This is a genomic window from Flaviflexus massiliensis (assembly GCF_001375495.1).
GTDB classification, from domain to species: Bacteria; Actinomycetota; Actinomycetes; order Actinomycetales; family Actinomycetaceae; genus Flaviflexus; species Flaviflexus massiliensis.
Map to the genome: position 1 here is coordinate 1038090 of NZ_LN831058.1, position 57244 is coordinate 1095333.

The window sequence follows — 57244 nt, forward strand, 5'->3', positions numbered from 1 at the left end:
ACGATGACGATGAGGGCGATGATGATGGCGATTGAACCAAACGAGGTGGCATCAACGGACAGCTCAATGTTGAATCGTGACAGTTGCTCGATGAGCCACAGGCCGATCCTGTCGAGGACTCCCATCCCACCCTGGGAGTAGCGATCGTTCGACAGCTCCTTGATTGCCCACTCGCGTGCCTCATCCCCATCGGGGTGAAGGAACTGGGCGGCGAGGATGGTCCACACGGTCGAGAAGCTTCCTGGTTGGTTACGAGTTACGTACCTGGTGGTGGAAGTTCTCCCTCTCCATTCGCAAATTCACGTAAATGACGTTCGAAACCGCCTGAGCAAACGCGATGAGGACGGAGGAGATGAGGGTGGAGGTCACCGAATAGGTGATGTCGGCGAGCGGAGTTGCTGTGAAGATGGCGTTGATGAGAGAAGCAACGATCGTCAGCACGATCGAGAGTACGAACATGAAGATGAACGTGACGACGAAGGTGACGAAGATCGTGCCGGCGCGACCCTTTGTTAGCTGGAAGGAGCGGAGGACGGCGTCGATGGGGCCGCGTTGCTCTGCAACGAGAGCGGGCACTACACAGCAGACCCGGATGGCAAGGTAGATGCCGCCGAAGAAGAGTGCGAGGAAGACGAAGAACATGACGGTGTCACCCAGGGGGCTGAGGATCGGGAACAGAGCGAACCCGAAGAACGCCATGACCGCGATGAAGCAGACCGTGTAGAGGAAGTAGGCAACGGCAAGCCTGCCCGAGTCACCAATGGACATGCTGAGCGCGCGCCCGATCGAGATTTTCCGGCCATAGACCGCGCTCATCGCACCGTTGACCGCGGTTGTGTAGATCATGAGGCTGGCAATGAAGGACAGGAGGGAAACGACGAGAATGGAGACGATGAAGGATGTGGGGATGGTGCCGTAGTCAGTCTCGAGCGGGTTGAAGTAGACCAGGAAATTGTCGGTATTGAATAGGATCAGGACCCCGGCTGATAGGAGCCCGACGACGAGGTAAACGATGATGGGCAGGACAACGAAGACAGCGGGGTTGAATCGGATGAGCCGAATCGCGGCATCGATCTGTTCCATGGGAGTGAGCGGATGCAGTGGGAAGGGGGAGCCGTTCGATCCCGTGTAGGGGCTACGCGGCTGCCCGTAATCACCGGAGGCCGTGCCGAACTGGCCGTAGCCGAAACTATTCTCGTTGCCTCCCCACTGAGAGTCGGACTCGTCTTGAAAGTAGCCGAATGTGCGACCCTGTTCCGGGGACTGGTCGAATGGATCGCTCTGTCTGCTCGACCCGTCATCAGCAGAACCGTCCCAGGCTGAACCGGTGTTGTTAAACAGCGGCTTCCAGGAGTCCTGATCTCCACTACGGTGATCTGAATCGTTCTGGTCATCGCTGGGCCGCCAGCGTTCGTTATCATTCGACATTTAATTGCTCCCACATTGTCGGACACTTCCATCACATCTTGGCACAGCTCACAGGTCGGTGGGCAGTGTGGCTCGCATCGGGAAGTAATACCCACAGCCATGAAAAGAAAGGGGGATTCAAAGCGGACAGAGACCGGGGTGGGCCGGCAATTTCCTTCCCGGAGAGCGCTGACCCGAAGGAGCCGAGTAAGCGAGGCTCCTCGGTCCGATGATCTCGTTCACTCCCACTTCCTTGATTCCGCCCTTGCTCTTGCCGAGAGGAGGTGATCGAAGCGAAAGTGGCTCGCGAGTGCACCGGGCATTTTGCTTCCATTCGTGGGAAACTAGGGGCATGAAGTCTCGCATTCTTGTTGTCGATGATGATCCGTCAATCTCGGAAATGGTCGCGATCCTGCTCGAGTCCGAAGGATACGACGTGACCGTCTGTGCTGACGGACTGTCGGTCCTGCCTCTCTACCGTGCAGAGCGACCCGACCTGGTGCTTCTCGACGTTATGCTCCCAGGAATGAACGGCGTTGAAGTCTGCAAGGTGCTGCGGGACGAAACCGATATTCCGATCATCATGATGAGTGCGCTGACCGACTCCGTTGATGTCATTGCCGGACTGGAAGCGGGTGCGGACGACTACGTGACGAAGCCGTTCGAGAACTCGGTTCTCATGGCCCGCATCAAGGCACGCCTGCGCCGCCAGGAACTCGAGCCCGAGATCTTGAAGGTCGCTGACCTCACGATCGATATCACGGGACACACGGTGATGCGCGGGAATGAAAACCTGTCGCTCACGCCCCTCGAATTTGATCTTCTTGTTGCGCTTGCTCGCAAGCCCCGCCAGGTTTTCTCCCGTGAAGAGCTCCTCGAACTCGTGTGGGGATACCGGCACAGTGCGGACACCCGTCTCGTTAACGTGCACGTGCAGAGACTCCGCGCGAAGGTCGAAAAAGACCAGGATAATCCCGAAGTTGTCGTGACCGTCCGCGGCGTGGGATACCGGGCGGGTGCGGCACAGGAGTGACCGCTCAACCGGATGAGGAGACGGCTGGCCGCTCGCGAGGAAGGCTGCTCGCCGCGAAGATCGGCGAGATCACACACTTCTTCCGGGAACGGCTCCAGGTCCGTGTCATCGCTATCCTTCTCACTATCGTAACCGTCTCGGTTGTTCTCACCTTCGGCGTTTCGCTGTGGCAGATCCGCAACCAGGTATACGACAACCGGGTTGACTCCATCGTTGAAGAGTTCGGTAACGATGCTCGCGCTGCGCAACGGAGCTTTGATGCGATCATCGGGTCCAACCCGGGTGAGGTCCAGCTAGAGGCCAACACGATTGTGAACGGCCTCTATGACCCCACATCCTCAATCACCGGGGTCATGCTCATGCGTTCGGACAACCAGGAGTCGAGCGGACTGCAGATACTCGAACCCGTCACCGGACCGGCCACGATCCGTGACCTCGTCACGGACGAATTGCGTGCACAAACTGCCCACTCGGAAGCACTCCACTGGCAGTCAGTTGAGATCCCGTCTTCGAATGGCGGCACGAATCCGGGCATCGTCGTCGGCGTTGCGATCACTATTCCCGGCACCGGTAATTACGAGCTCTATTCCGTGTTCTCGCTCGAATCGGAACAGCGTCTCCTGTCGCTGGTGACGACGGTGCAGATGGCGGCGGCGGCAATGCTCCTCGTCCTTCTCGTGCTCATGACCTTCGTTCTCGTCCGGATGGTTCTTGGACCGATCAAGGAAGCATCGCGCAATGCTCGCCGGATCGCCGATGGTGCCTTCGAGGTGCGGATGGATGTGCGTGGCGACGACGAGCTTGCTCAGCTCGCCAACTCCTTTAACCAGATGGCGTCCTCACTCGACGAGCAGTTCACGAGACTGCAGAAGCTCTCCAAGGTTCAGCAGGACTTTGTGTCCGCCGTTTCGCACGAGCTCCGCTCACCCGTGACAACGATCCGCATGGCAGGGCAGCTGATCTACGACAAGCGGGAAGAACTACCGAGCAGACTGCAGCGCTCCGCGGAGCTCATGCAGCGTCAGCTCGTCAACCTGGATGCGATGCTCGCGGACCTCCTGGAAATCTCCCGATTCGATGCTGGCGCGATGGCGTTGAATAACGAAAACGTTGACATGTCGGAGCTAGTCAATAACGTGATTGACATGACCGCGCCGCTGGCCATTGAGGACGGCGTGACCGTTCGTGCCTACGCATCGGGCGACACGTACGCCGATGTGGAGCATCGCCGTGTTGAACGCATTGTCCGCAACCTTCTCGTCAACGCTATCGAGCACGCCGAGGGTGGGAACGTGCGCCTCGACGTGGTTGGTAACGAGACGGCTGTTGCCGTCAGGGTTGTCGACAACGGTGTGGGTATGAGCCAGGATCAGGTCGACCACGTGTTTGACAGGTTCTGGCGTGCGGATGCGGCCCGCGTCCGCAAGGCCGGCGGAACCGGCCTTGGGCTCACGATTGCGCGTGAGGATGCGAACCTGCACGGCGGCGAAATCCGCGTGTGGGGAGTCATTGGGGAAGGCTCCAGCTTCATCCTCATCATGCCCAGGGAGCCCGGCAGCCCCTACGTGTCACCACTTGATGTTGAGGTAGATTTCTCTGCACTCGACTTTGAGGAGGAATCGTGAAAAAGATTGTCGCATTCGCTGGTGTCCTCTGCCTGCTTGCAGCATGCACCACCCTCCCAACGGAAGGTCCGGTCAACGCGACCAAGGCCCCGACCGATACGAGCAGAAACGTTGGTCTCCACGCGAACGGACCCAGCGAGGGCGCGTCCCCCGAAGAGATCGTCAACGGCTTCCTCACCGCCTCCGGTGCCGGCCCATCCAACGACTTTGCAGTCGCAAGACAGTTCCTCTCCGAAGAAGCATCAGCCTCCTGGCAGCCCCTCTCATCCGTCCGCATATATTCGGATTCACGGGTGCCGGTCACGACGAGAACCGATACGCAGGCGGTCAGGCTGTCACTCGGGAGTGAAGGCTCGCTCGATCAGGACGGAAAGTTCACGCCCTCGTCCCGCGACGCAGTCATCACGACCGAATTTTCCCTTGCCCGTAACTCGGAGGGTCAGTGGCGGATCATTGACCTCGAGAACGGCCTGCTTATTTCCGCGACCCTCTTCGACTCGCAGTACGCGAAGTCGGAACTGTACTTCCTGACCTTCGACTCGCGATATCTCGTGGCAGATATGCGCTGGTTCCCGCGTAACTCCTACGCCGTTCAGGCCATGAATCAGCTTTTCGCAGGCCCTTCACCGTGGCTCGCCAGTGCAGTGCACACAGCAATCCCGGCAAACACGACCGTCGGGTCTCGCAGCATCTCCATCGAAAACGGTCTTGCCACCGTCTCGGTCAGTGAAGAAGCGCTCTCGGTTGCCGGCTACCAGAGGGTGCTGTTCGAATCGCAGGTCGAAGAAACACTCACCCTGCTGTCCAACGTTCAAGACGTTGAACTGACCATCGATGGGGCACCCTGGCCAATATCGTCTGGGACCGGCCCATCGTCATATCCCTTCACCGACTCGAGGGTGCTCGTGATGGTCGGGGGACAGCCCTCCCTCTACCGCGACGGAACCTCGGTTGGCCTCAACATGAGTGCCGTGCCCGACAACCTGCATTCCCTCGCCATGGGCTACCTCGAAAACCCGACCATGGTCGGCATCTCCGGTAACTCCCTCGTCACCCTCCCGAACGACGGAACCGCACCACGCACGCTGCTGGAGGGGCCCGAACTCATCCCGCCGTCGGTCGACATTTACGACTGGGTATGGTCCGGCCAATCCAACGCTGCCGGGAAAATTACAGCCGTCACCCCGGCGGGGGAGAAGGTGGATATGCAGGTGCCGTGGCTGGGAGACTCGGTCGTGAAATCCATTCACGTATCCCGCGAAGGCGCTCGTGCCGTTATTGTTTCCCAGACTGAAACCACAACCCACGTCTCAGCCGTTGCGATCACGCGTGATTCCCAAGGAAACCCCATCTCCTTTGGTGAGCCCGTAGAGCTGGGAACGAGGATCGAGTCCGTCACCGACATTGCCTGGATCGACGAAACCTCCGTCGCAGTTCTGGGAACCCTGTCGGGAAGTAACAGTCCCGCAATTTACTCAGTGCCGATTGGCGGACCGATCCACACGATCACCGAAGCCAATGGTGCCACCTCGATCACGGCGGGTGACGGGGATGACTCCCTCATTGTCGCCACCGAGAACGGGCAGATCCTCGAACGCTCAGGCGGTGGCTGGAAGCTCCTCCTAACCGAAGGAAGCGATCCCGCGCTCGCGGGCTAACACCACCCGTCCTTTCCCGAAGAACTGGGAGCATCTCTCGTTTCAATGTCGATTCACGCCGGGCACATCGGAACGATCCTCGGTGGTATGAGTACCCATCCACAGACTGATTCTGGAGTGCTCAGAAGAAGCGTTCAATGAGGGCATGACATCAGCACCTCAACGCGGCAGTTCACCTTCCCGGAGTCTTTCCGAGCCCACTCGCCCCATTCTTGGAAAGCTGTCCGAGGTAGTGGAAACCTTTTTCCCCGCACAGTGCCCCGGGTGCGGCCAGTGGGATACTGCGGCATGCGATGCGTGCCTGGAGGCGATGGGGGAGCCGATGGAGGTCGCACACTTTCTGCCCCATCTCTCCCGCATCACACCCGATGGCGATGACATACCGCTCTTTCCCGTATGGGCACTGTCCTCGTACGAGGAAATGGGGGCCGTGATTCGCGCCTGGAAGGCCAGACCCAACAGTATGCTCGACAAGCTCGTGGGCGATAGGGTCGACCAGCTGGTACGAAAAGCCGCGGGTTCTTTTGGGGAGGCTCTCGATGACGCTACGACCATTCACGTTGTTCCCGCACCATCGAGGCCGGCGCGGTACCGCGCCGACACCTACGTGACCGGGACGATTGCTGATCGAGTGGCCGGAGCACTCGCAACGCGTAGCAGCGGACCGGATCTGGTGACCTCCATCGACCTCTTCGCCCCCAGGAAGGGACGCCAGCGAGGCAGGTCGCGCCGAGACCGTCACAAGCGGGCCCCGGTCCGGTTACGAGCGGACCTAGATGGCGGGCAAATTCTGCTCGTGGATGACGTGGCAACGACCGGAGCGACCCTCGACGACTGTTGGCAGGCCCTCCACCAGCGCAAACATTCGATCCTTGGAGCTCTCTGTATAGCTGCGGTTATTCCGCGGGGAACTGTGCCCTAAAGCCCACCGTGTGGAGTAAACGTAGAGTAAAATGTAGGGAACGATATCCACAAGGAGTCGTGAACTGAAGGAGGTGGTTGGTTCTGCTCGCCACTCCGGCGAGTTTGCCATTTCGACGGGCCCAAGCCCACACCCTTCTGATGAGGAGAAAATCGTGGAAATCATCGTACAAGGACGTAACGCCGAGATTTCGGACCGGTTTAGAGAGCACGTGGTTGACAAGCTCTCCAAGATTGAACAGTTCGCCCCCCGAGCCCAGCGCGTGGAAGTCGAAGTCACGCATGAAGCCCATCTGGCTCAGACCGACGTGACGGAGAAGATTGAAATAACGGTCATTGATAAGGGCCCCGTGATTCGTGCTGAAGCATCAGCATCAGACCGGGGTGCCGCACTTGATCTGGCCTCCACGAAACTAATTGAACGACTTCGTCGGGCACGCGACCGCAAGAAGACTCACCGCCGCAAGGACGGTAATGGCGAGCAGGTACCGACCGAATTGAATATTGATTTGAAAGAGCTGAATGCTCAGCCGGCCGAACCCGTCGAAGAACGTAAGGTTCCGAGCGAACCCGGTGTCGCGATCGAACAGCAACTGGGTGACTCCCCGGTCATTGTGCGCCAGAAACTTCACGAAGCTGAACCGATGAGCGTGGACCAGGCCCTGTACGAAATGGAGATGGTGGGGCACCCGTTCTACCTCTTTATCGATGATGAGACGAAGCAGCCCTGCGTCGTCTACCACCGCCACGGCTGGACCTATGGCGTCATTCGACTTGACACGAAGGTCGCCGACTAACTGCCGACTAAAGAACTAAAGAGAAGAGAGGACGAGCCTTTTGTAACTGAATGGCCGTCTTCATACGACAGGGAACCCGCGAGCATGCTCGCGGGTCCTCGTCTCTTAGCATGATTGGTTTCTCCGGCCGTGACCGATCGGTAAACTGGGAGAGTCTGTTTTCCTACGCTGTGAGGTATACGTGAGCGCACGTCCGTTGTCTGTTGCTGTTATTGGTGCCGGCCCGGCAGGTATTTATGCCGCCGATATCCTCGCCAAATCCGATATCGAGACATCGATCGACCTGTTTGAACGCTTACCCGCACCCTTCGGGCTCGTCCGGTACGGGGTTGCCCCCGACCATCCCCGCATCAAACAGATCATTGTTGCTCTCTACAAGATTTTGCAGCGCGGCGACATCCGCCTCATCGGCAACGTGATCGTGGGTGAGGACGTGACGATCGAGGACCTGCAGGATCACTACGACGCGATCATTATCGCGACCGGCTCGGATAAGGATTCTCCTATGGAGATCCCGGGAGTGGACCTGGAAGGGAGCTACGGGGCTGCCGATTTCGTGTCCTGGTACGACGGGCACCCCGACTACCCGAGGACGTGGCCGTTGGAGGCAAAAGAGATCGCGGTGATCGGTGTCGGCAACGTGGCCCTCGACGTGGCTCGCATGCTTGCCAAACACCCCGATGACCTCATGGTGACCGAGATACCCGAAAATGTTGAGAAGGGGCTGCGAGAGAACCCGGTGACCGACGTTCACGTGTTCGGACGCCGCGGCCCCGCCCAAGTGAAATTCACGCCTCTCGAACTGCGTGAACTGGGCAAGGTTCCCGACGTTGACGTCATCGTCTACGAAGAAGACTTCGATTTCGACGAGGGATCGCAGGAAGCAATCAGCTCCTCGAACCAGACGAAGCAGGTTGTTAACACCCTGACTGACTGGGTGATGAGGGACGAAGAATTCACGGCCTCACGCCGCATCCACATTCACATGATGCAGTCACCGGTTGAGATCCTCGGAACCGACAGGGTGGAAGGTATCCGGATGGAACGCACCGAGCTCGTCGGTGACGGATCCGTGCGTGGTACGGGGGAGCACATCGACTACCCCGTGCAGGCTGTCTACCGTGCAGTCGGCTACTTCTCGTCCCCCATCAAGGGACTGCCGTTTGACGATGTGCGTGGGATCATCCCCAACGAAGAAGGTAGGGTGCTTGCCCCGGGTGGCGACCACATCCCCGGGATCTACGCCACCGGCTGGGTCAAACGCGGCCCTGTTGGTCTTATTGGCTCCACGAAGTCTGATGCGAGGGAAACCATTGGGCACCTGGTGGAGGACGCGAAGGCGGGCAAGTTCAATCACGAACCCGTCCGTTCGGGTCACGATGCGATGACCAAGGTGCTCGACGAGCGCGGCATCAAATACACGACCTGGCAGGGCTGGGAGCTGCTTGAAGCCTTCGAACTTGCCCTCGGTGAGGATCAGGGCCGCGAACGTGTCAAGGTCGTGGAACGCGACACCATGGCTGCGATTTCTCGCGGTGAAGATCACGATGGAAAGCTGTACTGATGAGTGAAGCAGTGGTGGGTCACATGCACGGGGAATACAAGGAACCGGGGCACAAGCTCATTGTTGTTGACCTTGATATCGAGGACGGCGTGCTCGCACATGTCCAAATCGCCGGCGACTTCTTCCTCGAACCGGACGACGCGCTCCCTCGGATTACCGCCGCGATTGAGGGACTTCCCAAGGACACGGCAGCGGCCGACATTGCTGCCGCTGTCGAGAAGGTCCTAAAACCCACGGATGAACTGTTTGGGCTGAGCGTGCACGGGATTGCGACAGCGGTCCGCAGGGCGCTTGGCAAGTCGATTGACTGGGACGATCTTGAACTGGAGGTCCTTCACGGCCCCGTGGTTTCCCCGATGGTGAATGTTGCCATGGACGAGACGCTGATCGAGGACGTTGCGGCGGGACGCCGCAAGCCCTTCATGAGGATCTGGGAATGGGACTCTCCCTGCGTCGTCATCGGATCCTTCCAGTCAGTTTCCAACGAAATCGACTGGGATGGGATGAACCGGCACGGCATCACCCTGTGCCGCAGGGTCACGGGAGGGGGAGCGATGTTCATGGAGGCAGGTAACTGCATCACCTACTCTCTTGTCGTCCCCACCGCCCTCGTTGATGGAATGAGCTTCAAGGACTCCTATCCGTTCCTCGACGAGTGGGTCATGGAAGCCCTCGAAAAGGTGGGGGTGAAGGCCACCTACGTTCCGCTCAACGACATTACGTCCGAGCAGGGCAAGATCGGTGGGGCAGCCCAGAAACACTTCGCGAGCGGAGTCATGGTGCACCACGTGACGATGAGCTACGACATTGATGCCGAGAAGATGATGGAATGCCTCCGCATCGGCAAGGAAAAGATCCGCGATAAGGGGCTGCGTTCCGCAGTGAAGCGCGTGGACCCGATCAAGTCTCAAACCGGCATGGCACGCCAAGACATCATTGATGTCTTCCTCGACCACTTCGCGACCAAATACAAGGCCACGCCCGGCACGATCACCCAGGCCGACATCGACACCGCACTCGAGCGGTGCGAAACCAAGTTTGATACGGACGACTGGACATTCCGGCTCCCGTAGCCACTCGAAGAAAGGCAGAAGCATGAACCGTTCCACCCTCAATGGCGTTAAGACCGCGTTACTCCTGGGAGTGCTGTGGGCGGTGCTGCTTGGAATCGGTGGCGCTCTCGCGTACGCCACCGGCTCGTGGATGTACATCATCGTCTTCGGAGTCCTCGGTCTCGGATCGACCGCCTACTCGTATTGGAACTCGGGCAAGCTCGCCATCCGTTCCATGAATGCTCGAGAGGTGAGCGAAGCAGAATTCCCCTGGTATCACCAGACCGTGCGGGAATTGGCGCAGAAGGCGGGCAAACCCATGCCCCGCCTCTACATCTCACCCACCCCGTCGCCCAACGCTTTCGCAACCGGACGCAACCCCGAAAACGCGGCAGTGTGCGTGACCGAGGGGATCCTCGGGCTCCTGTCTGAGCGCGAACTGCGCGCAGTGCTGGGGCATGAGCTCATGCACGTGTACAACCGCGACATCCTCACGTCCTCCGTTGCAGCAGGCCTTGCTGGCATTGTCTCCTCCATCGCCCAGCTCTTCATGTGGATGGGGATGATGGGCGGAAATAGGAATAACAACAGCAATCCCATCGCCCTCATCGGGATGTTATTCATGGCGTTGCTCGCTCCCATCGCAGCCTCACTCATCCAGCTCGCCGTCTCCCGCACGCGAGAATACGATGCGGACCATGATGGTGCAGAGCTCACGGAAGACCCCCTGGGTCTTGCCTCGGCACTCAACAAGATCTCCGGTGGGACAGCACGTACACCACTGAAGGAAACCCCTGCCATGGACTCCGTCTCGCACATGATGATCGCCAATCCCTTCGCGGGCAAGGGAAGGGCACTCTTCTCCACACACCCGCCCATGGCGGACAGGATCAAGCGCCTGGAGGAGATGGCGGGCTACTAGGAGGTCCGAGCACCGGTTCCTGAACGCTTGCTCAGCGACGGAATTTCACGATAGACGCAGCTGTGGCCAGCCCCTCAGGGGGCTGGCCACAGTCATCGATTCAGGTGGCTCTGGCCGGCCTGCAACGGTATTTAACGGTAGTTCTGGAAGGAGAGGGCGAAGTCGAAGTCCGCTCCCTTGAGAAGAGCGATTGTTGCCTGCAAGTCATCGCGCGACTTCGAGCTGACACGCACCTCATCACCCTGGATCTGGGTCTTGACGGACTTCGGCCCCTCATCGCGAACAAGCTTGGTGATCTTCTTCGCGTTCTCCTGGGAGATACCTTCCTTGAGGGCTCCAGCAAGGCGGTATTCCTTACCGGACTGCTGGGGGACACCCTCGCCCACGTCGAGGACCTTGAGGGAGACTCCGCGGCGTACAAGCTTGGTTTGGAGGACGTCGTAGACGGCGAGGCAGCGCTCTTCCGAGTTCGCCTTCATGAGGATTGATTCGCCTTTGAGTTCGATCGATGCGTCAACTCCCTTGAAGTCATAACGCTGGTTGATCTCCTTCGCTGTCTGATTGACAGCGTTGTCCACCTCCTGCATGTCATACGTCGAAACAACGTCAAATGACGAGTCGGCCATGTTCTTCCTTTCGCTAGGCTGGCGCCCTAAATGAGAGGTCGCGCACTGGTACGCTTCCCAGTTTGACATGACCGGGATGAAACTTGGTAGTCTCCCTTATGCACCCTTCGGGTGTAAGGCGGATTGACCGAGCGGCCAATGGTATCTGACTGTAAATCAGACGCGAGAGCTACGGGGGTTCGAATCCCTCATCCGCCACCGTACGATTCGTCGTGCATGTGCGTGAGTATCCTCACCGCAACCGGGAGCAAACGGACTTGGTTCCAGCCCGGAAGCGCTGATAGGCTTATGCGCGCCGCCCCGATAGCTCAGACGGCAGAGCGTCTCCATGGTAAGGAGAAGGTCCAGGGTTCAATTCCCTGTCGGGGCTCCATTTTGCGGAGGGCTATCCGTAGGATGATGCGGCGGGGTAGCTCAGCTGGTCAGAGCGCACGACTCATAATCGTGAGGTCGCGGGTTCAAGCCCCGCCCCCGCTACAGGCAAAGTAGAGATCGCGGAACCGCCGTGTCTCGCAGAACGAAGTGAGGAAACCGTGGCATCAAAGTCTGCCGACGTTCGCCCCAAGATCACCCTCGCCTGCGAGGTGTGCAAGGAGCGCAACTACATCACGAAGAAGAACCGTCGTAACAACCCCGACCGTCTCGAGATGAAGAAGTACTGCGCTCGCTGCAATGCTTCGACCACGCACCGCGAAACCCGCTAAAGCGAATACATGTTTTCTGAAGGAGCCCGCCGCACAGGCGGGCTCCTTCGTTTTCAAACAGCACCTTGTTTCTCAACAGCGCCAGGGCGAGGCCGCTACGCTGACGTGGTGGAAGGTGACGCGGTGGAAGATATTGGAATGGTAAGGAGCGGTCATGCTGTCGGATAAGCAAAGTGAGCTCCTTGAAGGCTGGCTGCCCGGATACAAAATCGTTGAGGACCTGACTTGGGACATCGCCCAAACCACCGTCCACCGGGTTGAAGCCGGCGGAGAATACTTCACGGTCAAGGCGGGCACGAAGTACAACAATCACATCAGGCGGGAGATCGCCGCCCACGAAACGGTGCTGATCAACCCTACGCTTGCTCCTCGGGTCCCTCGCCTTATCGCGGAGGACCGTGACCACCGCATTCTTGTCACAACCCGGATCCCGGGCCAGCTCATCGATGATTCGGTGAAAGAGTCGGATCCTGACGTTCTCTTTCAAGCTGGCCAGTTCTTGAGGGCACTGCACGATACCGAGCACGGGACTGATGAGACGCTCAATCGGAACCTGGTGAATGCTGCACTCAAATGGCTCGATAAACCCCATGTGATCGAACCGGACAAGGCAGACCAGGCCCGTGAGCTCCTTCAGGCATATACGGAGGTATCCCCGGCAGTGGTTTCAAGCCACGGGGATTACAGCGGGCGGAACTGGCTGTGGACGGGGGATGGCCTGGCGGTTATTGACTTTGGCAGGTTCGGGCACAGGCCAGCGAGTCATGATTTCATTCGCATGTTCTTCCGCAGATGGCACGATCACCCGAAAGAGGCTGAACCGTTCTTTAGTGGCTACGGGCAGGAGCCCGCTGATGTGTACGGTCAAGACTGGTGGTACACGATCCTTCGCGAAGCGGTCGCGACAGCGTGCTGGGCCCGTGCGGTTGATGATCGTGAGTTCGAAGCGCTCGGACTACGTTTTATTGATATCGCGCTGAAGAAACTCGACTAGCTGAATAGTTCAGTTCGGCTCATCCACCGAAACTGCGCATGTGCGAAACTGCAAGTGGTAGCTCTGCTCGTCACTGCAAAGTACTAGCGAGCATCGCAGTATTCGAGGATGTCATCGATCGTTTCATCCACGGCTTCGGCGTCCAACGTATTGACAGCCCGGTATAGGTCTTGAGCAAGTTCAGATACTTTGTCATGCAGCTGGACCCAACCGCCGCCAAACAGCGTGGAGATTGCGAGAAGATCAGTGACATTGTCGCGGAAGTCCTCCTCGTTGCTCGGGTCATTAAACGATTCGTACCTCCCATCCATGTCGCGAGCTAAACCGCAGGCGTAGTCAATCTTGCCTTCGTACGAATAGTCCGCTGTATTGGTGCTGCGGCCAAGGAAGAACCCGATCGTTCCGCCAAGGGCCACGGCAAGGACAAGGATGATGGCGAGGATGCCGGGGTTCATTTGTTTCATTGGTTCTTTCCGGTTTCTTTAAATATGGTGCGGCAAAAATTGTTCCTGACCAGGAATTGATTGTTGCGACAGTGCAGTCTTCTCCAGGGTTGCTGATGTCCACCTTGGCAGAGTGGAGGAGCAGAATCGATAGATTCACGGCTCCTGCGCTGGGGATAAGGGCCCGCCTCCCGGCCTTCTAGCCTGGTTCACTGACGATTTCTGCCCCGACCTATCGCCGCCGCACTAGACTTGGGAGATGGATAGGAATCTCGACAGCGCTCACTCGGGGCGGCCGCGGAAGCTTGACAAGAAGAAGTACGAGAAGGAACTGCGCCGCCTCCAAGCCGAGCTCGTCGCCATGCAGCAGTGGGTGATCGAGACCGGTGAACGGGTCTGCATCATCTTTGAGGGTCGGGACGCGGCGGGGAAGGGTTCCGCCATCGCCCGCATCACCCAGTATCTCAATCCCCGTCACGCGAAGGTCGTTGCTCTACCTGCTCCGACGGAGCGGGAAAAGACCCAGTGGTACTTCCAGCGCTATACCGCCCACCTTCCCGCCGCGGGTGAGATCGTCATTTTCGACCGCTCCTGGTACAACCGGGCCGGAGTGGAACGGGTCATGGGCTTCTGCACGGTCGAGGAATATCACCGCTTCCTCCGGCAAGCACCTGACTTTGAAAGAATGCTCGTTGACGATGGTATTCGGCTCATCAAGTACTGGTTCTCTGTCTCTGCACAGGAGCAGGAGGAGCGCTTCCGGTCCAGGTCGAATGACCCGATGAGGCGATGGAAACTGTCTCCCATGGACGTGGAATCAATCTCCCGGTGGGACGACTACTCGCGCGCCAAGGATGCAATGTTTGCGGCGACGGACACCCCGTGGGCTAGGTGGCGCACAGTCGAGAGTGAAGACAAGAAACGCTCGCGCATCAACGTCATGAACGACATCCTCCACCAGATCCCCTGGCAGCGCATCGAGCCGGCTGAAGTCCAGATCCCACATCGCCCCGAAGCTACCGAAGACTCATCCCTCGACCGGCTAGATCGCAACAAGTACGAGTATGTGGAAGATGTTGCGGCCGCCCTCGAGAAGGACTGAGTGGGCTCAGGCAGGGATGAGATACGGATTCAATTGGAATCCATTTCCCCTGGTGAGCTGGGAATACTCGATGAGGTGATTACCGTACCTGCCACCGGGTGCGTGACGGGCCTAAGATGTCACCATGAGCTGTTCCATCATCGAACCGAACGAACCCGTCGACATCGGCCCCTCCGTCCCCTCGACGAGGAGAACCGGAGAGTCGACCTTTGCCGAACTGACCACGATTGCCACCGGCGGTCCCGTCCGTGAACTCGTGCGCGCGACCACGGAGGAAGAAATCGTTGACGCGGTACGCGATGCTGACGAGAACGGCATTGACGTGCTGGTCCTCGGCGGGGGATCCAATCTCCTCGTGAGCGATCAGGGCTTTGAGGGCAGGGTTGTTATCGATACCAGGAACCAGATCGATCAGCTCCAGATCTCGGGATGTGGGGGAGCGATCCTCCGCGGCACCGCAGGCACACCGTGGGATGAGTTCGTCAACGTCTCCATTTCCCAGGGCTGGAACGGTATTGAAGCCATGTCCGGGATCCCAGGATCCCTTGGGGCGACCCCGGTCCAAAACGTCGGAGCCTACGGACAGGAAGTCTCCGAAACGATCTACTCGGTGCGCATCTATGATCGCGAAAAGAAGAAGCGCACCGACATGGTCCCATCCGAGCTCGGGCTCTCTTACCGCAATTCGAAACTTAAGGAATCGACCGCGGAATGGGGTGCGACAGGCCGCTGGGTTGTCCTGTCCGTGACCTACCAGCTGGGGCTGGCCACCAACTCCACGCCCATCGCCTATAAACAGCTCGCAGACGCCCTCGGAGTGGATGTGGGGCAGAGAGTCCCAACGGTTGACCTGCGGGCCGCTGTGCTCGATTTGAGGCGCTCCAAGGGCATGGTTCTTGATGACAGTGACCGCGACACATACTCCCTTGGTTCTTTCTTCACCAACCCGATCGTCACAGAAGACAGAATCCCCGAGGGTGCACCCAAGTACGCGCACGGTGATCTCTTCAAGACCTCCGCAGCCTGGCTGATTGACCATGCCGGCTGTGCTAAAGGATTCGGTGGGGAACTGACCGACGGTCGAGCAACCCTGTCCACCAAGCACACCCTCGCTCTTACAAACCGTGGCGGTGCCTCGACCGGAGACATCCTCACCCTCGCGCGGCAGGTGCGCTCGCGGGTGCACGATGCTTTCGGTATTGAGCTCGTCAACGAGCCCGTCATCCTCGGCGAGGCACTGTAGCCACAGGAAGCAGATACAACTAAGGAAGGGCTGGGACACTCCATGTGAATGTCCCAACCCTCCCTCGTTCTTTGCCGTCTGACGGAAGAGTCTTATCTCCTGCACTCAGTGGCGGCTGGCCGTGTCTGCCTCCGCCTTTTTCCTCGTTGGGAGTGCCAACGCCATGATCATGACGATCAGGCCCGCCACGGGAAGCACAATCAAGCCGATCCGGAGCGATGTTGCATCGGCAATGACACCGATGAGCGGGGGAGTACCAAGGAATCCGATCCGCATGAGCCACGAAATCACCGTCAGCCCTGTGCCATCACGCAACCCGGGGAGCTTGTCCGCTCGGTCGAAAGCAGAGGGGACGAGAGTGGCTGAGCCGTAGCCTGCCAGTGCGAAGCCGACGATTGTCAGGGGAATCGACCGGAATGCGAGCGCGAGTCCCATGCCGGCCGCGATGATGAGGCCCCCGAGGGTGGCTACCTCTCGGTTTCCGCACCTGTCGACTTGACGGTCGCCGAGGATCCGACCGAGGAACTGCCCGCCCACGAGAGCAATGAATCCGAAGGCGGCGAAGGAGGGTGCTGCCCCGAGGGAGTCACCGAGGTAGAGGCTGGCCCACGAGTTACCAACTTCCTCAATGACGGAGCCGGCGATTCCCAGCAGAACGAGGGCACCCAGCATGAGAAGGGTACGGGGTGGGACCTTCGACATTCTGTCGGTCATCTCCGCCCGGTCCGCAATATTGTCTTCATCGGTTTCGGCATCCCGGTGCGGGAGCATGTTGGCTCGCGCGATCATGAGGACGATGCTGAAAACTGCGGCGACGAGGCCCAGGTGGGCCGTCATCGACAGATCGAGGGCTATGGCTCCGGCTGACATGAGTCCGCCGGTGACGGCACCGATGGACCAGATGGCGTGGAATGAGTTGATGATCGACCGGCCGTACACCTTCTGCACGAGCATGGCGTGAGCATTCTGCCCCACGTCCGAAATCGCATCCGTCCCGCCCGCAATAAACAGGAAGACCCCGAAGAGAACCGGGTTGGGGGCCGATCCAGCCAGCAGGAACGTCACGGCCGTGATCGTCATCGTGACAGTGGCGACGTGCGCTGACCCGAATCGTCGAATCAGTGTTGCGGCTGCAAGTGCCGCCACAATGGCACCGATGGGGAACAGGGTGATGAGGATCCCGTAGGCCGCATTCGACAGGTCAAAGATGTCTTTGATTTCGGGGTAGCGCGGAAGAATGTTGGCAAACAGCGCACCGTTCGTGAAGAACGTGGCAGCGACAGCCAGACGAGCATTCCGCGCTCGAGCTGGGGAAACGGATGGATAATTCGGCACGTGTACGATCGTACAGGTACCGTGGTGGTAGGTGAAGGTTACGATTCGTGGAGTAGGTGACAGAAGGGATAATGGTGCAGGAGAAGAACGCGAGGGATCCAGAACGGCGTCAGCGCATCATCGACTCGACCCTCGCCACGATTGTCGACGTCGGGGTGGCCGGCATTTCCCACCGCAAGATTGCGGCACGGGCCGAGGTTCCCCTCGGCTCCATGACCTACTACTTCACGGGTATCGAGCAGCTGCTCCGGGAAGCCTTTGACCAGTTTGTTGATGAACGGATTGCCGAGTTTCAGGACGTCATGAGCGGTGTTCAGGGAAGACAGGACTTCCGGGAGCAGTACATTTCCTACGTCTCCGAGGTCCTCCTTGACCCCGGCCGGAACTTGATCCTTACCCTTGAGCTGTACACCCTCGCGGGCAGGCAATCCTCCTACCGGGTGCTAACGAAGCGGTGGATGGCGGCAACCCGCGATGTTCTCTCCAGCCACGTTGATCCCGAAACCGCCGTTCTCCTTGACGGGCTCATCGAGGGCTTCTCCCTCCACCGCGCACTCGGCTCAACGGGGTCGAGCAGAGAGCTTGTCGCCAGAGGATTCGACCTCATCGTCCACCCGAGCTCGGCACCCCTAGGAAACGAAACTAACTAGGTGCGAGTAATCGGGTAATCGGGTAATCGAGTAAGAGAGGAGGCGGGGCGAAACCGGATATGGTCGCGCCCTGCCTCATCTCTTCGCTCGCTATTTCCGCAATCCCGCAGTTTGCGGTTCTGGAGGAGTGCTAGATGTCGAAGGCGATTGCGTAGGCGTCGTTCACGGCGTCACCGACCTTGCGGGGTGCCACGCAGTCACCAACGGTGATGACTTCGGTTCCGAGGGCCTCACCGAGTTCGGTGGCGGGACGGAGCCCGAAGGCGGTGATGATCGTGTCTGCCTCGAGGTCTACCGGACCGTAAGCATTCTCCGCCTTGATTCCGCCGGGAAGGATGCTCGTGACGGTTGTGCCGATAAGGATCTGGACATTGTGCTTGTCCAGTTCGCGCAGCAGTGACGTGCGGTTGAGCATGAGCATGTCACGAGCAATCTCTTCCTCGCGCTCGACCACGATTACTTCATGACCGTCGATCGCCAGCTCCAGTGCGGCATCCGCACCCGACAGGCCGCCGCCGCAAACAATGACCCTCTTCCCGATTTCAGCGCCCTCGTGGAATGCAAGAACATCAACAGCGTTCTCCGCGCCCTCGATCGTGGACGGAACGAAGGGATGTGAACCGGTGGCGACGACAATGACATCTGCGCCGACGAGCTCGTCCCCACCGGGCTGGACCTCGTGGTTGAGGTTGATGGTGACGTTCTCGATCGTCGCCAACTGGCGCTCCCACCACTCGATCATGCGGAACAGTTCCCGCTTGAATTCGGGAGTCGCGGCCGGCAGGAGAACCCCACCAATCCGATCCGCACGATCGTAGACGTTGACCGTGTGACCTCGGAGCCCGGCCACGCGAGCAAATTCGATTCCCGCGGGCCCCGCACCCACGACGACAATGTTCTTCGGAGTGTCGGTTGGGGTGATGACGCGCTCGCGCTCGTAGCCGACCTCGGGGTTGACGGCGCACCCGATGGCCTTGCCGAAGAAGGCGTTTCCGGTGCAGAGCTGGTTGCAGCGGATGCAGGGGCGAATGTCTTGAGCCCTGCCTTCCTTCAGCTTGTTGACGATGTCAGGGTCTGCAATGAGGCCGCGACCGATAACAATGAGATCGGCCTCCCCGCGTTCAAGGATCTTCTCCCCACTTTCGGGCGTGATGTTGCCGCAGGCACCAACAGGGATCGAGGCGATGGTCTTCACGCGGGCGGCTGCGGAGACCATGCAGTCATCACCTAGGTAGTAGGGCGGGAACACGTAGTCCATGGCCTCGTAGGAGCCATCGTCACACAGGATCATGTCGAGCCCGCCTTCCTCAAGAGCCCGGATCAGATCCTTGGTTTCCTCCCACGTGCGACCACCTGCGAACTTGTGATCAACAGAAATGCGGAAGGAGGTGGTGACACCGGGAGCGTTCTCCCGAATGGCCTGAAGGCATTCCACTGCGAAGCGAGCCCGGTTCTCGGGGCTGCCACCATATTCGTCCGTTCTACGGTTCCAGACCTTAGACATGAACTGGTCGATGAGGTACCCGGTGTGACCGTGCAGATCGATCACGTCGAAACCGGCTTCGTAGGCGCGGAGTGCCGCCTCGCCGGTGCGCTGCACAATAAGGTGAATCTCGTCAGTCTCAAGCGGCCGGCACAGGCGTTCCGGATCAAAGAAGTACGGATTATTGGAGGACGATACCGGCTCCATGCCCATTTCGTCGTAGTACTGATTGTTCCGACCCAGACCGGGGGTGAGCTGAAGGCCTGCCAGGCCACCCTCCGCATGGATCGCGTCCGCAATGCCCTTCAATCCAGCCGTGTGCTCATCCGTATCTGCTCGAGCAAGACCCGGTGCGATTGGTTCAAGGTCGGACTGAAGGAAGTTCACGCCCGTCATGACAAGGGCCGTACCGCCCCGTGCGCGAGCACCGTAGTAGGCGGCTTCCCTCGGTGTGGAACGACCATCCTCCGTCCCCATCTCCGTCCCCATGGGAGCCAGAACCACGCGGTTGGGGAGCGTGAGGTTGCCGATGGTGATGGGGGACAGGATGCGTTCGTAACCGACAGATCGCTCCGATGAGATGGTCATTTCGCAGCCTCGATTCATTAAAGATTCCATCGAATCCATGTCTGGAATTCACCATAAGTTTCTCTAATCGATTCCCTATCTACCGGGGACCAAGGTCGGAGCCGGCCCTAAAAATACGGGATATTACGGAAGAATAGGCAAGGAGAGAATTGCCTGTTGCCTTAACGATTCACATAGGAAATTGAGCGCGTCCAGCTGAGTGATAATGGGCGCTCGCGGAATCAAGCACTCAGACATAAAACGTGTCCCGGACAGAACCGTCAATCAATCCTGCCCGGGACACGCCCGAGATGCTCAACGCGGGTTGTGTTACTCGCCTATTGCTTACTCGTCTGTTGCGAGCCAGTCGGCCACTTCTCCCCGCCATTTCGACTTCGAGTGCTCGGAGGCAAGGGAAGCGTTGATGGACGAGACTGCCATGTCTGCCAACTGGCGATCAGTTGCTCCCAGGTCCCGAGCGATCTGGTACTGGTCGGTGAGACGGGACAGGAACAGCAGCGGGTCATCTGCCGAGAGTGCGATCTGCGCACCCGACTCAAAGATCTGCTGCAGGGGTACGGACTTCTCGTCAGGGTAAACACCGAGGGAGACGTTGGAGGCGGGGCACACTTCGAGCGCGATCCCAGCGTCAACAATCCGTGCCAGCAGATCGGGATCCTCAGCGGCACGAACGCCGTGCCCGATCCTCGTGGGCTTGAGGTGGGCTACGACTTCACGCAGGTGATCGGGGCCGAGGAGCTCACCGCCGTGGGGCATGGCGGCAAGGCCGCCCCTGCGCGCAATGTTGAAGGCAGGGGCCCACTCCGATGTCGTTCCGCGCCGCTCATCGTTCGACAGACCAAAACCGATGACATCGCCCGGCTGGTCACCCGCAAACTTCGTCGCAAGGCGAGCAAGAGTCCGCGCGTCGAGCGGATGCTTCATGCGGGAGGCGGCAACGATCACTGCCACCTCAACACCGGTTGCCTTACTCGACTCCTTCGCTTCATCAACGACGATCTCCAGGGCCGGAGTGAGTCCCCCCACAAACGGCGCATACGAGGTCGGGTCGACTTGGATTTCGAGCCGGCGGGAACCTTCCTTCGCATCGTCTTCCGCGGCCTCTCGGATGATCCGGCGCATAACGTCTTCGCTGTTCACGACCTTGCGGGCAGCGTCATAGGCGCGTTGGAAACGGAACCAGCCACGCTGGTCAGCGGGAACGGAGAGTGCGACATTGTCGACAACGTTGGCGGGAAGCCGGACTCCCTGCTCTTCTGCTATTTGCCGCAGAGATTCCACCCGCATCGAGCCGGTAAAGTGGAGATGCAGGTGTACCTTCGGTAGTTCGTCCAAATCGCGCACAAGCTCAATCTGCCAAAGGAAACAGTCCCGCGCAAACACACTCACCGAGCAAGTCGACAGAAAGTTGGGGACAATAGCCACATGAGCATCACTGATCAGGCGCTTCGGGAAGCTCGCGAAGTAGAGCTTCTCACCGGCCAAGAGGCCGGCGACATGCTGAGTGCCGCACTGGCGAGCGCGGGCATCGTCCGCGCGTGGAAGGTTCATTCCGTCCACCACCGACCCGGCGCCGGAGTGACCGTGGGATACACGGTGCAGATCGAAGGCCCCAGCGATTCTCAAGTGCTCGTACCGGGTGGAAACCTTGCCGATGAATACATCTGTGCGACCACGGGCCGAGTCTCCCAGCCTCCGTCCGACATTCTCGTCCGCATCGACGGTCCCGAAGGGATCGTCGTCCACGTGTGGCGCCACCCGAACGACCCGGAACTCCCGGCACTGAAGACTGCCTGCGAATCGGGAGCCATGAGCAAACTCGTGGGGCAGCGAGTGAAGCTCGAGCTTCTGTCTTACCGCCCCACTCGACGTGGAGTGCTGAGGGTGAACTATCCGAACCGTGCGCGTGCCTACGCGAAGGTGGTGCGCCCCGACCACGCCCATTCTCTGGTTAAGCGTCACAACATGCTGGTCAACGCCGGCATACCCGCACCCCGGGTGCTACACAACACTCCCGACGGTCTTGTCCTCATCAGTGCGGGGGAGGGGGAGCCGCTCGCGAACCTCCTGTCGCGAGGAATGGGACACAACGTTGAAAAGATCTTGGGCAGCCTCCTCGGGCTCCTGGAAAAGCTTCCTGCCGAGGCCTCAAACCTGACAAGGCGCCCCGCATGGTCCGAACGAGCAGACCACTACGGAAACGCTGCCATCACGGTGCTGCCCTCCTACCGGAACCGAATCGAGAACCTGACCGCGGGCGTCAACTATTTGATGGCGAACTCCGATCCGGGCCCGATCGTTGCCACCCACGGCGACTTCTATGAGGCAAACATTCTGATGGATGCTCGCAACTCGACCGTGTCCGCGCTCATCGATGTTGACTCTCTCGGACCCGGCTACCGTGTTGACGACCTCGGGTGCCTACTCGGGCACATCTCCGTGCTCCCGTACCTCGCCCCGCATGCCTATCCGCACGTGGCCGAGGAGCTCGAGATCTGGACCCGCATCTGCGAACAGCAGGTGGACCCGGTTGCCCTCATGGCCCGCTGCGCAGGGGTCACGCTCTCGCTCATAGCCGGTGCTCGCCGCGAGGACGGTCGTGAATGGTTAAGCGATGCGGAAGGCAGACTTGCGGCTGCAGAAATGTGGCTGGCACGCGGCTACGGACACCTCGCCAAGCGCAACCGAATCGCAGCCAACCCTCGTTAGTCTGCGTGCTCTCGTGACAGCGAGTCATGTTTTTGTCGAGAGACTAAGTTCTTTCGGAGATCTTCAAGGGCTCCGAAAGGTGTGTGTGACACTTAAGTCTCGTGCAACGACACTTGAGGACCTCATGCGGCCAGGGTCACCACAAGGCTTGGACTTTCAAGTGCGATAGCTCTAGCTATCGCACTTGAACATGTCCTCGAGACTACGGCGTTTTCTCGTCTTCAACTGTGAGGTGTGGGACGAACTCACGTAGTGCTTCATCAAGGAATGGTAGAGCCGAATTAGCAAAGGTAGTTGTTAGATGGTTTTCGTCGCGTAGGACCGCAATGTTTCCAACGATGCCGTAGCACTGGTCGGCGTCGCATGTGTATTTGGATGTGTCAAACATGGTGATGTTTTCGGATTCTGAGGGGAAACCACTTGCATCAATAACGGGGTCATAGAAGAGCTCACGAGGTTCAGCACAGTCAAACACCTTGTCGCCCTGAGATTCAGCGATGCAAGTTTCGATGTTCTCGGTGCGGTGCATGTTCTCGCGAAGCAGGAAGACAGGGATACCCATCTCCTCTACGTGGTTGATGGCTTCGAGCATTCCGTCCGTCGTCATCTCTGGTTCGTTACCGATTCGGGTGGTACCGGTTGTAATGACAAGGTCAGGTTGGCGTTCCTCGATAGCTTCCAAAACGTTGTCATTCCACACTACGCAGCTATCCGTGATGAGAACTCCGGCATCATTTTCGATTCCATCGCGGTTGAAGAGACAACCCGACTTTTCATAAAGCTCGAGGTCCCAACCATACTTTTCAGCCAGCTGACCAAATGGAGTGGACCACTGACCGGTGTGTGAAGACCCGACCATGATGACAAGAGGACCAGACGTTGATTCAGGGTATTGGCAGGAGACTGGGTCGGAAGCTGTCTTGCGCTGAACACAATTGTTTTCGAGCGTCAGGTGGATGTTCCAGCCAAAATCGTGCCGCAAGATACTGCTGTCAGGTAGGAATGGCTGGGGTGCAATATCAATGTAGTCGGGGGCAACCATGGCACTCGCCCCCGGATGGTCCTCAAGGACGATTGAGTCTCGGTAGGTGTCAATAGGGCTCTGTTGCAAAGATTGGCGGCAGTCAGAGGTAGGCTGTCGCTCTGCGCCGATCAGGCGGCTGCTGCGAAATGGTGGTTGAGCATGCCCATGGCCTCCGTCAGCGCCGAGGGCCCAATGCCAAAAGCTCTCTCCACAAGGCGCACCTCGCCCCTGATGCCGGGCTGCAGGCACCAGGGGCGAGCCTGTCCTTTGCGCAGGGCTCGCATGACTTCGAATCCCTTGATCGTGGCATAGGCCGTGGGGATCGATTTGAAACCGCGCACCGGCTTGATCAGTATCTTGAGCTTTCCGTGATCGGCCTCGATCACGTTATTGAGATACTTCACCTGCCGGTGGGCCGTCTCCCGGTCCAGCTTTCCTTCGCGCTTCAATTCGGTGATCGCTGCACCATAGCTCGGCGCTTTGTCGGTATTGAGCGTGGCAGGCTTTTCCCAGTGCTTCAGGCCTCGCAGGGCCTTGCCCAGGAACCGCTTCGCTGCCTTGGCGCTGCGGGTCGGCGACAGGTAGAAATCGATCGTGTCGCCCCGCTTGTCGACTGCCCGGTACAGGTAGGTCCACTTGCCCCGCACCTTGACGTAGGTTTCATCCAGGCGCCAGCTCGGATCAAAGCCACGCCGCCAGAACCAGCGCAGCCGCTTCTCCATCTCCGGGGCGTAGCACTGGACCCAGCGATAGATCGTCGTATGGTCGACCGAAATGCCGCGTTCCGCCAGCATTTCCTCAAGGTCGCGATAGCTGATCGGATAGCGACAATACCAGCGCACCGCCCACAGGATCACATCACCCTGGAAATGGCGCCACTTGAAATCCGTCATCGTTCCGTCCGTCCAATCTCCGCCAAGCATGCTCAAGCTTCACGATTTTTGCAACAGAGCCCACACGAGTATTGAGCATAGTCGAGATTGGTGCAGATCACTTCTGATATTGAACTGTCAGGAGCTGGCTGCACAACAGCCATTACGCCCAATCAACTGGTGCAGTCGTCTTCTGAAAATGACATTTGGTATCTCTCATAAACGGATGTTTTTGAGAGAACTATCTTCGGCCTTCACACGCACGAAAGGCGGCGAAGCTCCGCCGTTAATCCGTCCGCCGGAGATCTCGCCCAGGCAGGCTGAAGGCCGAGCAAGCCTGACAGGCCCGAAAAGCCCGGCACGGGCGTCGGCGGCGATGACGGCGGCGGCATTATCCAGGGTTGATGATGGAAGTGGAGGATATCGACAACCTCTCGCGCAACCAAGACATCGCGGTCGGACTGCAAGTGATCTTGAAGCCACGGGCCCGTCCCACCCCGACATGGACCTCGATGCCCGAACGGACGTTAGATTTCGAGTTCTAGGCGTTCTGCGATGAAGGTTGGATCCCAGCCGGGATTGAAAGTGTCGACGTGGGTGAATCCGAGCCGCTCGTATAGGCCACGCAGGTTCGGGTGGCAGTCGAGCCGCAGCTTGGCGCACCCCTGCGTTCGCGCGGCATGGCGGCAAGCCTCGATCAGCGCGGAGCTGACACCCCGGCCCGCATGTGTCCGTCGCACCGCGAGCTTGTGCAGATATGCGGCCTCCCCCTTGAGGGCGTCGGGCCAGAACTCGGGATCCTCGGCCGACAAGGTGCAACAGCCGACGATGCCGTCGCTGCAACTCGCGACTAGGAGCTCGGATCTCAGGACGAAGGTCTCCGCGAATGTCCGGTCGATCCGCGCGACGTCCCAGGCGGGCGTTCCCTTGGCGGACATCCACGCCGCAGCGTCGTGCATCAGCCGCACAACCTCGTCGATATCACCCGAGCAGGCGACCCGAACGTTCGGAGGCTCCTCGCTGTCCATTCGCTCCCCTGGCGCGGTATGAACCGCCGCCTCATAGTGCAGTTTGATCCTGACGAGCCCAGCATGTCTGCGCCCACCTTCGCGGAACCTGACCAGGGTCCGCTAGCGGGCGGCCGGAAGGTGAATGCTAGGCATGATCTAACCCTCGGTCTCTGGCGTCGCGACTGCGAAATTTCGCGAGGGTTTCCGAGAAGGTGATTGCGCTTCGCAGATCTCCAGGCGCGTGGGTGCGGACGTAGTCAGCGCCATTGCCGATCGCGTGAAGTTCCGCCGCAAGGCTCGCTGGACCCAGATCCTTTACAGGAAGGCCAACGGTGGCGCCCAAGAAGGATTTCCGCGACACCGAGACCAATAGCGGAAGCCCCAACGCCGACTTCAGCTTTTGAAGGTTCGACAGCACGTGCAGCGATGTTTCCGGTGCGGGGCTCAAGAAAAATCCCATCCCCGGATCGAGGATGAGCCGGTCGGCAGCGACCCCGCTCCGTCGCAAGGCGGAAACCCGCGCCTCGAAGAACCGCACAATCTCGTCGAGCGCGTCTTCGGGTCGAAGGTGACCGGTGCGGGTGGCGATGCCATCCCGCTGCGCTGAGTGCATAACCACCAGCCTGCAGTCCGCCTCAGCAATATCGGGATAGAGCGCAGGGTCAGGAAATCCTTGGATATCGTTCAGGTAGCCCACGCCGCGCTTGAGCGCATAGCGCTGGGTTTCCGGTTGGAAGCTGTCGATTGAAACACGGTGCATCTGATCGGACAGGGCGTCTAAGAGCGGCGCAATACGTCTGATCTCATCGGCCGGCGATACAGGCCTCGCGTCCGGATGGCTGGCGGCCGGTCCGACATCCACGACGTCTGATCCGACTCGCAGCATTTCGATCGCCGCGGTGACAGCGCCGGCGGGGTCTAGCCGCCGGCTCTCATCGAAGAAGGAGTCCTCGGTGAGATTCAGAATGCCGAACACCGTCACCATGGCGTCGGCCTCCGCAGCGACTTCCACGATGGGGATCGGGCGAGCAAAAAGGCAGCAATTATGAGCCCCATACCTACAAAGCCCCACGCATCAAGCTTTTGCCCATGAAGCAACCAGGCAATGGCTGTAATTATGACGACGCCGAGTCCCGACCAGACTGCATAAGCAACACCGACAGGGATGGATTTCAGAACCAGAGAAAGAAAATAAAATGCGATGCCATAACCGATTATGACAACGGCGGAAGGGGCAAGCTTAGTAAAGCCCTCGCTAGATTTTAATGCGGATGTTGCGATTACTTCGCCAACTATTGCGATAACAAGAAAAAGCCAGCCTTTCATGATATATCTCCCAATTTGTGTAGGGCTTATTATGCACGCTTAAAAATAATAAAAGCAGACTTGACCTGATAGTTTGGCTGTGAGCAATTATGTGCTTAGTGCATCTAACGCTTGAGTTAAGCCGCGCCGCGAAGCGGCGTCGGCTTGAACGAATTGTTAGACATTATTTGCCGACTACCTTGGTGATCTCGCCTTTCACGTAGTGAACAAATTCTTCCAACTGATCTGCGCGCGAGGCCAAGCGATCTTCTTCTTGTCCAAGATAAGCCTGTCTAGCTTCAAGTATGACGGGCTGATACTGGGCCGGCAGGCGCTCCATTGCCCAGTCGGCAGCGACATCCTTCGGCGCGATTCTGCCGGTTACTGCGCTGTACCAAATGCGGGACAACGTAAGCACTACATTTCGCTCATCGCCAGCCCAGTCGGGCGGCGAGTTCCATAGCGTTAAGGTTTCATTTAGCGCCTCAAATAGATCCTGTTCAGGAACCGGATCAAAGAGTTCCTCCGCCGCTGGACCTACCAAGGCAACGCTATGTTCTCTTGCTTTTGTCAGCAAGATAGCCAGATCAATGTCGATCGTGGCTGGCTCGAAGATACCTGCAAGAATGTCATTGCGCTGCCATTCTCCAAATTGCAGTTCGCGCTTAGCTGGATAACGCCACGGAATGATGTCGTCGTGCACAACAATGGTGACTTCTACAGCGCGGAGAATCTCGCTCTCTCCAGGGGAAGCCGAAGTTTCCAAAAGGTCGTTGATCAAAGCTCGCCGCGTTGTTTCATCAAGCCTTACGGTCACCGTAACCAGCAAATCAATATCACTGTGTGGCTTCAGGCCGCCATCCACTGCGGAGCCGTACAAATGTACGGCCAGCAACGTCGGTTCGAGATGGCGCTCGATGACGCCAACTACCTCTGATAGTTGAGTCGATACTTCGGCGATCACCGCTTCCCTCATGATGTTTAACGCCTGGCACAGCGGATCGCAAACCTGGCGCGGCTTTTGGTACAAAAGGCGTGACAGGTTTGCGAATCCGTTGCTGCCACTTGTTAACCCTTTTGCCAGATTTGGTAACTATAATTTATGTTAGAGGCGAAGTCTTGGGTAAAAACTGGCCTAAAATTGCTGGGGATTTCAGGAAAGTAAACATCACCTTCCGGCTCGATGTCTATTGTAGATATATGTAGTGTATCTACTTGATCGATCAGGCTTTTGTATATCTCCCCACCACCTGAAACAATGACATGATCCGTTATTTTCTTTAGGTTGGTTAAAGCATCTTTAATTGATGGAAAGATCACTACGTTCTCATTGTCAGATGTAAAACTTGAACGTGTTACGACCGCATACTTTCGGTTGGGTAATGCTCCCATTGATTCAAAAGTCTTGCGTCCAACCAACAGCCATTGGTTATAGGTAATAGCTTTAAACAGGAGCTGTTCACCTTTGGCACTCCATGGAATATCAGGGCCATTCCCGATAACTCCATTCTTCGATATAGCTACCATTAGTGATAGTTTCACAATTCTTCCTCAGAGGTTAACTTTGTTTTAGGGCGACTGCCCTGCTGCGTAACATCGTTGCTGCTCCATAACATCAAACATCGACCCACGGCGTAACGCGCTTGCTGCTTGGATGCCCGAGGCATAGACTGTACAAAAAAACAGTCATAACAAGCCATGAAAACCGCCACTGCGCCGTTACCACCGCTGCGTTCGGTCAAGGTTCTGGACCAGTTGCGTGAGCGCATACGCTACTTGCATTACAGCTTACGAACCGAACAGGCTTATGTCCACTGGGTTCGTGCCTTCATCCGTTTCCACGGTGTGCGTCACCCGGCAACCTTGGGCAGCAGCGAAGTCGAGGCATTTCTGTCCTGGCTGGCGAACGAGCGCAAGGTTTCGGTCTCCACGCATCGTCAGGCATTGGCGGCCTTGCTGTTCTTCTACGGCAAGGTGCTGTGCACGGATCTGCCCTGGCTTCAGGAGATCGGAAGACCTCGGCCGTCGCGGCGCTTGCCGGTGGTGCTGACCCCGGATGAAGTGGTTCGCATCCTCGGTTTTCTGGAAGGCGAGCATCGTTTGTTCGCCCAGCTTCTGTATGGAACGGGCATGCGGATCAGTGAGGGTTTGCAACTGCGGGTCAAGGATCTGGATTTCGATCACGGCACGATCATCGTGCGGGAGGGCAAGGGCTCCAAGGATCGGGCCTTGATGTTACCCGAGAGCTTGGCACCCAGCCTGCGCGAGCAGCTGTCGCGTGCACGGGCATGGTGGCTGAAGGACCAGGCCGAGGGCCGCAGCGGCGTTGCGCTTCCCGACGCCCTTGAGCGGAAGTATCCGCGCGCCGGGCATTCCTGGCCGTGGTTCTGGGTTTTTGCGCAGCACACGCATTCGACCGATCCACGGAGCGGTGTCGTGCGTCGCCATCACATGTATGACCAGACCTTTCAGCGCGCCTTCAAACGTGCCGTAGAACAAGCAGGCATCACGAAGCCCGCCACACCGCACACCCTCCGCCACTCGTTCGCGACGGCCTTGCTCCGCAGCGGTTACGACATTCGAACCGTGCAGGATCTGCTCGGCCATTCCGACGTCTCTACGACGATGATTTACACGCATGTGCTGAAAGTTGGCGGTGCCGGAGTGCGCTCACCGCTTGATGCGCTGCCGCCCCTCACTAGTGAGAGGTAGGGCAGCGCAAGTCAATCCTGGCGGATTCACTACCCCTGCGCGAAGGCCATCGGTGCCGCATCGAACGGCCGGTTGCGGAAAGTCCTCCCTGCGTCCGCTGATGGCCGGCAGCAGCCCGTCGTTGCCTGATGGATCCAACCCCTCCGCTGCTATAGTGCAGTCGGCTTCTGACGTTCAGTGCAGCCGTCTTCTGAAAACGACATCTGGTGTTCCTCATTCTCTGGTGGCTGCGCGGCCCGGTGCGCTTTCTTCTCGGCTTGGCTTCGTTCGCCAGTCTCATCACCCTACCGATCATGTGGCTTGGGCTGGACTCGGCCAATAAGACCCACATCATGCTATCGGTCGCAGGCGTCGGCCTTGGTGCGTCGGCCCTCATGTGGTTTTATGACGCGCTTCTCATGAGGCTGGCACCAGAACCAATCCTATTCAGCACCTAAACGAAGGCCGGGCCACTCACCCGGCCTTTTTTGTACGCTCATAGGGCAGAACAAACCAACGTTTTATCTATACCGCAACAGGGTATTTAATTCCTATTTAATCTGCGCTAGAATGAGGCATGTTTAACCGAATCTGACGTTTTCCCTGCAAATGCCAAAATACTATGCCTATCTCCGGGTTTCGCGTGACGGCCAAGACCCGGAAAACCAAAAATACGGTTTGCTCGAATACGCGAACGCCAAAGGCTTCGCGCCGCTACAGATCGAGGAAGAAATTGCCAGCAGAGCAAAGGACTGGCGCAAGCGCAAGCTCGGAGCAATCATCGAAAAGGCCGAGCGTGGCGACGTGCTACTGACGCCGGAGATTACGCGCATTGCCGGTTCCGCCCTCGCCGCCTTGGAAATTCTCAAAGCGGCGAGCGAGCGCGGCCTAATCGTCCATGTGACCAAACAGAAGATCATCATGGACGGCAGCCTACAAAGCGACATCATGGCAACCGTGCTTGGCTTGGCTGCACAGATCGAGCGGCATTTCATTCAGGCACGTACCACCGAGGCGCTACAAGTCGCCAGAGAGCGCGGCAAGACGCTCGGGCGACCCAAGGGCAGCAAATCGAGCGCCTTGAAGCTGGACAGCCGTATTGATGAAGTACAGGCATACGTGAACCTTGGCTTGCCGCAAAGTCGCGCAGCCGAGTTGTTAGGCGTCAGCCCTCACACCTTGCGCCTGTTCATCAAACGCCGGAACATCAAACCCACAAACACTAGACCAACCATCACCATGCCGGGGAGGGAACAACATGCCTAAGAACAACAAAGCCCCCGGCCATCGTATCAACGAGATCATCAAGACGAGCCTCGCGCTCGAAATGGAGGATGCCCGCGAAGCTGGCTTAGTCGGCTACATGGCCCGTTGCCTTGTGCAAGCGACCATGCCCCACACCGACCCCAAGACCAGCTACTTTGAGCGCACCAATGGCATCGTCACCTTGTCGATCATGGGCAAGCCGAGCATCGGCCTGCCCTACGGTTCTATGCCGCGCACCTTGCTTGCTTGGATATGCACCGAGGCCGTGCGAACGAAAGACCCCGTGTTGAACCTTGGCCGGTCGCAATCGGAATTTCTACAAAGGCTCGGAATGCACACCGATGGCCGTTACACGGCCACCCTTCGCAATCAGGCGCAACGCCTGTTTTCATCCATGATTTCGCTTGCCGGCGAGCAAGGCAATGACTTCGGCATTGAGAACGTCGTCATTGCCAAGCGCGCTTTTCTATTCTGGAATCCCAAGCGGCCAGAAGATCGGGCGCTATGGGATAGCACCCTCACCGGCTCTGTTGCAAAGATTGGCGGCAGTCAGAGGTAGGCTGTCGCTCTGCGCCGATCAGGCGGCTGCTGCGAAATGGTGGTTGAGCATGCCCATGGCCTCCGTCAGCGCCGAGGGCCCAATGCCAAAAGCTCTCTCCACAAGGCGCACCTCGCCCCTGATGCCGGGCTGCAGGCACCAGGGGCGAGCCTGTCCTTTGCGCAGGGCTCGCATGACTTCGAATCCCTTGATCGTGGCATAGGCCGTGGGGATCGATTTGAAACCGCGCACCGGCTTGATCAGTATCTTGAGCTTTCCGTGATCGGCCTCGATCACGTTATTGAGATACTTCACCTGCCGGTGGGCCGTCTCCCGGTCCAGCTTTCCTTCGCGCTTCAATTCGGTGATCGCTGCACCATAGCTCGGCGCTTTGTCGGTATTGAGCGTGGCAGGCTTTTCCCAGTGCTTCAGGCCTCGCAGGGCCTTGCCCAGGAACCGCTTCGCTGCCTTGGCGCTGCGGGTCGGCGACAGGTAGAAATCGATCGTGTCGCCCCGCTTGTCGACTGCCCGGTACAGGTAGGTCCACTTGCCCCGCACCTTGACGTAGGTTTCATCCAGGCGCCAGCTCGGATCAAAGCCACGCCGCCAGAACCAGCGCAGCCGCTTCTCCATCTCCGGGGCGTAGCACTGGACCCAGCGATAGATCGTCGTATGGTCGACCGAAATGCCGCGTTCCGCCAGCATTTCCTCAAGGTCGCGATAGCTGATCGGATAGCGACAATACCAGCGCACCGCCCACAGGATCACATCACCCTGGAAATGGCGCCACTTGAAATCCGTCATCGTTCCGTCCGTCCAATCTCCGCCAAGCATGCTCAAGCTTCACGATTTTTGCAACAGAGCCGTCAATAGCACTATCAAGGCGCGTAGTGGAAGCTGTGAGAGCTCCGGACGCTGCGATAACTGAGACGAGGGTGATGGCGAGACCGGAGGCAAAGGCCCTCCTGGGGTACGGGAAGGCGAACGACCAGTTGGCGAGCCTGTCCTCAAAAGCCCATTTTCCGATTGCGCCAGCAATGATCGAGACGATGAAGACAAGGGTTCCGGTGCCAAAGTCGACGCGTTCCATGCCCGTGGCTTGGAGGGTGAAGATGAGGATCGGCCAGTGCCACAGGTAGAGGGAATAGGAGATGTCGCCAACCTTCTGGAATGGCCACGTCACCAGCAGTCGGTCAGCACCCCACCGTGTCTTGGTTTCGCCCGCCGCAAGAACAAGGCAGATGCCAAGAATGGGCCACAGCGCGGCAGGCCCGGGGAAGAGACGCGCCCCGTCCAGCACAAAACCGCACGACACGATCAGCCCGACTCCCATCCAGGACATGATGGCGCGCACTGTTGGTGAGAGCTTGAGGTCGGCGACAATGAGGCCGAGGATGCCGGGCAGGGTCAGCTGCCAGGCGCGGGATGCGGTGGAGAAGTAGGCGGAAGCCTGCGAGATCGAGGTGTCAACCACCGCCCACGCGAAGGATGCGATGGTGATGAGGGTGAGGACGACAATGAGGGATGTTTTCTTGGACTTGCGCGCCTTGATCGCGATGAAAGCAACGAGCATGACGAGGAATGTCATGACGAGATGGAACTGACCCTGGATCGACGTTGACCACAGGTGCTGCAGGGGTGAGGTTTCGGGACCGGCAGCTTCGTATGTCAACTGTGAATTGACCAGTTCCCAGTTCTCATAGAAGAGGATCGAAGCGCGCAGTTCGGTAAACAGCTGGGGCTGTTCGGACAGGGGAATGAGGTAGGTGCCGGCAATACCGACGGCAAGAAGCAGGGGGAGGAGCGGGATGAGGAGGCGGCGGATGAGACCAGAGAAGCGTGCCGCAAGACCGAGCTTCCAGCCATCTCCGGTGCGTCGCATGAGGCTCGGGAGGGCGAGGAAACCCGTGATTGCCAGGAAGACATCGATACCGCCGGAGACCGTGCCGTTACCGATGATGTGGAATGCCACGACAAGGAAGATGGCAAGGCCGCGAACCCCGTGGAGTTCTGGTCTGAATTTCCTCGTATCCCGAAAAGCGCGTTTATCTACCCCATGAATTGTCACTGTTCAAGGATAGCGGGGTGTGTCGGGACTACTTCCGGTCGTGTGAGTTAGTCGGCTCACTCAGCCGGTAACCCATATTCCTGACCGTCGTAATCCAGCCATTGCCAATCTTGCGGCGCAGGTAGCGCACGTAAACATCGACAACGTTCGAGTTCGGGTCGAAATCGTAGCCCCAGACCCGGTCGAGGAGCTGCTCGCGGGAAAGAACCTGGCCCGGATGATTGAGAAACGCCTCAAGGAGGGCGAACTCCCGCGCTGACAGGTCGATGATCTTGCCGGACAGGGTGACCTGATGGCGGGGAAGATCCATGATCAGATCACCCACCTGCAGCTGGTTCAAGGATGGGCCGGCGGTTGTTTCTGCCCTCAGGCGGAGCTTCACGCGCGCAAGCAACTCTTCAAAACGGAAGGGTTTTGCCATGTAGTCATCGGCTCCCGATTCGAGACCCTGCACGGTGTCACCAACGGAGGAGCGGGCGGTGAGGATGATGACGGGGGTGGACACACCCTGGCCCCTCATCCTCTCCAGCACCTGGTAGCCATCCAAGTCGGGCAAACCAATATCCAAGATAATGAGGTCGTAGCCGCCCGTGAGGGCATAGTGGAGGCCGTCCTGGCCGGTCGCTGCGACGGTTGGCAGGTGACCGGCGGCCTTCAATCCCTTGGACACGAAGGATGAAATCCCCGCCTCGTCCTCAACAATCAAAATGTTTGCCATCAGATCTCCTCGTGGGGAAAAACAATCTTAAACGTGGAACCGTGACCCGGTGTCGAATCGAGGTCGACTCGGCCGCCGTGCGCTGCGGCAATGGCCGCGACGATCGGCAGACCGAGGCCCGCTCCCTCCACCGTAGTGTTAGCGCGGCCAAAGCGTTCGAAGATCTCCGCTCGTCTCTCCGAACTTACCCCGATACCGCGGTCTTTTACCCACATCTTGACCTCCCGGTCCACGGATAAACCAATGCTGATGAGAGTTCCTTCGGGGGAGAACTTCGCGGCGTTGGCGGCGAGTTGGATCATGGCCTGGGTCATTCGTTGCTCATCGATCGCGATGATGGCCTCGATGCGGGACTGGAGCTGCCACGAATGGTTGGCGCTGATTTGCTGGACGAGTTCGTAGATGTGGTCAATGAACGGCCCCGCATCAACCGGGTGCTTCGTAACAAAGTCGGGACGCTCCGCCTTCGCAAGCAGAACGAGATCATCGGCAAGACGATGCATTCGATCCAACTCGTGCATCGCCAGTGTACGCACGGCGCTCACGTCGTCCGGATCGTCGATGTCCATGAGTTCGAGGTGTCCGCGAACAATGGTGATCGGGGTGCGGATCTCATGCCCGGCATCATCTAACAACTGCAGTTGGGAATCGAAAGTCTTTTGAATCCGATCGAGCATCGAGTTGAAGGTGATCGCCATGTCCCCCAAATCATCCTTCGTATCGACCTCGAGTCGAGCATTGAGGTCCGTCTCATTGATCTGGCTGGCCGTTTCTCGTAGCTCGCGAATGGGGCGCAGCAGTTCGCCGGCGATCACCCAGGAAGCAGCAAAGAGGACGGCGATGCAGATGAGGGCTGCGATCACGTAGATGCGGAACGTGTCGGTCAGCTGCGCCATTTCCGCATCCACATCGTAGGCGACCGCGTAGGCGCCCTCTCCAAGATCTCCGAGGGTGATGGGCATGAGCGAATAGCGGTAGGTCGATGTTGAGGTCTCAACTGTGCGGGTCTCGCCCTGTTCCTGGCCGTGCAGTGCCTGCACGCGTTCAGCGAGGATCTGCATGAGCTCCTTATCGGCCACCATGTCGAGACCACCCGGCTGCGTCCACTCCGGTCTGGCACCCACGTACCCGACCATGCCCTCCGAGTCCTCCGGCACTCGGTGGCTGAGCACGTCCTGCATGAGATCCGACAGGTTATCGAACGTGCCCGCCTCATAGGTTTCGGTGGCTTCCGCGGAGAATTCCTCCATCGCAATCTGCAGTTGCTGATTGATGCGGTCATCAATATGGTTGCGCTGGACCGTGTAGAAGGTGATGCCAACCGCGACAAGTGTCGCAACCGTCAGCAACAGCACGGCTGTGACGATTCGGGTGCGCACCGACCACCGAGGCATAGAAAATCGCATTGTCATCCCCTTCCAAGACGATTATGCAAGGTGTTTATGAGGCGAAAATGAGAAACGACGAATGCGGTAAGTAAAGGGCGTAAGTGGAACGTAGGAATTGGGCGGGCTACGAATCGTAGAAACAAGTTAGTCCACGAACCTAGAAACTAGACGTGCCTCGAACGGTGGAAACACGACGGGTGACAAATTGCAGCGGGAATGGTTTGGGGCCCGGTCATGAGACCGAGCCCCAAACCGCACAGTTCGTGCGTGTATTAATTGAAGGGTTTAGGCGAGAAGCTTCTGGATGCGACCAACACCTTCGAGGATGTCCTCATCCGCCATCGCATACGACAGGCGGAGGAATCCGGAGGGACCGAATGCCTCACCGGGAACGACCGCGACTTCGGCTTCTTCGAGAATGATTTCTGCCAGCTCGGACGAGGTGGTGGGGGTGCGGCCCGCAATCTCGCGACCAAGGACCTTCTCTACTGATGGGTAGGCGTAGAAAGCGCCCTGCGGGTTGGGAACTTCGAAGCCGTTCACCTTCCGCAGCTCGGCGACGATGAGCTTGCGGCGACGATCGAAGGCTTCCCGGAACTCGGCAACCGATGACTGGTCGCCGGTCAGTGCCTCGAGTGCGGCGGCCTGGCACACATTGGCCACGTTTGAGGTGAGGTGGGACTGCATGTTGGTTGCGGCCTTGATGATGTCGGAGGGGCCGTACATCCAGCCCACGCGCCACCCGGTCATGGCATAAGTTTTTGCCACGCCGTTGAGAACGAGGGTCTGGTTGGCGAGTTCGGGAACCTCGCGGAGAATGTAGGAATTGTCGAGACCGTCGTAGACGAGGTGTTCGTAGATTTCGTCCGTGATGATCCAGATGCCGTGCTCGAGAGCCCATTCGCCAATCGCGCGGGTCTGCTCTTTCGAGTACAGGGCGCCGGTCGGGTTTGAGGGGGAGCAGAACAGCAGAACCTTGGTGCGGTCGGTCCGTGCGGCTTCAAGCTGCTCAACAGTCACCTTGTATTCCTGGTCTGCACCAGCAAACACCTCGACGGGAACGCCACCCGCGAGACGGATCGCTTCCGGGTACGTGGTCCAGTAGGGGGCTGGAAGCAATACTTCATCCCCCTCATCAACCAACGCAGCGAAGCTCTGGAAGACTGCCTGCTTACCGCCGTTGGTGACGAGCACGTTATTGGGATCAACCTCGACACCGGAATCGGCGAGGGTCTTGGCCACGATGGCTTCCCGGAGTGCGGGCTGGCCCTTCGCGGGGGAGTAGCGGTGGTTCGCGGGAATGCGGGCCGCCTTGACTGCCGCTTCGACAATGTGGTCGGGGGTGGGGAAGTCGGGTTCACCGGCACCGAAACCGATAACGGGCCGTCCCGCAGCCTTGAGCGCCTTAGCCTTGGCGTCAACGGCGAGGGTTGCAGATTCTTGAAGTGCGCCAAGTCGCGCTGAAACGCGGCGCGCGGGAGATTGAGTATTCACGCCCCCCATACTTCCACGTTCAACCCGCCATGTCTGCGCACTTGTCAAACCTGGTCAGGATATGAACAGGACAAAACGTGCAACTTTCCACCAGGTGGTGCCAGTGAACGGGGCAACATCACCGAGCCAAATGAGCGACCGCGACATGATCGGTAAAGATTTGGAAAGTCGGAAAGAAAGGAGACGTGATAAGGAAAGTGATGCGGTGAGGCATCTCGAACCCTGATAGTGTTCTGAGCGGAAGTGAACCGGTTTGGGTTCGTGGCGTGGTGATGCTCGCCACGGTGGACCGTGCTGGTTCGACTTCGATACGTGAGCACATTAAAGTGGTGCAAGGCGTGAGAACGCTCACTGGCTATTAGGGTCCTTCCGGGGCATAATAGACAAGGCTTTCTCAGTCGTAGGGCAGTGGCGCAATTGGTAGCGCATCGGTCTCCAAAACCGACGGTTGTGGGTTCGAGTCCCGCCTGCCCTGCCAGAGGAAGCGGTTCTTCGGAACCGCTTCCTTTATCTCAACACAGGAAGGACAGACGCGTGAGCGACGCACCAACCCAAGCCGGAGACGGTTCACGCTCGCCCAAATCCGAAAAGAAGCTCGGTCTCTGGGCGCGAATCCGTTTGTTCTTCCGCCAGATCATTGGAGAGCTGAAGAAGGTCGTCACTCCGTCACGTAAGGAACTGGGCAACCTGTTCCTGACCGTGACCGTCTTCGTCATTATCATCATGGTGATCGTGTCGTTGCTCGACGCCCTTTTCGGTCAGTTAGCATTCTTGATCTTCGGCTAGGAAAGTAGGAAAACGTGTCGATGGACGAGTCCACAGATATGGCACCCGAGGGTACGCCAGAAAACGTCGAGGAGACCTCGGCCGGTGACGTGACCCCGGAAGCCACGGAAGACACCGCCACCGAAACGCCCGCTGAGAAGCCAGCTGACGACCCCACGTCACCCGCAGCGATCCGCAAGAGGCTCAAGGGCCTGCCCGGACGCTGGTACGTTCTGCACACGTACGCGGGCTACGAGAAGCGGGTCAAGCAGAACATTGAAATCCGCACCAAGTCGATGAACATGGAAGAGCACATCTTCCAGGTCGAGGTGCCGATGGAAGAAGTCTTTGAAGTCAAGCGCGGCGAGCGTAAGCTTGTCAACCGCGTGCGCATGCCCGGCTACGCACTCGTGCGCATGAACATGGACAACGACGCCTGGAGGACCGTACAGGAAACCCAGGGCGTGACCGGCTTTGTCGGTAACGGCCGCGACCCCGTCGCACTCACCGAACCCGAGGTCATCAAGATGCTCACCCCCGTGGTCGAAGCAGAAGTGGCCAAGGAACTCCGCTCGCAGGGCAAGCCCACCAAGGGTGCCCCCGCCGTCATCTCCGTCGAATTCGAAGTGGGCGAGAACGTCATTCTCACCACCGAACCGTGGGTTGGCATGCCGGCCACGATCGACGCTGTCGACGCAGCAAACCAGCGCCTCACGGTGCTCATGACACTTGTCGGCCAGGAAACCCCGGTCGATCTGTCCTTCAACCAGGTCAAGAAGGCCGACTAGAAGGAAACCAGGGCGTCACCCTCTGCCATTGGATGTCGCCACGTTACAAGAAATAAGGATCATCATGCCTCCCAAGAAGAAGGTTGCTGGCCTGATCAAGCTCCAGATTCAGGCTGGCGCAGCTACCCCGGCACCGCCCATCGGTCCGGCTCTCGGTCAGCACGGCGTCAACATCATGGAGTTCTGCAAGGCTTACAACGCTGCAACAGAATCCCAGCGCGGAAACGTTATTCCCGTTGAAATCACCGTGTACGAGGACCGCTCGTTCACATTCATTACGAAGACCCCGCCCGCAGCAGAGCTCATCAAGAAGGCTGCTGGCGTCAAGAAGGCCTCCGCAACCCCGCACACCGTCAAGGTCGGCAAGCTGACCAAGGAACAGGTTCGCGAGATTGCAGAAATGAAGATGCCCGACCTCAACGCCAACGACATTGAGGCAGCATCCGCCATCATCGCAGGCACCGCCCGTTCCATGGGCATCACGACCGACTAATCGGTCACCCCAATATCAACAGCCGCAACCGCGGCATGTGGAAGGGCCTGCGCAGGTCCGCTAACCACAACTGCTAAGGAGAAAAGCAGCAATGGCAAAGCGCTCAAAGAACTACAAGAGGTCAGCGGAGAAGATCCACGCTGGCGAAGTTTACTCGCCGCTCCAGGCCATGAACCTCGCGAAGGAGACGTCAACGGTCAAGTTTGACGCCACCGTTGAGGTCATGTTCCGCCTCGGCGTCGACCCCCGTAAGGCAGACCAGATGGTCCGCGGAACGGTCAACCTGCCCCACGGCACCGGTAAGACCGCTCGCGTCATCGTCTTCGCCACCGGTGACCGCGCTCAGCAGGCTATCGACGCCGGTGCTGACGAGGTCGGCGGCGACGAGCTCATCGAGAAGGTTGCTGGCGGCTGGACCGACTTCGACTCCGCTGTCGCAACCCCGGACCTCATGGGCAAGGTTGGTCGTCTCGGCCGCGTGCTCGGTCCTCGTGGCCTCATGCCGAACCCCAAGACCGGTACCGTGACCATGGACGTCGCGAAGGCAGTCAACGACATTAAGGGTGGCCGCATCGAATTCCGTGTCGACAAGCACGGCAACCTTGCGTTCATCGTCGGCAAGACCTCGTTCACGACCGAACAGCTCGTCGAGAACTACGCCGCAGCTCAGGAAGAGATCCTTCGTCTCAAGCCGTCCGCATCCAAGGGCCGCTACATCACGAAGGCAACCGTCTCGACCACGATGGGCCCCGGCATCCCCCTCGACGCCACCAAGACCAAGTCCCTGCTTGAGGACTAGTCCTGCCCGGTAATGCGGTTTCCGCCCCCGACCAGTTGGTCGGGGGCTTCCGTATGCCCGAATGGGGAGTTGCTCTGCTCCTGGCAGTGGCTTCGCTCCTGTGGTCCACGATCGCGATCATCGCCTCCCCGGGACTGTCCCGGTACGACGAGTGGACCTACATCGACTACTCCTACCAGGTCTCTAACGGCATCATCCCCGTCCAGGGTGATGACCTGTCGGAGTACGCGAGGCAGGCATGGAGCTGTCGGGGCATGGAGGGAGACATCCGCGGCGTTGTGCCCCCGCCCTGCAATGAAGTTGCCGACCACCCGGCGACCGACTGGCCCTTTGAGGGCGAAAACTACAACACCTTCCACCCGCCCCTTTACTTCGCGTTCGCGGGAGGAGCGGGCAAGGCGCTCGGTGTCATCGGCGTTGACTTCACCGACGGTGCCCGCATCGCCTCTGCGCTCCTCGGTGCTGCCGGCGCTGCCTGCCTCTACCTCGCGATCCGCTCCTGGGCCGTGAGGAGAAGAAACTCGGTGGGCGCCACGCTCATCGCCATGAGCGCGCCTGCACTGGCTCAGTCAGCTGCCATAGTCCACAACGATGCGATCAGCATGCTGGCGGGTGCCGCGGCGGTCTGGATGGCGGCCAGGATTTTCAAACACGGAAACCACGGGTGGGTACTTCCGTTCGTTCTCACCGCTCTCATTTCAACGACTCGAACCATGTCGGTCGTGGCGGTTCTCGCCGTCGGCATTCTCGCATTCCTTGTCGCGCTCTTCCAGGACGAGAAGTGGAAGAGGCTCAAACCCGCCCTCGGCGTTGCCCTTGGCACGGCGCTTCCCTACGTGCTGTGGACTGCATTCCAGAGCTCTCGCAGGCCCGCTGACTACGTCCCCTCGATCACCGGGCTCTCGACGGAACCCTTCGAAATCGGTGACTCCCTCGCCGTTCTCAACACGATTGTTGGTGGGGGAGCGCCCTGGGGGCTGACTTCACCAGCCGGCGACTGGTACCTCCATCCCGATCTTAACTCCGGATTGTTGGAAGGCTGGAGCTGGATGCTCTACGTCGCATTCCTCATTCTGATACCTTCCGCGTTGTATGTGGCCGTGAGGAACACCGGACCCGCCCGCCATCTCGCCATCCTTGTCGTGATTCTCCCCATTGTTACAGCCCTGATTGTTCAGGGCCGCGAGATCCTGTCGAACGGCGCCTACTTCCGTGCTATCTCAGGACGCTACGCCATCACGGCAGTTCCCATGTACGTGACCTTTATCGGGATCCTCTTCGAGCGTGTCAAGAACAAATGCATTCTCCTCGTCATTGGTCTTGTCGGCTACGCGGCGCTTCTGCTTTCGCCGCTCCTCTAATCCGAGCGTCGAACGAGGCTTGCGGAAAATTCGAGAATGGCTGGACCGAGGCTGCGGATTCGCAGATCCTTGTTATGGTTGCGGACTCGCGGAAAGTGGCCGGGTCGCAAAGAGTCGGTTTCCGATAGCTATGAGAACGAGGCTAAGCGTGGCTCCCGTGAGCGCGGACCAATGCCAGCTCTCACTTCCTGCGAGGTGAAGAAGTCCGGCGGGTGAATAGTCGGAGAGTGAGGGGATGGCCGAGAGGAGGGCGAGAAGGAAGTAGAGCCCGTACCCGATGCCCGCCGCCCCGGCAGTGCTCCCCGTCGTGGCAGCGCCGACGAATGTTGCCGAGAACAGGACACCGATGAGAACGAGCCACCTGAGCGTTGGTCCCCACGGAGCAGTAAACCCTGCGTCGAACAGGAGAGAGGTAACGATGCCGTTTACTACCGCCCCGATCCCTACCGCTACCACCACAACAATGACGTGGGCAATTGCCGGTGCCGCGAGCACAGTGCGGCGTCTGATGGGTCGCGCCAGCATGAGGCCGGCGCTGCCGCTGCTCAGCGGATGCGCAAGGGAGTAGGACGCGGTGAGTATGAGGAGAAAGGTGATGACTTGAGAAAGATCCTTCGCCCACTGTGCCTCCACATCGGCGCCCGTGGCAGTGCCGACCTCTAACCCTAGTCCGGCGACTGATGAGATGAAATCGGGCAGGAACTTCGTGAGGGCAGGGCCGGAGAGTGCCAAGAAGATGACGACTGTGAGAATGACAGGACCCCGCCACGTACGGACCATGCCGGTGAGCTCGTGATGAATGTGGGTACGGATTGCCTTCATGGCGTTCCCCCGTTCGACAGGGTTTCGGAAGCAGTGAACTCAAGGAAGATGTCCTCGAGCCCGCGGGGCTCGAGCGAGTACAGGAGTGCCCCCGTGTCGATGATCAGCGGGAGAAGGTCGTGCTGAGCCGTGGGGAGGTCGGTGACAGTCAAGAAGATCCTGGTCCGAGAGTAGTCGCTCTTTGTCGCAACTGATCGCACCCAGTGCGCAGAGCGGAGCCTGTCGACAAGGGCTTCGACCGGGCCGGTCACGTCGACGATCAGGCCCTGCCCTTCGTGAATGAGTTCGTCGAGGGTGGCGTGACGGATCAGCTGTCCCTCGTGGACGATGATGGTGGAACTGCAGACACTTTCAGCCTCCATGAGGGAGTGAGTGGAGTATAGGACCGTGGCTCTTCCTCGGAGGGAACGAATGATCTCGTGGAAGAGGCGCCGGCCCGAGGGGTCGAGAGCCGACGTCGGCTCGTCCAGAACCAACAGGCGTGGGGATCCCGCGAGTGCCTGCGCAAGACCAAGCCGCTGCTTCATTCCCCGAGAAAACTGACGGACCGGCCGGCTGTTGCCAGAGAGCCCGACGGCGTCAAGGAGCGGATGGACGACCGAATGGTCTGACTTCCCCGATAGGTCAAGGAAGAGTCGAAGGACCTCTTCCGCTGTCATCCAACCCGGAAATGAGGGAACGTCGGGAAGGAAGCCGACGTGGCGGCGTGCCGAGATGCTGCCAGCCCGGTGCCCGTAGATCGCGATGGAACCGCTATCCGGGTGTGTCAGGCCGAGAAGGAGATTGATGAGAGTCGTCTTTCCCGCCCCGTTGGGTCCGACCAGTGCGCAGACATCACCGTCGTTAACAGTGACGGAGAAATCCCTGAGAGCGGCTGTGGTGCTATAGAACTTGGACAGGCCTCTGATCGCCAGCGCGGGTTCAGCCATAGAGCTTGCCAATAATGTCCAGGCGATTGTCCTGCCTGCCATTTTCTCTACGGATCTGGGAACCCGCTTTTCCCTGGGAGTCGGAGACCTGAGCCTGAGTGTCGGTGCCGCTACGCTCTTTCCCTTCCATCTGCACCGGCACAGGTGGTTCGATTGAGCCATCCAGCTGCTCTGGCATCGCTTCATCCCTACTGGCTTCTCGCCGGTGCCTGGCGCGGAGGACAAAGAACGCGATCGGACCAGCAAACTGAACAAGACAGATGAGAATCCATGCGACGCGGGACAACTCCTCGGGTAGCCCATCCTCCGGTGTGCGAATCACGGCGATGACCGCCGCTACGAGGAGACCAAGGCTCACAGCAGCCAGGATGCCAAGACCGACCCAGACCGCGGGCGAGAGGTCGGGGATCGTAGTGTTAACCATGAAGACCAGCATCCTTCCAGGTCCGGAGCAGCCCTGCCCTGACGGGAAGCAATCCGGCCGCGACTGAGGCAAGCGGAGGTGCGACGAGGATCCCGGCAACTCCCATGATCGGCTGAGCCCGATCGCCGAGACGCGTCGCTCGTGCCGCCATGATCGCAGTTCCGGTCCCAATGAGGGACAGGGAGGTGGCAAAGACTGATCGGGATAGAACATCGTGGCGCTCCCTCGCCATGCTTGACCACGCGGCCGTACCCCAGGAGATCAGAATGCTTGGCAGTAGGGCGGTGGCAGTGCTCGCGTGCTTTCGTGGTCGAAACTTTGCATCCCACCCGGATGGCAGCCGGCCTTCCGACTGCGCGGCCGCTACGATGCTTGCGACAGCGGTGGCGATTGCTGCGGCGATCGGGAGTGCTCGCGCAACAGCAAGCGCGGCGTCCGGAATCGCCTCGATGACGTCCTCATCCATGTCGTCCGGGCGGAGCCATCCAAGCTTGACTGCCAAGGCCCCCAGATTCACATCCCAACCGAGCCCGATGACTCTCGGAACCAAGATGCTGGGGTTCATGGGATCCCAGACCCGGCTATACCTGGGCGCCTTCTCCTCCTCCATCTCATCAGCGCCCGAGGCGCTGCGCGCATAGTCCGCCGGATGGCCGAGGTCTTGGGGAGATACCCCAAGATCGAGGATGTCCTTGAGATCCGCGAGAATCCGATCGCGATCGGTGCTCCCGCGCGCCAGATATGCCTGCACCTCTCGATAGAAATTTTCAGGAGTCATGGGTTTCCTTCTCTCATCAGGTCTGTCATGGACGAAACCAGGTCGCTCCAGGTCTGGGATAGGTGAGCAAGATGCTTCGTTCCTTGCGGGGTCAGCTGGTAGTACTTGCGGGGAGGACCCGACGGAGATTCCTGCCACGTCGTGCTGACGTAACCGGAGTTGCTCAACCTCGTGAGGAGCGGATAGACGGTGCCCGCCCCGGACTCGAGTCCCTGGCGGGAACTGAGATTGCTGACAATTGCCCCGCCGTAGTGTGGCCTGGCGCCAAGAAGCGTCAGGATCGCGAGTTCCAGCACTCCCCGCCGCAACTGAGAATCTTTCGGAACCATATCTGCCTTACCTAGTACTAGGTGACACATAGTAGTGCAGTTAGTGGAGGCTGTCCAGAACGTTGGTACGCGAGCAAGGATTTTTGATGGCCCGCCTTATGCTGAGCGGACGATGAGGATCCCGGGGTCTCGTCGGCACGTGCATCGATCGTCCGCGAGCGCGGGGCGGGTTGCCCGTTTATGTGAGGCATCCGTGAGTTGTGGCGCACACTTCCTGCCCAGCACTTGGCGATCACGTGGCAATGGCATAATCTTGAATCTGCCGAAGACCGCCGGTCACCCGTGAGCCAGACGGGGTGAAATTCGTAAAGAAGCCAGCGCAGGTGAGTATAGAGCTTTCATGCCCCGTGCCGCCTGCACGGGGCATTTTTATTGACTTTTTGATTTGGCGGCAATAATTGGAAGGAGGCCCTATGGCAAGGCCGAAAAAGAGCGAAGCGATTGCCGAGCTCGTGGACCTGTTCCGCGAGTCCAGCGGCGTACTGCTGACCGAGTACCGCGGGTTGACCGTTGAGCAGCTGAAGGACCTTCGGCGCGCAATGGGCGACAACGCCGAGTACAAGGTTGCGAAGAACACGCTTGCCAAGATTGCCGCGAAGGAAGCGGGTGTTAAGGGCCTCGATGAGGAACTCGTTGGACCCACCGCTATCGCCTTCGTCAAGGGTGATATCGCCCAGGTAGCCAAGGCTCTCCGTGACTTCGCCAAGGACCACGACAAGCTCGTGATCAAGTCTGGTGTTCTCGAAGGGGCTATCGTTCCCGCCGAAGACGTTGCCAAGCTTGCCAACCTCGAGTCTCGCGAGGTCCTGCTCGCCAAGGCTGCTGGTGCTCTCAAGGCATCGCTGTTCAAGGCTGCTTACGTTCTCCAGGCGCCGGTCACCAAGACCGTGCGCACCGTCGATGCCCTGCGCGAGAAGCAGGAATCCGCTGCCTAAGGGCGGCACCCACAAGAATCTGCTCGCGTAGCAGGAAGGAAGGAAGGCTAGCATGGCTAAGCTCACCCCCGAAGAGCTCATTGAGGCTTTCAAGGAGCTCACCCTCGTAGAGCTCAACGACTTCGTTAAGAAGTTCGAAGAGGAATTTGAAGTTACCGCTGCTGCTCCCGTTGCTGCTGTTGCAGCCGGTGGCGCTGTTGCAGCCGGTGGCGAAGCTGCTGCTGAGGAAGAGAAGTCGGACTTCGACGTCGTCCTCGACGCAGTTGGCGACAAGAAGGTTGCTGTCATTAAGGAAGTTCGTGCGCTCACGTCGCTCGGCCTTAAGGAAGCAAAGGACCTCGTTGACTCCGCACCCAAGGCTGTCCTTGAGGGCGTTGACAAGGAGACCGCTGACAAGGCCAAGGAACAGCTCGAAGCTGCTGGCGCAACTGTCGTCCTGAAGTAACTTATTGACTCGATCGAGTCAGAGTTGAGAGTGCCGGGGAAGGATTACCTTCCCCGGCACTCTGCTATTGTCCCCAGAATCCGGCATTGGACCATGAGTTCCCACCGGCTGTAGGAAACGGTGGCGGCTCCCAATGCTTGCCTGGGTGGGGATGGTGGTGGTCGCGGTTTACTTCTCGAGTTACATCACGAAAGATCGCTGCGGTCCCGAATAATCGTCATGGCGCGTACCCGGTCGATGATGGGCATGTAAGGGAGCGGGTCGAGATGGTTCTCCTCGATGTAGTCGGTCAGGCAGTCTGAAACGACCGAGAGGAGTTCCTTCTGGGTCCAGGGCTTGGCCATGTAGTAGTCGAGGTTCGCGGCATTGACCGCACGGATGGTGTCGGCAAGGTCTGCTTGGCCTGTGACGAGGACCTTGCGGGTTTGCGTCGTTCGACGATCGTCCATCATCGCCACCAAGAACTCCACCCCCGTTACCCCCGGCATCCGGTGATCGCACAGCGCCACAGCGAGACTGTCACCATCCCGGTCAATCTCCTCGATGGCTTCCCACGCGTCGTCCACGTCGCTTGCCACCTCGACCCGAATCGTTCCCGCCACGGAGATGAGGTCCCGTTCGAGGGCGTCCCGGACCTCCGGCTCATCGTCAAGGATCAGTAGTGCGAGTGTCATGGTCCCTCCCTGGGTAGTTCAACAGTTGCAACAGTTCCGGCGCTCGTTGAGTCGAGGGTGAGGCGACCCCCGTGCCGCTCAACGATGGTCTTCGAAATCGTCAGCCCCAAACCCATCCCGTACTGCACACGGCCGGCCTTGGTCGTGAAGCGGGGCTCAAAAATGTGGTCGCGTAGATCGGGTGGGATGCCGGGGCCATTGTCGCGGATCGTGACCCGCACCCAGTCCTCCCCGATACTGTCCGCAGTGATCGTGAGTTGACCGTGCGGCAGGTCCGCCACAGCATCCGCCGCGTTGGTTAGTAGGTTGGTCCACACCTGGGAGAGTTGCCCGGGATGACAGGTGATGGGGTGAAGCGGACTAAACTCCCGAACGATCTCGATGTCCTTGAGTCTGTGTGATAGCAGGCGCAGAGCATCGTCAATGTTTTCGTTCAGATCCACATCCGTGAGGGGATCACCATCGGGCCTCGCATGGGAACGGAGGGAATCAACAAGGGAACTGATTCGGGTGGATGCCGAGCGTAGATTGCGCAGGCCGGTTCCGATTGAAGCGGCGGTTTCCAACACGTCGAGAAGGTCCTCGCGGCCCCGGGGGAGTGCCATCAGGGTCTCTTCATCGACTTCGGCGAGAACCAGCCTGTTGGCACGCGCGGGATCACCGGTGAGCTCCGTGAAGGTACGTTTGAGAGCCCGGGCTTCCCGGGTGGAGACGGGCTTCGAGGTGAGCGCCCGGTCCAGTGCCAAGCGAGCAACCCCCGCCTCTCCTCCCAGGTGTCCCATCAGGTCGGCAATCCCGTCCCCAAGATGATCGACGGTGCGGATGATGGCGGCAATCGGGTTGTTGACTTCGTGGGCAACACCTGAGGCCAGTTCACCAAGGGTTGCCAAGCGGGCCTGGGACATGAGTTCGGCACGGGCCTGTTCGAGAGCCTGATACGTGGCGCGCAGTTCTCTTTGTTCCTTTTCGAGCCTGGCGGTCAGTTCCACCTTCTCGATCTGGATCTCCTCCGCCCTGCGCAGGCGCCGATCAAGCGACCGAATGAGGAGCACTGCGATCAGTAGCTCGATTTCCGGGCGGGTCCGGATCACGTAGTTGAGCTGTTCGAAAGTGAGCCTGATACCGGTGACGTCCGTCGTGGTCCGGGAGGTAAAGAATGAGTGCCTCTGGTCGGTCAGAGACAGGAGGCCGATGATCCGGCCGGTGGATGCGTGATGCATGAGGACGTTGCCAGCATGGGATTCGCGTTCCAGGGCGACCTGACCCGATAGGCACAGTGTTGCTTCCTCGGCTGGTTCACCCTCCCGGGTCAGTCGCACACCGGCCGGGAGTTGGATGCGGGGCTGAAAGCCGAGCAGATCATCAATGCCGGCCACGATCTTCGCCATGATCTCGTCGTCACTATCCGGCAGGGCGAAGATGAACGATTCTCGCTCCACTGCCTCATCCTGTTCCCGTGCGACTCGGTCTTCGAAGCGCCTCACCTGGTGGGACAGGTCCGTGAGGAAACGAGCGGGCTTGAGAGAGGGGCCGTGGACGATGAGATCGACCCGGCCCTCGTCTATCAAACGCTCCAGCCCCGTCACGGTGGAGGTAGACGTCACGAGGATTGACCGAGTCACCGAATGTTTGGTCACAAGCGGCATAAGACCTTCCGCTGCGTCCCCACCATCGCCTTCAAGGCAGGTGATGATGAAGGCGGGGGACTGGCCGGTGGAAAGAAGGGTCCGCGCACCTGTCGCGTCACCAGCTTGCTCTATTCGCCATTGCGGTCGCTCTTGTACGAGCAGGGCGGCGATGTCCCGTGCTATCGGACCCTCGCCGATGATGATGCCGTGGGGATGTGTCATGCCGCCTCCTTCCTCAATAGTGCGGTATCGCGTGCCCGGATACGATGGAGTGAGTGTTTCTTGCTCTGCTAGGCCAGGCTGACTCGTGCGGGCGTTAGACGAGTCCCAAGAGTTCCCACATGGGCGGCATGGCAAAGATGAGGAGCAGGGTGGCTCCGAATCCGGTGATCACCCCGACAAGCGCCATGTGCTTCACCGAGACTTCACCGGTGGAGTAGGCGATGGCATTTGGTGGGGTGGAGATCGGGAGCGACATGCCAAACGAACAGGCGAGTGCCACGACCACGGCGAGAACCGTGACATCGACCGAGTCGAGCGAGAATGCCAGAGAAACGGCGAGAGGTACGAGCAGGTTGGCTGCCGCGGAGTGGGAGATGACGTTGGCAATGCCGAGCCCGATCATGCCGAATACGAAGAGAAGTAGGGTGGGGGAGAAGGTCTCCCACGGGATCGATTCGACGAGCCACACGTCTAGTTCCGTGGCCGCCACGCCGGTTCCGAGAGCAATGCCTCCCGACACGAGCCAGAGAACGGGCCAATCCAGTTTCTTGATGTCGTCGCCGGACATCACCTTCATGCTGAGCAGTGCAACAACGGGGAAGAAACCAACGATGTTGGAGGAGACTCCGTGGATCGGCTCGGTCATCCACAGCACGATCGTTAGGGCAGCGATGGAGTAGAAGAGCTTCGCATTCGGGGAGGAGTCCCAGTTCTTTTCCAAACTGATCTCGATCTTTCCTTCCCTCGGAAGGAACAGGGCGCACAGGAGCAGCCACGAGAGGAAGAGCACGACGAGCATGAGCGGCACGGCCATGATCATCCAGTCAATGAACGACACCTGAATGCCGCGCTCGGCCAGGGCGCCCACCGCGATAGCGTTCGGGGGAGTGCCGACCGGAGTCCCGATGCCACCAACATTGGCGGCGAGGGGGATGGCGAGCGCAAACCCGGCCTTCGCTTTCTTCCCTTCAACCGCGGCAATGATGGGAATAATGACGGCAAACATGGTGGCTGTTGTGGCCGTGTTTGACATGAACATGGAGAGCAAAGCCGTGATAATCATGAGGCCCAGCACCGTCAGCCGGATCGAACCAGCGAACGGCTTCAGCAGAACGGCGGCGATGTTCTTATCGAGCCGATACTTCTCCGCTCCCTCCGCAATCATGAATCCACCCAGGAAGAGGATGATGACGGGGTTCGCGAGAGCCGAGAAATAGTCGGCTGCCGGTAACGGCTCAAAACCGCCACCGATCTCAAAAATCGTGCCTGCCGAAATCATGAGGACCTCGAGGAGAATCACGAGGACGGCGGTTGCGACAAGGGGAATGGGTTCGGTAATCCAGAACACGATGGCGAGAAGGAAAATCGCCAGCATGCGCTCCCCGGCCTCGGGGAGGTTCGGAATGTCAACGATCAGGGGAAACAGGAACGCGAGGATGCCAACGATGAGACCGACCCGCTTTGTCAGGCTCATGGACGATCCCAGCTTGCGGCGGCGGGCAGCCGCCTCATCTTTGATTGGCGTGCTCATGACCACATTCTAAGAATCGAAAACAGCTCAGAGCTGGGACCATCGGCCAACGCAACATCCCAACAACAACGGACATTAAAGGAAAATCGACACACGGAACCCGAACCGGACGAGCGGGGAACGAGAAAGAAGGAGGCAGGTGTTTCCCCGAGTGAGATCGTCGATCTCCCTCTTGCCATGCCGTGCTCATGATGGATCGTGGGCACGCTGTGGAGAATGCGTGCGCAAGTGGCGGGGACTGGGGTAGGGTCGGACACTAGAAGCGCCACCGAAGAAGCGTACGCATCGGTCACCGCGACCCGGTGGGTCTGGGTCGGTCAATGTTTAGGAATATGGCCCCAAGGTGGCATAATAGACGTGGTCACTGAGTGTGGCCTTGGCACGTGACCCCTTACACAGGCGTGAGGGCTAGACCCGTCCGATTTGACAGTGTACATTTAATATTTGCGCTTACTTGTGTGGGGTGACGTGTATCCTCTGGGGATAGTACGGGAATTACGCGACTCCGCCTCGCAGAAGTGAGTATACGCCTTACCATCTCCAGGGAAGGGATCCCACTTGGCTGTTTCGCCTATTTCGACAGCATCCGCTTCGCGGGGCCGCAAGGCCCGCGTATCCTTCGCCAAGATCAAGGAGCCCATGCAAGCTCCGGACCTGCTCGGTCTTCAGACTGAGAGCTTCAATTGGCTGATTGGTTCAAAGTCTTGGAGGGAGAATGCGGCTCCCGGTGAAAAGTCGGGACTGGAAGAGATCTTTGAAGAGGTCTCTCCGATTGAGAACGCGGCAGGCACCATGAAGCTGTCGTTCTCCGAGCCCAGTCTTTTCGATCCGAAGTACACGGTCGACATGTGCAAGGAAAAGGACCTCACCTACTCCGCACCCCTGTACGTCAAGGCCGATTTCTACTACAGGGAAACTGGTGAGATTAAGTCTCAGACCACGTTCCTTGGCGATTTCCCGCTCATGACCCCGGGCGGTACCTTCATCATCAACGGCACCGAGCGTGTCGTTGTCTCCCAGCTTGTTCGTTCCCCCGGCATCTACTTTGAGTCGGAGCGCGATAAGACCTCGGACAAGCTCATTTACACAGCGAAGTTCATTCCGTCCCGCGGTGCGTGGCTCGAGTTCGAGATCGACAAGCGGGACGCTGTTGGCGTGCGCGTTGACCGTAAGCGCAAGCAGTCCGTCACCCACTTCCTTAAGGCCTGGGGCATGACGGACGAAGAGATCCGCGAAGAATTTGCGGACTACCCGATCCTGCTCGACACGCTCGATCGCGACACGGTTCAGACCAAGGAAGAGGCACTGACCGACGTCTACCGCAAGCTGCGTCCCGGCGAGCCGCCGACCGCACGCGCCGGTGAGAACCTGCTCTCCAACCTCTACCTGTCCGACAAGAGGTACGACCTGGCGAAGGTTGGTCGCTACAAGATCAACAAGAAGCTCGGTCTCGACACTGACAACAAGACCCGTCAGCTTACCCTCGAAGACATCGTGGGCTCGATCCACTACATTCTCGCCCTCCACGCCGACAAGGCCGAGGCGAACTGCGGTGGCCCCACCGACGTTCAGATCGAATTCGACGACATTGACCACTTTGGTAACCGTCGCATCCGCGCCGTAGGCGAGCTCATCCAGAACCAGGTGCGTACCGGCCTGTCCCGCTTGGACCGCATGGTGCGTGAGCGCATGACGACGCAGGAAGCCGCTGCGATCACGCCGTCCTCGCTCATCAACATCCGCCCGATCGTGGCCGCGATCAAGGAGTTCTTCGGAACCTCCCAGCTGTCGCAGTTCATGGATCAGAACAACCCGCTGTCGGGCCTGACCCACAAGCGCCGTCTGTCCGCACTCGGCCCGGGTGGTCTTGCTCGTGACCGCGCAGGCATGGAAGTGCGAGACGTTCACCCCTCTCACTACGGCCGTATGTGCCCCATTGAGACCCCGGAAGGCCCGAACATCGGTCTGATCGGTTCGCTCGCTACCTTTGCTCGCGTCAACTCGTTTGGCTTCCTCGAAACCCCGTACCGCAAGGTTGTCAACGGTGTCGTCACGGACGAAATCGAATACCTGACGGCGGATGATGAGGACCGTTACGTCATCGCCCAGGCAACCGACCGCCTGAACGACGACGGTACGTTCATGGACGAAGAGGCTCTCTGTCGTGAAGAGGGCGGTGAACCCGCGCTCCTCGCCATCGACCTCATTGAGTACATGGACGTCTCGGCCCGCCAGATGGTGTCTGTCGGCACCGCCATGATCCCCTTCCTCGAGCACGATGACGCGCACCGCGCACTCATGGGTGCAAACATGCAGCGCCAGGCTGTTCCGCTGCTCCGCACCGATGCTCCGCTTGTTGGTACGGGCATGGAAGCTCGCGCGGCAGCTGACGCCGGTGAAGTCCTTCAGTCCGATGTGGCTGGCGTGGTGGAAGAGGCCTCGGCCGACATCATCCGCATCGCCACCGACGATGGAGACTACAAGTCGTACCGCATCACCAAGTTCGAACGCTCGAACCAGGGCAACTGCTACAACCAGAAGGTTGTCGTCTCCGAAGGCGACCGCGTTGAGGTTGGCACAGTTCTTGCTGACGGCCCCGCAACCGAAGACGGCGAGCTCGCACTCGGACGTAACCTCCTCGTCGCATTCATGTCGTGGGAAGGCTACAACTACGAGGACGCGATCATCCTGTCCCAGCGCGTTGTTACCGACGACATGCTGACCTCGATCCACATCGAGGAGCACGAGGTTGATGCTCGCGACACGAAGCTCGGTCCGGAAGAGATCACCCGGGACATCCCGAACGTGTCCGAAGAGGTCCTGTCGAACCTGGACGAGCGCGGCATTATCCGCATCGGTGCCGAGGTTTCGGCCGGTGACATTCTGGTCGGCAAGATCACCCCGAAGGGTGAAACCGAGCTGACGTCGGAGGAGCGCCTCCTGCGCGCCATCTTCGGTGAGAAGGCGAAGGAAGTTCGCGACACGTCCCTGCGCGTCCCGCACGGCGAGTCCGGCATCGTCATCGGTGTCCGTGAGTTCTCTGCCGAAAACGATGATGAGCTGGCTGCCGACGTGCGACAGACCGTCCGCGTCTACGTTGCTCAGCGCCGCAAGATCACCATCGGTGACAAGATGGCCGGCCGCCACGGCAACAAGGGTGTTATTTCCCGGATCCTCCCCGTTGAGGACATGCCGTTCCTTCCGGACGGTACCCCGGTTGATATTATCCTCAACCCGCTCGGTGTTCCGGGCCGTATGAACCTCGGTCAGGTTTTCGAACTGCACCTGGGCTGGATTGCTGCAAACGGTTGGGATGCGAGCGAGGCACGTGCCGACGGTGAAGAGTGGGCCCTGCGCCTGCCTGAAACTGCTGTGACCGGTGCTCCCGGCCAGACCGTGGCAACCCCGGTTTTTGACGGTGTGGAACCGGACGAGATCGAGGGTCTTCTCGGTGCGACTCTTCCGAACCGCGACGGTGAGCTCATGGTTGGCCAGAACGGTAAGGCGAAGCTCTTCGACGGACGTTCCGGCGAACCCTTCCCCGACGAGATCTCGGTCGGCTACATGTACATGCTGAAGCTCCACCACCTCGTGGATGACAAGATTCACGCACGTTCGACCGGCCCGTACTCGATGGTGACCCAGCAGCCCCTCGGCGGTAAGGCCCAGTTCGGTGGCCAGCGCCTGGGTGAGATGGAGGTGTGGGCACTGGAAGCGTACGGTGCTGCGCACACGCTGCAGGAAATGCTGACCATCAAGTCGGATGACACGGTTGGTCGTGTCAAGGTCTACGAAGCGATTGTGAAGGGCGACAACATTCCCGAGCCGGGAATCCCCGAGTCCTTCCGAGTCCTCATCCAGGAAATGCGTTCACTTTGCCTTAACGTCGAAGCGCTCGATGCTAGCGGCAACACAATTAACCTTCAGGACACCGAAGACGACTTCCGTTCGGCAGAGAAGCCCGCGCTCTCTACTGGCCTGGAAGACTTCGGTGCAATGGAATTCTGATCACGGAGAAGAGGCTGGGTCTAGCGCCCACCCAGCCCTCCTCCGCGGCAGGGTGCATAGGAAGAAGTAGGAAACTTGCTCGACGTTAATCTGTTCGATCAGCTCCATATCTCACTCGCAACGAGCCAGGATGTTAACTCCTGGTCGCACGGTGAGGTCAAGAAGCCCGAAACCATCAACTACCGTACGCTCAAGGCCGAGAAAGACGGCCTGTTCTGCGAACGCATCTTCGGTCCCACGAGGGACTGGGAGTGCGCGTGCGGTAAGTACAAGCGTCCCCGTTACAAGGGAATTGAATGTGAACGCTGTGGCGTTGAGGTGACTCGCGCCAAGGTGCGTCGTGAGCGGATGGGTCACATCCAGCTCGCGGCCCCCGTCACCCACATCTGGTACTTCAAGGGTGTTCCGTCACGCCTTGGCTACCTGCTCGACATCGCACCGAAGGACCTGGAAAAGGTCATCTACTTCGCCGCCTACATGGTGACCGACGTGGATGAAGAAGGTCGCTCGGAAGCCATGCCGGAACTGCGTGGCGAACTCGAACTGGAACTCAAGGAAATTGAGAACCAGATGCATGTCGAGATCGAGGAGCGCGCCCAGGAGATGGAGCGCGAACTCGAAGAAGCTGAAGCAGCGAATGCTTCCGCGAAGGAAAAGAAGGCAATCAAGGATGCTGGTGAGAAGGACCAGGCCAATATCCGCAAGGGAGCCGAAGCCGAACGCGACCGCGTGGAAGAGGTCTGGGACCGCTTCATGAAGCTCAAGGTCGGTGACCTTGAGGGTGATGAGGACCTGTACCGCGAAATGTACGGCCGCTGGGGCATGTACTTCGAGGCATCCCGCGGTGCCGAGGCCATCCAGGAGCGCCTGCGCACCTTCGACCTCGAAGCGGAAGCCGAGATCCTTCAGGAAGTGATCCAGACCGGAACCGCGCAGCGTAAGACCCGTGCGCTTAAGCGCCTCAAGGTCGTCAACGCCTTCCGTACCACCGGCACCAAGCCGGAGTCGATGGTTCTCGACGTTCTCCCGGTCATCCCGCCGGACCTGCGCCCCATGGTGCAGCTCGACGGCGGTCGCTTCGCGACCTCTGACCTGAACGACCTGTACCGTCGCGTCATCAACCGCAACAACCGTCTCAAGCGCATGCTTGATCTCGATGCTCCCGAAATCATGGTGAACAATGAGAAGCGCATGCTCCAGGAATCGGTTGACGCACTGTTCGACAACGGCCGCCGTGGCCGCCCCGTCCAGGGTGCCGGTAACCGCCCCCTCAAGTCCCTCTCGGACATGCTCAAGGGTAAGCAGGGTCGTTTCCGTCAGAACCTGCTCGGTAAGCGCGTCGACTACTCCGGTCGTTCCGTGATCGTTGTGGGCCCGACCCTCAAGCTCCACCAGTGTGGTCTGCCGAAGGCCATGGCCCTCGAGCTGTTCAAGCCCTTCGTGCAGAAACGTCTCGTGGACCAGCAGGTCGCGAAGAACATCAAGGCAGCCAAGCGCCTCATTGAGCGTCAGCGCTCCGAGGTGTGGGACATCCTCGAAGAGGTCATCACCGACCACCCCGTTCTGCTGAACCGTGCACCAACCCTGCACCGTCTCGGCATCCAGGCGTTCGAGCCGCAGCTCGTTGAGGGTAAGGCCATTCAGCTGCACCCGCTCGTGTGTGCCGCGTTCAACGCCGACTTCGACGGTGACCAGATGGCAGTGCACCTGCCGCTGTCCGCCGAGGCTCAGGCCGAGGCTCGCATCCTCATGCTGTCCGCCAACAACATCCTGAAGCCGTCGGATGGTCGCCCGGTGACCATGCCCTCCCAGGACATGATCATTGGCCTCTACCACCTGACCTCCGAGTCGGGGGCCGAGGGTGAGAAGCGTTCTTTCTCGTCCGTCGGTGAGGCGATCATGGCGTTCGACAACGAGGACATCTCGCTGAACGAACCGATCCGCATCCGCTTCCCCGAGCTGATCCCGCCCCGCGGCTGGGTTGCTCCGGAAGGCTGGGAGGAGGGTCAGCCGGTCCTGCTCGACACGACCCTGGGCCGCGCGCTCTTCAACGACGCCCTCCCTGTCAAGTTCCCGTACGTGAACGAGGTTGTGGATAAGAAGCGTCTCGGCGCGATCGTCAACGAGCTCGCTGAGCGCTACCCGAAGGTTGACGTCGGTGCATCGCTGGATGCCCTGAAGTCCACCGGTTTCTACTGGGCCGGTCGCTCCGGTGTCTCGATTTCTCTGTCGGATATTGAGGTGCCCGATTCGAAGGCCGGGATCCTGGAAGCAGCCGAAGAGGAAGCCGCCAAGATCGAGGAGCTCTTCGACAACGGTATGATCGAGGACGCTGACCGTCGTCGCGACCTGTTCGACCTGTGGACCGACGTGACCGAGCGCGTGGCTGAAGAAATGCGTTCGAATTTCTCCGAGAAGAACTCCGTCAACCGCATGGTCACCTCGGGTGCTCGTGGTAACTGGACCCAGGTCCGTCAGCTTGCCGGTATGCGTGGCCTCGTGGCCAACCCGAAGGGTGAAATTATTTCCCTGCCGATCAAGTCGAACTATTTCGAGGGCCTTTCCGTTCTAGAGTACTTCTCGGCAACGCACGGTGCCCGTAAGGGTACGGCCGATACGGCTCTGCGTACCGCAGACTCCGGTTACCTCACGCGCCGTCTCGTCGACGTTGCTCAGGATGTCATCATTCGTGAAAACGACTGTGGCACGAGCAAGGGCCTGACGAACAGGATCGCCTACATTGATGATCAGGGTGGCCGCCACCTAGATCCGGCTGTTGAAACGTCCGTGTACGCACGTACGCTCGCAACTGATGTTGCGGATGCTGATGGCAACGTCATTGTTGCTGCCGGCACCGACCTCGGCGACGTGGAGATCGAGAAGCTGTTCAACGCTGGCCTCGACGAGGTCACGGTCCGCTCGGTCCTGACCTGTAACTCCCGCAGCGGCGCATGTGCGCTCTGCTACGGTCGTTCGCTCGCAACCGGCCTGCTCGTCGACATCGGTGAAGCCATCGGTATTGTGTCCGCACAGTCCATTGGTGAGCCCGGTACCCAGCTGACGATGCGTACCTTCCACACCGG

54 protein-coding genes and 4 tRNA genes (2 of these 58 only partly in view) are annotated in these 57244 nt (G+C 59.2%); 31 read left to right on the plus strand and 27 right to left on the minus strand.

Features of this window, described 5'->3' with window-relative positions:
• Window positions 1-227 carry the start of a DUF4129 domain-containing protein gene (locus BN1241_RS08720; protein WP_054953228.1) on the minus strand. The gene continues 391 nt to the left of window position 1, outside the view, so only the first 227 of its 618 coding nucleotides appear in the window; its start codon is at window positions 225-227; the stop codon falls past the left edge of the window.
• 22 nt (window positions 228-249) lie between these two features.
• On the minus strand, window positions 250-1428 hold the full coding sequence (locus BN1241_RS08725; RefSeq protein ID WP_054953229.1) for a glycerophosphoryl diester phosphodiesterase membrane domain-containing protein: 1179 nt from the start codon (window positions 1426-1428) through the stop codon (window positions 250-252).
• Window positions 1429-1759: 331 nt separating this feature from the next.
• On the opposite strand from BN1241_RS08725, the gene mtrA reads away from it, so the two are divergent.
• The 8 genes from mtrA to htpX all read left to right on the plus strand — a co-directional run bounded on the left by mtrA (window position 1760) and on the right by htpX (window position 10979).
• Entirely contained in the window at window positions 1760-2440 is a 681-nt protein-coding gene (gene mtrA / locus BN1241_RS08730) for an MtrAB system response regulator MtrA (RefSeq protein ID WP_054953230.1), read from the plus strand.
• Complete coding sequence (gene mtrB / locus BN1241_RS08735) at window positions 2437-4065, plus strand: MtrAB system histidine kinase MtrB (protein ID WP_054953231.1); 1629 nt, start codon at window positions 2437-2439, stop codon at window positions 4063-4065. Before mtrA ends, mtrB begins: the two co-directional genes overlap by 4 nt.
• The gene (locus BN1241_RS08740) at window positions 4062-5723 is read left to right on the plus strand and encodes an LpqB family beta-propeller domain-containing protein (protein ID WP_054953232.1); all 1662 of its coding nucleotides are present in this window, start codon (window positions 4062-4064) and stop codon (window positions 5721-5723) included. The genes mtrB and BN1241_RS08740 overlap by 4 nt, the downstream gene beginning before the upstream one ends.
• 145 nt (window positions 5724-5868) lie before the next feature.
• The gene (locus BN1241_RS08745) at window positions 5869-6645 is read left to right on the plus strand and encodes a ComF family protein (RefSeq protein ID WP_147599371.1); all 777 of its coding nucleotides are present in this window, start codon (window positions 5869-5871) and stop codon (window positions 6643-6645) included.
• A gap of 154 nt (window positions 6646-6799) precedes the next feature.
• Window positions 6800-7441 carry a ribosome hibernation-promoting factor, HPF/YfiA family gene (gene hpf, locus BN1241_RS08750; protein ID WP_054953864.1) on the plus strand — a complete coding sequence of 214 codons (642 nt, stop codon included), beginning with the start codon at window positions 6800-6802 and terminating at the stop codon, window positions 7439-7441.
• Between the two features lie 181 nt (window positions 7442-7622).
• Entirely contained in the window at window positions 7623-9005 is a 1383-nt protein-coding gene (locus BN1241_RS08755) for an FAD-dependent oxidoreductase (protein ID WP_054953234.1), read from the plus strand.
• A 23-nt stretch (window positions 9006-9028) separates the two neighbouring features.
• Entirely contained in the window at window positions 9029-10078 is a 1050-nt protein-coding gene (locus BN1241_RS08760; RefSeq protein ID WP_054953865.1) for a lipoate-protein ligase small subunit, read from the plus strand.
• A 22-nt stretch (window positions 10079-10100) separates the two neighbouring features.
• Entirely contained in the window at window positions 10101-10979 is an 879-nt protein-coding gene (htpX, locus tag BN1241_RS08765) for a zinc metalloprotease HtpX (RefSeq protein ID WP_054953235.1), read from the plus strand.
• A gap of 131 nt (window positions 10980-11110) precedes the next feature.
• Here htpX and BN1241_RS08770 read toward each other — a convergent pair whose 3' ends face one another.
• Window positions 11111-11605: a YajQ family cyclic di-GMP-binding protein gene (locus tag BN1241_RS08770; protein ID WP_054953236.1), complete on the minus strand. Its 495-nt coding sequence runs from the start codon at window positions 11603-11605 to the stop codon at window positions 11111-11113.
• 117 nt (window positions 11606-11722) lie between these two features.
• Here BN1241_RS08770 and BN1241_RS08775 point away from each other — a divergent pair.
• The 5 genes from BN1241_RS08775 to BN1241_RS08795 all read left to right on the plus strand — a co-directional run bounded on the left by BN1241_RS08775 (window position 11723) and on the right by BN1241_RS08795 (window position 13303).
• Window positions 11723-11803 (plus strand) — tRNA-Tyr (locus BN1241_RS08775).
• Window positions 11804-11902: 99 nt separating this feature from the next.
• Window positions 11903-11978: transfer RNA gene (locus BN1241_RS08780), tRNA-Thr, on the plus strand.
• Window positions 11979-12008: 30 nt separating this feature from the next.
• Window positions 12009-12082: transfer RNA gene (locus BN1241_RS08785), tRNA-Met, on the plus strand.
• 56 nt (window positions 12083-12138) lie between these two features.
• Window positions 12139-12309, plus strand: coding sequence for a 50S ribosomal protein L33 (gene rpmG, locus BN1241_RS08790; protein WP_054953237.1), 171 nt, complete (start codon window positions 12139-12141; stop codon window positions 12307-12309).
• Window positions 12310-12463: 154 nt separating this feature from the next.
• Window positions 12464-13303 carry a phosphotransferase family protein gene (locus BN1241_RS08795; RefSeq protein WP_054953238.1) on the plus strand — a complete coding sequence of 280 codons (840 nt, stop codon included), beginning with the start codon at window positions 12464-12466 and terminating at the stop codon, window positions 13301-13303.
• A gap of 83 nt (window positions 13304-13386) precedes the next feature.
• Here the strand turns inward: BN1241_RS08795 and BN1241_RS08800 are convergent, their stop codons facing one another.
• Window positions 13387-13767 carry a hypothetical protein gene (locus BN1241_RS08800; RefSeq protein ID WP_147599373.1) on the minus strand — a complete coding sequence of 127 codons (381 nt, stop codon included), beginning with the start codon at window positions 13765-13767 and terminating at the stop codon, window positions 13387-13389.
• A 238-nt stretch (window positions 13768-14005) separates the two neighbouring features.
• On the opposite strand from BN1241_RS08800, the gene ppk2 reads away from it, so the two are divergent.
• Both ppk2 and BN1241_RS08810 read left to right on the plus strand, forming a co-directional pair.
• The gene (ppk2, locus tag BN1241_RS08805; protein ID WP_054953240.1) at window positions 14006-14848 is read left to right on the plus strand and encodes a polyphosphate kinase 2; all 843 of its coding nucleotides are present in this window, start codon (window positions 14006-14008) and stop codon (window positions 14846-14848) included.
• A gap of 124 nt (window positions 14849-14972) precedes the next feature.
• The gene (locus tag BN1241_RS08810) at window positions 14973-16091 is read left to right on the plus strand and encodes a UDP-N-acetylmuramate dehydrogenase (RefSeq protein ID WP_077138337.1); all 1119 of its coding nucleotides are present in this window, start codon (window positions 14973-14975) and stop codon (window positions 16089-16091) included.
• A 105-nt stretch (window positions 16092-16196) separates the two neighbouring features.
• On the opposite strand, the gene BN1241_RS08815 is transcribed toward BN1241_RS08810, so the two are convergent.
• On the minus strand, window positions 16197-17426 hold the full coding sequence (locus tag BN1241_RS08815; RefSeq protein ID WP_054953241.1) for an MFS transporter: 1230 nt from the start codon (window positions 17424-17426) through the stop codon (window positions 16197-16199).
• Between the two features lie 56 nt (window positions 17427-17482).
• Here BN1241_RS08815 and BN1241_RS08820 point away from each other — a divergent pair, with 56 nt between their 5' ends.
• On the plus strand, window positions 17483-18076 hold the full coding sequence (locus tag BN1241_RS08820) for a TetR/AcrR family transcriptional regulator (protein ID WP_222704437.1): 594 nt from the start codon (window positions 17483-17485) through the stop codon (window positions 18074-18076).
• A 130-nt stretch (window positions 18077-18206) separates the two neighbouring features.
• Here the strand turns inward: BN1241_RS08820 and BN1241_RS08825 are convergent, their stop codons facing one another.
• Both BN1241_RS08825 and BN1241_RS08830 read right to left on the minus strand, forming a co-directional pair.
• Window positions 18207-20147, minus strand: coding sequence for an oxidoreductase (locus tag BN1241_RS08825; RefSeq protein ID WP_054953243.1), 1941 nt, complete (start codon window positions 20145-20147; stop codon window positions 18207-18209).
• A 324-nt stretch (window positions 20148-20471) separates the two neighbouring features.
• Window positions 20472-21491 (minus strand): adenosine deaminase, encoded by a 1020-nt coding sequence (locus tag BN1241_RS08830; protein WP_054953244.1) that lies wholly within the window; start codon window positions 21489-21491, stop codon window positions 20472-20474.
• A gap of 81 nt (window positions 21492-21572) precedes the next feature.
• Here BN1241_RS08830 and BN1241_RS08835 point away from each other — a divergent pair, with 81 nt between their 5' ends.
• The gene (locus BN1241_RS08835) at window positions 21573-22856 is read left to right on the plus strand and encodes a phosphotransferase (RefSeq protein WP_054953245.1); all 1284 of its coding nucleotides are present in this window, start codon (window positions 21573-21575) and stop codon (window positions 22854-22856) included.
• A gap of 202 nt (window positions 22857-23058) precedes the next feature.
• Here the strand turns inward: BN1241_RS08835 and BN1241_RS08840 are convergent, their stop codons facing one another.
• From BN1241_RS08840 to dfrA1, 7 genes are all read right to left on the minus strand, one after another.
• Window positions 23059-23898: an SGNH hydrolase domain-containing protein gene (locus tag BN1241_RS08840; RefSeq protein ID WP_054953246.1), complete on the minus strand. Its 840-nt coding sequence runs from the start codon at window positions 23896-23898 to the stop codon at window positions 23059-23061.
• 110 nt (window positions 23899-24008) lie between these two features.
• Window positions 24009-24773 carry an IS6-like element IS6100 family transposase gene (locus BN1241_RS08845; RefSeq protein ID WP_001389365.1) on the minus strand — a complete coding sequence of 255 codons (765 nt, stop codon included), beginning with the start codon at window positions 24771-24773 and terminating at the stop codon, window positions 24009-24011.
• Between the two features lie 506 nt (window positions 24774-25279).
• Entirely contained in the window at window positions 25280-25780 is a 501-nt protein-coding gene (locus tag BN1241_RS08850; RefSeq protein ID WP_000376623.1) for a GNAT family N-acetyltransferase, read from the minus strand.
• Between the two features lie 127 nt (window positions 25781-25907).
• Entirely contained in the window at window positions 25908-26747 is an 840-nt protein-coding gene (gene sul1 / locus BN1241_RS08855; RefSeq protein WP_000259031.1) for a sulfonamide-resistant dihydropteroate synthase Sul1, read from the minus strand.
• The gene (locus BN1241_RS08860; RefSeq protein WP_000679427.1) at window positions 26741-27088 is read right to left on the minus strand and encodes a quaternary ammonium compound efflux SMR transporter QacE delta 1; all 348 of its coding nucleotides are present in this window, start codon (window positions 27086-27088) and stop codon (window positions 26741-26743) included. Before BN1241_RS08860 ends, sul1 begins: the two co-directional genes overlap by 7 nt.
• A 163-nt stretch (window positions 27089-27251) precedes the next feature.
• The gene (gene aadA1, locus BN1241_RS08865) at window positions 27252-28043 is read right to left on the minus strand and encodes an ANT(3'')-Ia family aminoglycoside nucleotidyltransferase AadA1 (RefSeq protein WP_001206317.1); all 792 of its coding nucleotides are present in this window, start codon (window positions 28041-28043) and stop codon (window positions 27252-27254) included.
• A 92-nt stretch (window positions 28044-28135) separates the two neighbouring features.
• The gene (gene dfrA1 / locus BN1241_RS08870) at window positions 28136-28609 is read right to left on the minus strand and encodes a trimethoprim-resistant dihydrofolate reductase DfrA1 (protein ID WP_000777555.1); all 474 of its coding nucleotides are present in this window, start codon (window positions 28607-28609) and stop codon (window positions 28136-28138) included.
• Between the two features lie 156 nt (window positions 28610-28765).
• Between dfrA1 and intI1 the strand changes: the two genes are divergently transcribed.
• The 4 genes from intI1 (at window position 28766) to BN1241_RS08890 (ending at window position 31583) form a co-directional block, all read left to right on the plus strand.
• A complete protein-coding gene (gene intI1, locus BN1241_RS08875; RefSeq protein ID WP_000845048.1) occupies window positions 28766-29779 on the plus strand; it encodes a class 1 integron integrase IntI1 in 1014 nt (337 codons plus the stop codon).
• 206 nt (window positions 29780-29985) lie between these two features.
• Window positions 29986-30216: a hypothetical protein gene (locus BN1241_RS08880; protein ID WP_012196455.1), complete on the plus strand. Its 231-nt coding sequence runs from the start codon at window positions 29986-29988 to the stop codon at window positions 30214-30216.
• A gap of 151 nt (window positions 30217-30367) precedes the next feature.
• Complete coding sequence (locus tag BN1241_RS08885) at window positions 30368-31024, plus strand: recombinase family protein (RefSeq protein ID WP_012196454.1); 657 nt, start codon at window positions 30368-30370, stop codon at window positions 31022-31024.
• Window positions 31017-31583, plus strand: coding sequence for a replication protein RepA (locus tag BN1241_RS08890; RefSeq protein ID WP_054953247.1), 567 nt, complete (start codon window positions 31017-31019; stop codon window positions 31581-31583). The genes BN1241_RS08885 and BN1241_RS08890 overlap by 8 nt, the downstream gene beginning before the upstream one ends.
• Before the next feature lie 18 nt (window positions 31584-31601).
• Here the strand turns inward: BN1241_RS08890 and BN1241_RS08895 are convergent, their stop codons facing one another.
• The 5 genes from BN1241_RS08895 to BN1241_RS08915 all read right to left on the minus strand — a co-directional run bounded on the left by BN1241_RS08895 (window position 31602) and on the right by BN1241_RS08915 (window position 37239).
• Window positions 31602-32366, minus strand: coding sequence for an IS6-like element IS6100 family transposase (locus tag BN1241_RS08895; protein WP_001389365.1), 765 nt, complete (start codon window positions 32364-32366; stop codon window positions 31602-31604).
• On the minus strand, window positions 32332-33630 hold the full coding sequence (locus BN1241_RS08900) for an acyltransferase family protein (RefSeq protein ID WP_054953248.1): 1299 nt from the start codon (window positions 33628-33630) through the stop codon (window positions 32332-32334). Before BN1241_RS08900 ends, BN1241_RS08895 begins: the two co-directional genes overlap by 35 nt.
• 28 nt (window positions 33631-33658) lie before the next feature.
• Window positions 33659-34348 carry a response regulator transcription factor gene (locus BN1241_RS08905; protein ID WP_054953249.1) on the minus strand — a complete coding sequence of 230 codons (690 nt, stop codon included), beginning with the start codon at window positions 34346-34348 and terminating at the stop codon, window positions 33659-33661.
• Window positions 34348-35742: a sensor histidine kinase gene (locus BN1241_RS08910; RefSeq protein ID WP_054953250.1), complete on the minus strand. Its 1395-nt coding sequence runs from the start codon at window positions 35740-35742 to the stop codon at window positions 34348-34350. Before BN1241_RS08910 ends, BN1241_RS08905 begins: the two co-directional genes overlap by 1 nt.
• A gap of 279 nt (window positions 35743-36021) precedes the next feature.
• Window positions 36022-37239 (minus strand): pyridoxal phosphate-dependent aminotransferase, encoded by a 1218-nt coding sequence (locus tag BN1241_RS08915; RefSeq protein WP_054953251.1) that lies wholly within the window; start codon window positions 37237-37239, stop codon window positions 36022-36024.
• Between the two features lie 393 nt (window positions 37240-37632).
• On the opposite strand from BN1241_RS08915, the gene BN1241_RS08920 reads away from it, so the two are divergent.
• The 6 genes from BN1241_RS08920 to BN1241_RS08945 all read left to right on the plus strand — a co-directional run bounded on the left by BN1241_RS08920 (window position 37633) and on the right by BN1241_RS08945 (window position 41436).
• Window positions 37633-37708: transfer RNA gene (locus tag BN1241_RS08920), tRNA-Trp, on the plus strand.
• A gap of 56 nt (window positions 37709-37764) precedes the next feature.
• Entirely contained in the window at window positions 37765-38016 is a 252-nt protein-coding gene (gene secE / locus BN1241_RS08925) for a preprotein translocase subunit SecE (protein ID WP_054953252.1), read from the plus strand.
• 20 nt (window positions 38017-38036) lie between these two features.
• Window positions 38037-38783 (plus strand): transcription termination/antitermination protein NusG, encoded by a 747-nt coding sequence (gene nusG, locus BN1241_RS08930; RefSeq protein WP_054953253.1) that lies wholly within the window; start codon window positions 38037-38039, stop codon window positions 38781-38783.
• 64 nt (window positions 38784-38847) lie between these two features.
• Window positions 38848-39276: a 50S ribosomal protein L11 gene (rplK, locus tag BN1241_RS08935; protein ID WP_054953254.1), complete on the plus strand. Its 429-nt coding sequence runs from the start codon at window positions 38848-38850 to the stop codon at window positions 39274-39276.
• Between the two features lie 91 nt (window positions 39277-39367).
• On the plus strand, window positions 39368-40075 hold the full coding sequence (rplA, locus tag BN1241_RS08940) for a 50S ribosomal protein L1 (RefSeq protein ID WP_054953255.1): 708 nt from the start codon (window positions 39368-39370) through the stop codon (window positions 40073-40075).
• 53 nt (window positions 40076-40128) lie between these two features.
• Window positions 40129-41436, plus strand: coding sequence for a glycosyltransferase family 39 protein (locus BN1241_RS08945; RefSeq protein WP_054953256.1), 1308 nt, complete (start codon window positions 40129-40131; stop codon window positions 41434-41436).
• A gap of 72 nt (window positions 41437-41508) precedes the next feature.
• Here BN1241_RS08945 and BN1241_RS08950 read toward each other — a convergent pair whose 3' ends face one another.
• From BN1241_RS08950 to BN1241_RS08970, 5 genes are read right to left on the minus strand one after another with little or no spacing between them, the layout of a single operon-like run.
• On the minus strand, window positions 41509-42258 hold the full coding sequence (locus tag BN1241_RS08950) for an ABC transporter permease subunit (RefSeq protein ID WP_054953257.1): 750 nt from the start codon (window positions 42256-42258) through the stop codon (window positions 41509-41511).
• Window positions 42255-43187, minus strand: coding sequence for an ABC transporter ATP-binding protein (locus BN1241_RS08955; protein WP_054953258.1), 933 nt, complete (start codon window positions 43185-43187; stop codon window positions 42255-42257). The genes BN1241_RS08950 and BN1241_RS08955 overlap by 4 nt, the downstream gene beginning before the upstream one ends.
• Window positions 43180-43611: a PLDc N-terminal domain-containing protein gene (locus BN1241_RS12870; protein WP_187117623.1), complete on the minus strand. Its 432-nt coding sequence runs from the start codon at window positions 43609-43611 to the stop codon at window positions 43180-43182. The genes BN1241_RS08955 and BN1241_RS12870 overlap by 8 nt, the downstream gene beginning before the upstream one ends.
• Window positions 43604-44389, minus strand: a complete 786-nt coding sequence (locus tag BN1241_RS13020) for a DUF5808 domain-containing protein (RefSeq protein WP_054953260.1) — start codon at window positions 44387-44389, stop codon at window positions 43604-43606. The genes BN1241_RS12870 and BN1241_RS13020 overlap by 8 nt, the downstream gene beginning before the upstream one ends.
• Window positions 44386-44718 (minus strand): PadR family transcriptional regulator, encoded by a 333-nt coding sequence (locus tag BN1241_RS08970; RefSeq protein WP_054953261.1) that lies wholly within the window; start codon window positions 44716-44718, stop codon window positions 44386-44388. Before BN1241_RS08970 ends, BN1241_RS13020 begins: the two co-directional genes overlap by 4 nt.
• A gap of 413 nt (window positions 44719-45131) precedes the next feature.
• Here BN1241_RS08970 and rplJ point away from each other — a divergent pair, with 413 nt between their 5' ends.
• Entirely contained in the window at window positions 45132-45653 is a 522-nt protein-coding gene (rplJ, locus tag BN1241_RS08975) for a 50S ribosomal protein L10 (protein ID WP_054953262.1), read from the plus strand.
• Between the two features lie 52 nt (window positions 45654-45705).
• Entirely contained in the window at window positions 45706-46098 is a 393-nt protein-coding gene (gene rplL / locus BN1241_RS08980) for a 50S ribosomal protein L7/L12 (RefSeq protein WP_054953263.1), read from the plus strand.
• Between the two features lie 185 nt (window positions 46099-46283).
• Here rplL and BN1241_RS08985 read toward each other — a convergent pair whose 3' ends face one another.
• The 3 genes from BN1241_RS08985 to BN1241_RS08995 form a co-directional block, all read right to left on the minus strand.
• Complete coding sequence (locus BN1241_RS08985) at window positions 46284-46772, minus strand: response regulator (protein WP_054953264.1); 489 nt, start codon at window positions 46770-46772, stop codon at window positions 46284-46286.
• Window positions 46769-48622, minus strand: a complete 1854-nt coding sequence (locus BN1241_RS08990; RefSeq protein WP_054953265.1) for an ATP-binding protein — start codon at window positions 48620-48622, stop codon at window positions 46769-46771. Before BN1241_RS08990 ends, BN1241_RS08985 begins: the two co-directional genes overlap by 4 nt.
• A 94-nt stretch (window positions 48623-48716) precedes the next feature.
• A complete protein-coding gene (locus BN1241_RS08995) occupies window positions 48717-50153 on the minus strand; it encodes an SLC13 family permease (protein WP_054953266.1) in 1437 nt (478 codons plus the stop codon).
• 573 nt (window positions 50154-50726) lie between these two features.
• Between BN1241_RS08995 and rpoB the strand changes: the two genes are divergently transcribed.
• The gene (rpoB, locus tag BN1241_RS09000; RefSeq protein WP_054953867.1) at window positions 50727-54161 is read left to right on the plus strand and encodes a DNA-directed RNA polymerase subunit beta; all 3435 of its coding nucleotides are present in this window, start codon (window positions 50727-50729) and stop codon (window positions 54159-54161) included.
• Window positions 54162-54236: 75 nt separating this feature from the next.
• A protein-coding gene (locus BN1241_RS09005) for a DNA-directed RNA polymerase subunit beta' (protein WP_082418293.1) crosses the window boundary here: on the plus strand, window positions 54237-57244 show its 5' portion. 880 nt of this gene lie beyond the right edge of the window; only the first 3008 of its 3888 coding nucleotides appear in the window; it begins with the start codon at window positions 54237-54239; the stop codon falls past the right edge of the window.

Bases quoted from the DNA above. Each gene is read 5' to 3' on its own strand.
- BN1241_RS08725 (WP_054953229.1), bottom strand. From the start codon at position 1,428: ATGTCGAATGATAACGAACGCTGGCGGCCCAGCGATGACCAGAACGAT.
- mtrA (WP_054953230.1), top strand. From the start codon at position 1,760: ATGAAGTCTCGCATTCTTGTTGTCGATGATGATCCGTCAATCTCGGAA.
- BN1241_RS08745 (WP_147599371.1), top strand. From the start codon at position 5,869: ATGACATCAGCACCTCAACGCGGCAGTTCACCTTCCCGGAGTCTTTCC.
- BN1241_RS08760 (WP_054953865.1), top strand. From the start codon at position 9,029: ATGCACGGGGAATACAAGGAACCGGGGCACAAGCTCATTGTTGTTGAC.
- htpX (WP_054953235.1), top strand. From the start codon at position 10,101: ATGAACCGTTCCACCCTCAATGGCGTTAAGACCGCGTTACTCCTGGGA.
- BN1241_RS08770 (WP_054953236.1), bottom strand. From the start codon at position 11,605: ATGGCCGACTCGTCATTTGACGTTGTTTCGACGTATGACATGCAGGAG.
- BN1241_RS08795 (WP_054953238.1), top strand. From the start codon at position 12,464: ATGCTGTCGGATAAGCAAAGTGAGCTCCTTGAAGGCTGGCTGCCCGGA.
- BN1241_RS08800 (WP_147599373.1), bottom strand. From the start codon at position 13,767: ATGAAACAAATGAACCCCGGCATCCTCGCCATCATCCTTGTCCTTGCC.
- ppk2 (WP_054953240.1), top strand. From the start codon at position 14,006: ATGGATAGGAATCTCGACAGCGCTCACTCGGGGCGGCCGCGGAAGCTT.
- BN1241_RS08810 (WP_077138337.1), top strand. From the start codon at position 14,973: ATGAGCTGTTCCATCATCGAACCGAACGAACCCGTCGACATCGGCCCC.
- BN1241_RS08825 (WP_054953243.1), bottom strand. From the start codon at position 20,147: ATGACCATCTCATCGGAGCGATCTGTCGGTTACGAACGCATCCTGTCC.
- BN1241_RS08835 (WP_054953245.1), top strand. From the start codon at position 21,573: ATGAGCATCACTGATCAGGCGCTTCGGGAAGCTCGCGAAGTAGAGCTT.
- BN1241_RS08840 (WP_054953246.1), bottom strand. From the start codon at position 23,898: ATGGTTGCCCCCGACTACATTGATATTGCACCCCAGCCATTCCTACCT.
- BN1241_RS08845 (WP_001389365.1), bottom strand. From the start codon at position 24,773: ATGACGGATTTCAAGTGGCGCCATTTCCAGGGTGATGTGATCCTGTGG.
- BN1241_RS08850 (WP_000376623.1), bottom strand. From the start codon at position 25,780: ATGGACAGCGAGGAGCCTCCGAACGTTCGGGTCGCCTGCTCGGGTGAT.
- sul1 (WP_000259031.1), bottom strand. From the start codon at position 26,747: ATGGTGACGGTGTTCGGCATTCTGAATCTCACCGAGGACTCCTTCTTC.
- BN1241_RS08860 (WP_000679427.1), bottom strand. From the start codon at position 27,088: ATGAAAGGCTGGCTTTTTCTTGTTATCGCAATAGTTGGCGAAGTAATC.
- aadA1 (WP_001206317.1), bottom strand. From the start codon at position 28,043: ATGAGGGAAGCGGTGATCGCCGAAGTATCGACTCAACTATCAGAGGTA.
- intI1 (WP_000845048.1), top strand. From the start codon at position 28,766: ATGAAAACCGCCACTGCGCCGTTACCACCGCTGCGTTCGGTCAAGGTT.
- BN1241_RS08885 (WP_012196454.1), top strand. From the start codon at position 30,368: ATGCCAAAATACTATGCCTATCTCCGGGTTTCGCGTGACGGCCAAGAC.
- BN1241_RS08890 (WP_054953247.1), top strand. From the start codon at position 31,017: ATGCCTAAGAACAACAAAGCCCCCGGCCATCGTATCAACGAGATCATC.
- BN1241_RS08895 (WP_001389365.1), bottom strand. From the start codon at position 32,366: ATGACGGATTTCAAGTGGCGCCATTTCCAGGGTGATGTGATCCTGTGG.
- BN1241_RS08905 (WP_054953249.1), bottom strand. From the start codon at position 34,348: ATGGCAAACATTTTGATTGTTGAGGACGAGGCGGGGATTTCATCCTTC.
- BN1241_RS08910 (WP_054953250.1), bottom strand. From the start codon at position 35,742: ATGCCTCGGTGGTCGGTGCGCACCCGAATCGTCACAGCCGTGCTGTTG.
- BN1241_RS08915 (WP_054953251.1), bottom strand. From the start codon at position 37,239: ATGGGGGGCGTGAATACTCAATCTCCCGCGCGCCGCGTTTCAGCGCGA.
- nusG (WP_054953253.1), top strand. From the start codon at position 38,037: ATGGACGAGTCCACAGATATGGCACCCGAGGGTACGCCAGAAAACGTC.
- rplK (WP_054953254.1), top strand. From the start codon at position 38,848: ATGCCTCCCAAGAAGAAGGTTGCTGGCCTGATCAAGCTCCAGATTCAG.
- rplA (WP_054953255.1), top strand. From the start codon at position 39,368: ATGGCAAAGCGCTCAAAGAACTACAAGAGGTCAGCGGAGAAGATCCAC.
- BN1241_RS08945 (WP_054953256.1), top strand. From the start codon at position 40,129: ATGCCCGAATGGGGAGTTGCTCTGCTCCTGGCAGTGGCTTCGCTCCTG.
- BN1241_RS08950 (WP_054953257.1), bottom strand. From the start codon at position 42,258: ATGAAGGCAATCCGTACCCACATTCATCACGAGCTCACCGGCATGGTC.
- BN1241_RS08955 (WP_054953258.1), bottom strand. From the start codon at position 43,187: ATGGCTGAACCCGCGCTGGCGATCAGAGGCCTGTCCAAGTTCTATAGC.
- BN1241_RS12870 (WP_187117623.1), bottom strand. From the start codon at position 43,611: ATGGTTAACACTACGATCCCCGACCTCTCGCCCGCGGTCTGGGTCGGT.
- BN1241_RS13020 (WP_054953260.1), bottom strand. From the start codon at position 44,389: ATGACTCCTGAAAATTTCTATCGAGAGGTGCAGGCATATCTGGCGCGC.
- BN1241_RS08970 (WP_054953261.1), bottom strand. From the start codon at position 44,718: ATGGTTCCGAAAGATTCTCAGTTGCGGCGGGGAGTGCTGGAACTCGCG.
- rplJ (WP_054953262.1), top strand. From the start codon at position 45,132: ATGGCAAGGCCGAAAAAGAGCGAAGCGATTGCCGAGCTCGTGGACCTG.
- rplL (WP_054953263.1), top strand. From the start codon at position 45,706: ATGGCTAAGCTCACCCCCGAAGAGCTCATTGAGGCTTTCAAGGAGCTC.
- BN1241_RS08985 (WP_054953264.1), bottom strand. From the start codon at position 46,772: ATGACACTCGCACTACTGATCCTTGACGATGAGCCGGAGGTCCGGGAC.
- BN1241_RS08990 (WP_054953265.1), bottom strand. From the start codon at position 48,622: ATGACACATCCCCACGGCATCATCATCGGCGAGGGTCCGATAGCACGG.
- BN1241_RS08995 (WP_054953266.1), bottom strand. From the start codon at position 50,153: ATGAGCACGCCAATCAAAGATGAGGCGGCTGCCCGCCGCCGCAAGCTG.